At 69.1% G+C, this 57,671-nt stretch carries 49 protein-coding genes and 3 tRNA genes (1 of these 52 running past the window's edge); 25 read left to right on the forward strand and 27 right to left on the reverse strand.

The features are described 5' to 3' along the window. Nucleotides 1–693, reverse strand: a 693-nt coding sequence (locus tag ACI3KY_RS11185) for a matrixin family metalloprotease (RefSeq protein WP_404930249.1), incomplete at its 3' end; no start/stop codon positions are given. Between the two features lie 148 nt (nucleotides 694–841). Then, entirely contained in the window at nucleotides 842–2,365 is a 1,524-nt protein-coding gene (locus tag ACI3KY_RS11190; RefSeq protein ID WP_404930250.1) for a methyltransferase, read from the reverse strand. A gap of 207 nt (nucleotides 2,366–2,572) precedes the next feature. Between ACI3KY_RS11190 and ACI3KY_RS11195 the strand changes: the two genes are divergently transcribed. The 5 genes from ACI3KY_RS11195 to ACI3KY_RS11215 all read left to right on the forward strand — a co-directional run bounded on the left by ACI3KY_RS11195 (nucleotide 2,573) and on the right by ACI3KY_RS11215 (nucleotide 8,731). Next, a complete protein-coding gene (locus tag ACI3KY_RS11195) occupies nucleotides 2,573–4,921 on the forward strand; it encodes a DUF6049 family protein (protein WP_404930251.1) in 2,349 nt (782 codons plus the stop codon). Next, nucleotides 4,918–6,531, forward strand: coding sequence for a murein biosynthesis integral membrane protein MurJ (murJ, locus tag ACI3KY_RS11200; RefSeq protein ID WP_404930252.1), 1,614 nt, complete (start codon nucleotides 4,918–4,920; stop codon nucleotides 6,529–6,531). Before ACI3KY_RS11195 ends, murJ begins: the two co-directional genes overlap by 4 nt. A gap of 169 nt (nucleotides 6,532–6,700) precedes the next feature. After that, nucleotides 6,701–7,687, forward strand: a complete 987-nt coding sequence (gene trxB, locus ACI3KY_RS11205; RefSeq protein ID WP_404930253.1) for a thioredoxin-disulfide reductase — start codon at nucleotides 6,701–6,703, stop codon at nucleotides 7,685–7,687. Continuing rightward, a complete protein-coding gene (gene trxA / locus ACI3KY_RS11210; protein WP_404930254.1) occupies nucleotides 7,638–8,099 on the forward strand; it encodes a thioredoxin in 462 nt (153 codons plus the stop codon). Before trxB ends, trxA begins: the two co-directional genes overlap by 50 nt. 215 nt (nucleotides 8,100–8,314) lie before the next feature. After that, nucleotides 8,315–8,731 (forward strand): YciI family protein, encoded by a 417-nt coding sequence (locus ACI3KY_RS11215; RefSeq protein WP_404930255.1) that lies wholly within the window; start codon nucleotides 8,315–8,317, stop codon nucleotides 8,729–8,731. Nucleotides 8,732–8,740: 9 nt separating this feature from the next. Here the strand turns inward: ACI3KY_RS11215 and ACI3KY_RS11220 are convergent, their stop codons facing one another. Beyond that, a complete protein-coding gene (locus ACI3KY_RS11220) occupies nucleotides 8,741–9,088 on the reverse strand; it encodes a tryptophan synthase subunit alpha (protein ID WP_404930256.1) in 348 nt (115 codons plus the stop codon). 57 nt (nucleotides 9,089–9,145) lie between these two features. Here ACI3KY_RS11220 and ACI3KY_RS11225 point away from each other — a divergent pair, with 57 nt between their 5' ends. After that, nucleotides 9,146–10,495 carry an RNA polymerase sigma factor gene (locus ACI3KY_RS11225; protein ID WP_404930257.1) on the forward strand — a complete coding sequence of 450 codons (1,350 nt, stop codon included), beginning with the start codon at nucleotides 9,146–9,148 and terminating at the stop codon, nucleotides 10,493–10,495. A gap of 84 nt (nucleotides 10,496–10,579) precedes the next feature. Here the strand turns inward: ACI3KY_RS11225 and ACI3KY_RS11230 are convergent, their stop codons facing one another. From ACI3KY_RS11230 to rpmH, 10 genes are all read right to left on the reverse strand, one after another. After that, entirely contained in the window at nucleotides 10,580–11,557 is a 978-nt protein-coding gene (locus ACI3KY_RS11230) for a ParB/RepB/Spo0J family partition protein (protein WP_404930258.1), read from the reverse strand. Further along, nucleotides 11,557–12,480 (reverse strand): ParA family protein, encoded by a 924-nt coding sequence (locus tag ACI3KY_RS11235; protein ID WP_404930292.1) that lies wholly within the window; start codon nucleotides 12,478–12,480, stop codon nucleotides 11,557–11,559. Before ACI3KY_RS11235 ends, ACI3KY_RS11230 begins: the two co-directional genes overlap by 1 nt. Nucleotides 12,481–17,325: 4,845 nt before the next feature. Next, nucleotides 17,326–17,802: a hypothetical protein gene (locus ACI3KY_RS11240; protein WP_404930259.1), complete on the reverse strand. Its 477-nt coding sequence runs from the start codon at nucleotides 17,800–17,802 to the stop codon at nucleotides 17,326–17,328. Nucleotides 17,803–18,182: 380 nt separating this feature from the next. Next, nucleotides 18,183–18,563, reverse strand: coding sequence for a hypothetical protein (locus ACI3KY_RS11245; protein ID WP_404930260.1), 381 nt, complete (start codon nucleotides 18,561–18,563; stop codon nucleotides 18,183–18,185). Nucleotides 18,564–19,674: 1,111 nt separating this feature from the next. Beyond that, complete coding sequence (rsmG, locus tag ACI3KY_RS11250; RefSeq protein WP_404930261.1) at nucleotides 19,675–20,298, reverse strand: 16S rRNA (guanine(527)-N(7))-methyltransferase RsmG; 624 nt, start codon at nucleotides 20,296–20,298, stop codon at nucleotides 19,675–19,677. 42 nt (nucleotides 20,299–20,340) lie between these two features. Continuing rightward, a complete protein-coding gene (locus tag ACI3KY_RS11255) occupies nucleotides 20,341–20,859 on the reverse strand; it encodes a protein jag (protein WP_404930262.1) in 519 nt (172 codons plus the stop codon). A 23-nt stretch (nucleotides 20,860–20,882) separates the two neighbouring features. Beyond that, nucleotides 20,883–22,031 carry a membrane protein insertase YidC gene (gene yidC, locus ACI3KY_RS11260; protein WP_404930263.1) on the reverse strand — a complete coding sequence of 383 codons (1,149 nt, stop codon included), beginning with the start codon at nucleotides 22,029–22,031 and terminating at the stop codon, nucleotides 20,883–20,885. Nucleotides 22,032–22,039: 8 nt separating this feature from the next. Then, nucleotides 22,040–22,396, reverse strand: coding sequence for a membrane protein insertion efficiency factor YidD (yidD, locus tag ACI3KY_RS11265; protein ID WP_194412189.1), 357 nt, complete (start codon nucleotides 22,394–22,396; stop codon nucleotides 22,040–22,042). Then, entirely contained in the window at nucleotides 22,393–22,728 is a 336-nt protein-coding gene (gene rnpA, locus ACI3KY_RS11270; RefSeq protein ID WP_404930264.1) for a ribonuclease P protein component, read from the reverse strand. The genes yidD and rnpA overlap by 4 nt, the downstream gene beginning before the upstream one ends. 8 nt (nucleotides 22,729–22,736) lie before the next feature. Further along, nucleotides 22,737–22,874: a 50S ribosomal protein L34 gene (rpmH, locus tag ACI3KY_RS11275; RefSeq protein ID WP_055952712.1), complete on the reverse strand. Its 138-nt coding sequence runs from the start codon at nucleotides 22,872–22,874 to the stop codon at nucleotides 22,737–22,739. A gap of 309 nt (nucleotides 22,875–23,183) precedes the next feature. Between rpmH and dnaA the strand changes: the two genes are divergently transcribed. The 7 genes from dnaA to ACI3KY_RS11310 all read left to right on the forward strand — a co-directional run bounded on the left by dnaA (nucleotide 23,184) and on the right by ACI3KY_RS11310 (nucleotide 33,353). Continuing rightward, nucleotides 23,184–24,617: a chromosomal replication initiator protein DnaA gene (gene dnaA, locus ACI3KY_RS11280; protein ID WP_404930265.1), complete on the forward strand. Its 1,434-nt coding sequence runs from the start codon at nucleotides 23,184–23,186 to the stop codon at nucleotides 24,615–24,617. A gap of 479 nt (nucleotides 24,618–25,096) precedes the next feature. Further along, nucleotides 25,097–26,251, forward strand: a complete 1,155-nt coding sequence (gene dnaN / locus ACI3KY_RS11285; protein WP_404930266.1) for a DNA polymerase III subunit beta — start codon at nucleotides 25,097–25,099, stop codon at nucleotides 26,249–26,251. A gap of 85 nt (nucleotides 26,252–26,336) precedes the next feature. Then, nucleotides 26,337–27,560 (forward strand): DNA replication/repair protein RecF, encoded by a 1,224-nt coding sequence (gene recF / locus ACI3KY_RS11290; protein WP_404930267.1) that lies wholly within the window; start codon nucleotides 26,337–26,339, stop codon nucleotides 27,558–27,560. Further along, nucleotides 27,553–28,089 carry a DUF721 domain-containing protein gene (locus tag ACI3KY_RS11295; protein ID WP_404930268.1) on the forward strand — a complete coding sequence of 179 codons (537 nt, stop codon included), beginning with the start codon at nucleotides 27,553–27,555 and terminating at the stop codon, nucleotides 28,087–28,089. The genes recF and ACI3KY_RS11295 overlap by 8 nt, the downstream gene beginning before the upstream one ends. 121 nt (nucleotides 28,090–28,210) lie before the next feature. Continuing rightward, on the forward strand, nucleotides 28,211–30,244 hold the full coding sequence (gene gyrB / locus ACI3KY_RS11300) for a DNA topoisomerase (ATP-hydrolyzing) subunit B (RefSeq protein WP_404930269.1): 2,034 nt from the start codon (nucleotides 28,211–28,213) through the stop codon (nucleotides 30,242–30,244). Between the two features lie 71 nt (nucleotides 30,245–30,315). Continuing rightward, entirely contained in the window at nucleotides 30,316–32,952 is a 2,637-nt protein-coding gene (gene gyrA, locus ACI3KY_RS11305; protein WP_404930270.1) for a DNA gyrase subunit A, read from the forward strand. Further along, a complete protein-coding gene (locus ACI3KY_RS11310) occupies nucleotides 32,949–33,353 on the forward strand; it encodes a DUF3566 domain-containing protein (RefSeq protein ID WP_404930271.1) in 405 nt (134 codons plus the stop codon). Before gyrA ends, ACI3KY_RS11310 begins: the two co-directional genes overlap by 4 nt. Nucleotides 33,354–33,416: 63 nt before the next feature. On the opposite strand, the gene ACI3KY_RS11315 is transcribed toward ACI3KY_RS11310, so the two are convergent. Continuing rightward, a complete protein-coding gene (locus ACI3KY_RS11315) occupies nucleotides 33,417–34,142 on the reverse strand; it encodes a VIT family protein (protein ID WP_404930272.1) in 726 nt (241 codons plus the stop codon). Between the two features lie 75 nt (nucleotides 34,143–34,217). Here ACI3KY_RS11315 and ACI3KY_RS11320 point away from each other — a divergent pair. From ACI3KY_RS11320 to ACI3KY_RS11330, 3 genes are all read left to right on the forward strand, one after another. Next, nucleotides 34,218–34,291 (forward strand) — tRNA-Ile (locus ACI3KY_RS11320). Between the two features lie 12 nt (nucleotides 34,292–34,303). Then, nucleotides 34,304–34,376: transfer RNA gene (locus tag ACI3KY_RS11325), tRNA-Ala, on the forward strand. Between the two features lie 73 nt (nucleotides 34,377–34,449). Further along, complete coding sequence (locus ACI3KY_RS11330; RefSeq protein WP_404930274.1) at nucleotides 34,450–34,887, forward strand: NUDIX hydrolase; 438 nt, start codon at nucleotides 34,450–34,452, stop codon at nucleotides 34,885–34,887. Between the two features lie 15 nt (nucleotides 34,888–34,902). Here the strand turns inward: ACI3KY_RS11330 and ACI3KY_RS11335 are convergent, their stop codons facing one another. Both ACI3KY_RS11335 and ACI3KY_RS11340 read right to left on the reverse strand, forming a co-directional pair. Beyond that, nucleotides 34,903–35,400 (reverse strand): aminoacyl-tRNA deacylase, encoded by a 498-nt coding sequence (locus ACI3KY_RS11335; RefSeq protein ID WP_404930275.1) that lies wholly within the window; start codon nucleotides 35,398–35,400, stop codon nucleotides 34,903–34,905. Then, nucleotides 35,393–35,965 (reverse strand): DNA helicase, encoded by a 573-nt coding sequence (locus ACI3KY_RS11340; protein ID WP_404930276.1) that lies wholly within the window; start codon nucleotides 35,963–35,965, stop codon nucleotides 35,393–35,395. The genes ACI3KY_RS11335 and ACI3KY_RS11340 overlap by 8 nt, the downstream gene beginning before the upstream one ends. A 96-nt stretch (nucleotides 35,966–36,061) precedes the next feature. Between ACI3KY_RS11340 and ACI3KY_RS11345 the strand changes: the two genes are divergently transcribed. Both ACI3KY_RS11345 and ACI3KY_RS11350 read left to right on the forward strand, forming a co-directional pair. Further along, nucleotides 36,062–36,634 (forward strand): peptidylprolyl isomerase, encoded by a 573-nt coding sequence (locus ACI3KY_RS11345; RefSeq protein WP_404930277.1) that lies wholly within the window; start codon nucleotides 36,062–36,064, stop codon nucleotides 36,632–36,634. Nucleotides 36,635–36,743: 109 nt separating this feature from the next. Next, entirely contained in the window at nucleotides 36,744–37,667 is a 924-nt protein-coding gene (locus tag ACI3KY_RS11350) for a rhomboid family intramembrane serine protease (protein ID WP_404930278.1), read from the forward strand. A gap of 207 nt (nucleotides 37,668–37,874) precedes the next feature. Here the strand turns inward: ACI3KY_RS11350 and ACI3KY_RS11355 are convergent, their stop codons facing one another. Beyond that, nucleotides 37,875–38,114 (reverse strand): cell division protein CrgA, encoded by a 240-nt coding sequence (locus ACI3KY_RS11355; protein WP_045301992.1) that lies wholly within the window; start codon nucleotides 38,112–38,114, stop codon nucleotides 37,875–37,877. A gap of 55 nt (nucleotides 38,115–38,169) precedes the next feature. On the opposite strand from ACI3KY_RS11355, the gene ACI3KY_RS11360 reads away from it, so the two are divergent. Genes ACI3KY_RS11360 through ACI3KY_RS11370 form a run of 3 tightly spaced genes read left to right on the forward strand, consistent with a single transcriptional unit; the run spans nucleotide 38,170 to nucleotide 39,793 of the window. Then, on the forward strand, nucleotides 38,170–38,961 hold the full coding sequence (locus ACI3KY_RS11360; RefSeq protein ID WP_404930279.1) for a class E sortase: 792 nt from the start codon (nucleotides 38,170–38,172) through the stop codon (nucleotides 38,959–38,961). Continuing rightward, complete coding sequence (locus ACI3KY_RS11365; RefSeq protein WP_194412172.1) at nucleotides 38,961–39,149, forward strand: hypothetical protein; 189 nt, start codon at nucleotides 38,961–38,963, stop codon at nucleotides 39,147–39,149. Before ACI3KY_RS11360 ends, ACI3KY_RS11365 begins: the two co-directional genes overlap by 1 nt. Beyond that, entirely contained in the window at nucleotides 39,146–39,793 is a 648-nt protein-coding gene (locus ACI3KY_RS11370) for an anthranilate synthase component II (RefSeq protein WP_404930280.1), read from the forward strand. Before ACI3KY_RS11365 ends, ACI3KY_RS11370 begins: the two co-directional genes overlap by 4 nt. A gap of 52 nt (nucleotides 39,794–39,845) precedes the next feature. Here the strand turns inward: ACI3KY_RS11370 and pknB are convergent, their stop codons facing one another. The 7 genes from pknB to ACI3KY_RS11405 all read right to left on the reverse strand — a co-directional run bounded on the left by pknB (nucleotide 39,846) and on the right by ACI3KY_RS11405 (nucleotide 48,817). After that, nucleotides 39,846–41,474, reverse strand: coding sequence for a Stk1 family PASTA domain-containing Ser/Thr kinase (gene pknB / locus ACI3KY_RS11375; RefSeq protein ID WP_404930293.1), 1,629 nt, complete (start codon nucleotides 41,472–41,474; stop codon nucleotides 39,846–39,848). Nucleotides 41,475–41,634: 160 nt separating this feature from the next. Then, complete coding sequence (locus ACI3KY_RS11380) at nucleotides 41,635–43,344, reverse strand: serine/threonine-protein kinase (protein ID WP_404930281.1); 1,710 nt, start codon at nucleotides 43,342–43,344, stop codon at nucleotides 41,635–41,637. Further along, entirely contained in the window at nucleotides 43,341–44,801 is a 1,461-nt protein-coding gene (locus tag ACI3KY_RS11385) for a peptidoglycan D,D-transpeptidase FtsI family protein (RefSeq protein ID WP_404930282.1), read from the reverse strand. The genes ACI3KY_RS11380 and ACI3KY_RS11385 overlap by 4 nt, the downstream gene beginning before the upstream one ends. A 67-nt stretch (nucleotides 44,802–44,868) precedes the next feature. Then, entirely contained in the window at nucleotides 44,869–46,263 is a 1,395-nt protein-coding gene (locus tag ACI3KY_RS11390; protein ID WP_404930283.1) for an FtsW/RodA/SpoVE family cell cycle protein, read from the reverse strand. After that, nucleotides 46,260–47,498, reverse strand: a complete 1,239-nt coding sequence (locus ACI3KY_RS11395; protein WP_404930284.1) for a PP2C family protein-serine/threonine phosphatase — start codon at nucleotides 47,496–47,498, stop codon at nucleotides 46,260–46,262. The genes ACI3KY_RS11390 and ACI3KY_RS11395 overlap by 4 nt, the downstream gene beginning before the upstream one ends. An 18-nt stretch (nucleotides 47,499–47,516) precedes the next feature. Further along, on the reverse strand, nucleotides 47,517–48,059 hold the full coding sequence (locus tag ACI3KY_RS11400; RefSeq protein WP_404930285.1) for an FHA domain-containing protein: 543 nt from the start codon (nucleotides 48,057–48,059) through the stop codon (nucleotides 47,517–47,519). Beyond that, nucleotides 48,056–48,817 (reverse strand): FhaA domain-containing protein, encoded by a 762-nt coding sequence (locus ACI3KY_RS11405; protein ID WP_404930286.1) that lies wholly within the window; start codon nucleotides 48,815–48,817, stop codon nucleotides 48,056–48,058. The genes ACI3KY_RS11400 and ACI3KY_RS11405 overlap by 4 nt, the downstream gene beginning before the upstream one ends. Nucleotides 48,818–48,975: 158 nt before the next feature. On the opposite strand from ACI3KY_RS11405, the gene ACI3KY_RS11410 reads away from it, so the two are divergent. From ACI3KY_RS11410 to ACI3KY_RS11420, 3 genes are all read left to right on the forward strand, one after another. After that, nucleotides 48,976–49,059, forward strand: a tRNA-Leu gene (locus tag ACI3KY_RS11410). Between the two features lie 236 nt (nucleotides 49,060–49,295). Beyond that, nucleotides 49,296–50,321 carry a helix-turn-helix domain-containing protein gene (locus ACI3KY_RS11415; protein ID WP_404930287.1) on the forward strand — a complete coding sequence of 342 codons (1,026 nt, stop codon included), beginning with the start codon at nucleotides 49,296–49,298 and terminating at the stop codon, nucleotides 50,319–50,321. A 143-nt stretch (nucleotides 50,322–50,464) separates the two neighbouring features. After that, complete coding sequence (locus tag ACI3KY_RS11420) at nucleotides 50,465–54,910, forward strand: S8 family serine peptidase (RefSeq protein ID WP_404930288.1); 4,446 nt, start codon at nucleotides 50,465–50,467, stop codon at nucleotides 54,908–54,910. 121 nt (nucleotides 54,911–55,031) lie between these two features. Here the strand turns inward: ACI3KY_RS11420 and ACI3KY_RS11425 are convergent, their stop codons facing one another. Together ACI3KY_RS11425 and ACI3KY_RS11430 are read right to left on the reverse strand one after the other, a co-directional pair. Beyond that, nucleotides 55,032–55,523 (reverse strand): GNAT family N-acetyltransferase, encoded by a 492-nt coding sequence (locus ACI3KY_RS11425; RefSeq protein WP_404930289.1) that lies wholly within the window; start codon nucleotides 55,521–55,523, stop codon nucleotides 55,032–55,034. A gap of 65 nt (nucleotides 55,524–55,588) precedes the next feature. Beyond that, the gene (locus tag ACI3KY_RS11430; protein ID WP_404930290.1) at nucleotides 55,589–56,221 is read right to left on the reverse strand and encodes a GntR family transcriptional regulator; all 633 of its coding nucleotides are present in this window, start codon (nucleotides 56,219–56,221) and stop codon (nucleotides 55,589–55,591) included. A 359-nt stretch (nucleotides 56,222–56,580) separates the two neighbouring features. Here ACI3KY_RS11430 and ACI3KY_RS11435 point away from each other — a divergent pair, with 359 nt between their 5' ends. Continuing rightward, complete coding sequence (locus ACI3KY_RS11435) at nucleotides 56,581–56,787, forward strand: cold-shock protein (RefSeq protein WP_137845695.1); 207 nt, start codon at nucleotides 56,581–56,583, stop codon at nucleotides 56,785–56,787. Nucleotides 56,788–56,898: 111 nt separating this feature from the next. On the opposite strand, the gene ACI3KY_RS11440 is transcribed toward ACI3KY_RS11435, so the two are convergent. Continuing rightward, nucleotides 56,899–57,671: the 3' end of a bifunctional lysylphosphatidylglycerol flippase/synthetase MprF gene (locus ACI3KY_RS11440; RefSeq protein WP_404930291.1), read on the reverse strand. It continues 1,303 nt past the right edge of the window; the window shows 773 of its 2,076 coding nt (coding positions 1,304–2,076); the start codon falls outside the window, past its right edge — the gene reads right to left on this strand; its stop codon occupies nucleotides 56,899–56,901.

Consider the following 57,671-nt stretch of genomic DNA (forward strand, 5'->3'; position numbering starts at 1 on the left):
ATCACGATCGATGCGGATGCCGCCGGCCGCGGCTGGTTCGTCGACGCGACGCCGTCCGCCTCGAGCGAGTACTCGCTCGGCTCGGGAGACACCGTCCGCACGCGGCCCGGCGTCGGCTCCAGCGGTGAGGTGTCGCTCGCCCGGGCGCAGGCTCTCGTGCATGATCGCGTCGTTGCGGCTCACATCGGCGCGGCCGAGCAGATGCCCGATCTCGTGCGCGAGCACCGTGCGAAGGTCGAAGTGCCCGGCTGCCGGGCCCGAGGGCCGCGCGCGGACGGTGTCTCCCGAGCCGAGCGAGTACTCGCTCGAGGCGGACGGCGTCGCGTCGACGAACCAGCCGCGGCCGGCGGCATCCGCATCGATCGTGATCGTGCGACCCGAGGTCACCGCGATCCGGTCGCCGCTGACGTCGCCGATGCGCACCGTCGCGCCGCGGAGGTCGGACGCGCCCCAGAGGGCGAGTGCCGACGGCAGGACGGCGGCGATGTCGGCGGCCGTGAGGTCGCTCGCGCCGGGCGCAGCGACGACCGGCGCTGCCGAACGCAGGGCGAGGTCTTCGGCGGCCACCGCAGGCGGCACGGCCAGAGGGGTGACGGCCATCGAGACCGCGACGATCGCGGCGATGGCGGCGGAGCGCGCGCGGGACATCGACGCGTTGCGCACAACGCCGACGACCACCCGCGCTTTCCCCATTGAGCCCTCCCCAGGGCTTCGGGTCGCGCCGGTCGGGCAACCCGATACAGACAGGTGCTCAGACCAGCACCCGCGTCGGATGATCCTCCCTCGACGCAGACGGTGTCAAGATACTGTTTTCTACAGCATCCGCGCACCGGGGGACGACTTACCCCGCGAGCCGCAGGAATCCGGTGAAAGCCAGCTCTCGGACGCGCGGGAACAGATCGGCGCGCAGGGCCTCGGCGTCGACGTCGAGCAGCTCGGCGATCGCATCCACGAGCACGCCGACGGGCAGATCGCCGTCGCACGCGCCGACGAGCGCCGCCGACGCGGGGTCGACGGAGAGGGCGCGCCCGAATCCGCCGCCTTGCCGCAGCTCGATGATCGTCGGGTCCTCGGCTCCGGGCAGGTGATGCCGCGCCTCCGTGACGTCGGGGGCGACGACGAGGACGGATGCCGCGAGCCCGGCGTCGTCGACGCCTACGAGGCGATCGTGGGCGTCGAGCGCCGCTGCCAGGTGGGCGCCGAGGCTGTCGCCGGCGAGCGCCGTGTGGAGCGACTCGTAGCGCGACAGCGTCGGCGAACCCTCGAGCGGACGCCGCAGCAGCAGGTAGCCGAAGCCGACCTCCGTCACCCCGCGCGCCGCGAAGTCGTCGAGCCACGCGTCGGCGAGGCGGGCGAAGCCGGGCGAGCCGGGCAGGGTGCCGCCGTCGCGCACCCACAGCTCGGCGTACGACAGCGGGTCGAGGCTCTCGCGCTCCACGACCCAGGCGTCCAGCGGCACGTCCGACGATGCGACCCACTCGCGCACGCGCTCGAGGCCGGGCACGCCGTCGCGCGTCTCCCAGTTGCCGAGCAACTGCGCCACGCCGCCGGGCGCGAGATGAGCGCCCACGCCGGCGACGAAGGCGGCCACGAGGTCGTCGCCCACCATGCCGCCGTCGCGGTATTCGTAGGCAGGCACGCCCGCGACACGTGGCGTGATGACGAACGGCGGGTTCGACACGATCCGGTCGAACTGCTCGCCGTCGACCGGTTCGAACAGACTCCCGAGGCGCACCTCTATGCCGTCGACGCCGTTGAGCAGAGCGTTGAGCCGGGTGAAGCCCAGGGCCCGCGGCGAGATGTCGGTCGCCACGACGTGCTCCACCTGCGCGCGGGCGCGGAGCGCCTGGATGCCGCATCCCGCGCCGATGTCGAGCCCTCGGACGGCCGGCGTCGGCAGCTGCAGGCCCGCGAGCGTGAGCGACGCGCCGCCGACGCCGAGCACGTGATCCTCGGGCAGCGGACCGCCCAGAGCGGCCTCGTCCAGGTCGCTCGCGATCCACCACTGTCCGGTTCCGGACGCGTCCGCGTACGACTGCGGGCGCACCACCGCGAGCGGCTGCACGCTGCTCCCGGCGAGGGTCGCGAGACCGAGGTACGCGAGTCCCTCCGCGCCGGTGCGGACGAGGGCTCGATCGACGGATGCCGCGGCCTGCGGCATCCCGAGCACGAGAAGTCTGCCCAGCACGGCGAGGGGGTCGCCACGATCGCCGAGCGCGCGCGCCGCCGGTGATCTCAGCCCGCGGGCGATGGCGTCGTCGGCGGCGACGCCCCACGCGTCGCGGAGCGCCTCGGCCGTGAATCCAGCGTCACGGAGGTCGTCGGCGAGGTCACGGCACAGGGCGGGGTCCGGTTCGGGGAGCACGCGTCCATTCAACCGCGCCCCGCCCGCATGCGCCGCCCACGGACGCGCCGACCGGCGCCCAGGGACGCTCCGACCGGCGCCCAGGGACGCTCCGACCGGCGCACACGCGGCCCGGCATCGGGCGGGCTCGGAGGCGCGGACCGTAGAATCGCACTCGATCGTGCGGTCAGGCCATCGCACAGGAGCGAACCCCCCGACAGGATGATCGTGACCCCACCGCGAGCCCTGCAGCGTCCCGCGCGCCGCGCCCGGCGCTTCGCGACCGCCGCCGTCGCGACGGTCGCCGTGTTCGCAGCACTGCTGATGCCGGGTGCCGCGATGGCGGCGAGCCCCGAGCCCACGCCCACCCCGACCTCGACGATCCCCGCGGGCACCACGGTCTTCACGCTGTCGCCGCTCGCCAGCGGGATCGTGCGCCCCGGTGATGCGCTGAGCGTGACGGTCACCCTGCAGAACGGCACCGCCGCCGCCCTTCCCCCGTCCACGATGACGCTGTCGCTCGGGCGCACCGCCCTCGCCGATCGGGATGCGCTCGGCGAGTGGCTCGACGGCACCGACACGTCGCCCGGACTCGAGCCCATCGCGTCGGAGACCTTGAACGCCGTGCAGCCGGGGTCCTTCGAGCGGCGCGGCATGAGCGTCGCACCCGACGACCCGGCGCTCGCGGCACGAGCACCGGGTGTGTACCCGCTCGCCGTGTCGTATCCGGGCGACGACGGCACGGTGACGGCGACGAGCGCGATGATCGTGCCCCCGGAGGACGCGACGGATGTCGGTATCGGCGTGATCGTGCCCATCACGGCCCGGGCTCAGGGCGAGGGGCTGCTCACCGCGGACGAGCTCGCCGAGCTGACCGCGCCCGACGGCGACCTGACCAACCAACTGGATTCCGTGACGGGCACTCCGGCGATCCTCGCCGTCGCCCCCGCCGTTCCGGCGGCGATCCGAGTGCTCGGCACCTCGGCGCCGGAGTCCGCGCTCGACTGGCTCGCGCGACTCGAGGGCATCCAGAACTCCCGCTTCGCCCTGCAGTTCGGCGATGCGGACGTGACGGCGCAGCTGCAGGCCGGCCTGGCGCAGCCGCTCCAACCGACGTCCTTCCTCTATTACATGTCGCCCTCGGACTTCGCCACGCCCACGCCGACGCAGACGCCCACCCCGACCGCCACCGATCCGACGACGCCCGCCACGCCGACCCCATCGCCGACGCCGACGCCCGCCGACACGCTGCCGACCACCGAGGCGCTGCTGGCCATCGGCCCCGCCACCCGCCCCGGCATCTACTGGCCCGCCGACGGGACGGCCGACACCGAGATCGTGACGCGTCTGGGCGAGCTCTCCACCGACGACGCCACCACGGCCACCCTCATCCCGTCCGCCACGACGGATGCCGGCGCCGCCGGGCGCACGGTCTCGGCCACCGGCGTGGTGGACGACGCCGACGCGCTCGTGTACGACAGCGACGTCTCGTCGGCGCTGGACGCCGCGTCGCAGAGCGATGAGTCGTGGCTCCGCGGGGCGTCCCTCACCGCCGCGACGGCCTACCTGGCCTTCGCCACCGCCGAGGCCGACGGACCGCTCCTCGTGACCGTTGGTCGCGGCGAGGGACGTTCGCGCGTCGGGTTGGGTGCGGCGATCTCGGCCGCCTTCTCCGCCCCCGACGTCGCGGCGCGCACCCTGAGCACGGTCGCCGAGAGCGCCCCGCGCGAGCTCGAGCTGACCGGCACCGAAGCGTCGCCGGAACGTGCGGCTGCGGCATCCGCTCTCCTCGGCGAGGAAGGCGAGCTCGCCCGGTTCGCGACCATCCTCGACCAGCCGTCGCTGCTGACCGGTCCGGAGCGTGCCGAGATCCTGCAGCTGCTCGGCGTCGCGTGGATCGGCGACGCGGAGTGGTCCACCGCACTGGCCGAACACCACGCCCAGACGGCGGGCACGCTCGACTCCGTCGCGCTGCTGCCGACGAGTCCGAGCGACCTCTACGGCTCGAGCGCCGCACTGCGGTTCTGGGTGCGCAACGATCTGCCCTACCCGGTGAACCTCGTGCTCTACACGACGCGCGACAACCTCCGTCTCGATGTGCAGAGCGAGACGCCCGTCGTCGCGACGGCCTCCAGCAACACGCGCGTCGAGGTGCCGGTGCAGGCACGTGTCGGCCGCGGCGAGGTCACCCTGACCCTCCAGCTGCGCAGTCCCGCCTTCGTCGCGATCGGCCAGCCCGAGTCGGTCGACATCAATGTCTACGCCGACTGGGAGGGTGCCGGCATCGCCGCCCTCGCCGTGCTCGTCGGCGCGCTGCTGCTGATCGGCATCGTGCGGACGGTCCTGCGCATGCGCCGCCGGCGACGGGGGACGGATGCCGCGGCCGTCGGTCCGGATGAGGGCCCGGGTGCTGCGCCCGGCGGTGCGGGGGCCGATGCCGAGGCGGGCGACGCTTCGGTGCACGGCGCAGCTGAGGAAGATGCCAAACCTGCGCCGGACGAGCCTGCCGTGCAGAGCTCTCCCGGAGATGCGGGCACCACGGCCGACGCAGCACCCAGCGACGGGCCGCGCCGTTGAGCGGCATCGGGCGCGCGAGCGTCATGATCGGGGCGGGCACCATCGTCTCGCGGCTCACCGGGTTCCTGCGCGCTGTCGTGCTGGTCTCGGCCGTGGCGGCCACGAGCGCCGGCGGCAATGCGTTCACTGTCGCCAACCAGCTGCCGAACAACATCTACACGATCATCTCCACCGGTCTGCTGAGCGCCGTGGTGGTGCCACAGATCGTCAAGGCGGCGGCGCACGACGACGGCGGCCGGGCGTTCGTCTCCAAGCTGTTCACGCTCGGGGCTGTCGTGCTGCTGGGCACGACCGTCATCGCCACACTGGCTGCGCCGCTGCTCGTCGCCCTGTACGCACCCGAGTACAGCGCATCGCAGCAGGCACTGGCGACCGCTTTCGCCTACTGGTGCCTGCCCCAGATCCTCTTCTACGGGCTCTTCGCCATGGTGGGGGAATCCCTCAACGCGCGCCGCGTGTACGGGCCCTACACGTGGGCGCCGATCATCAACAACATCGTGTCGATCGCGGGTTTCCTCGTCTTCATCTGGCTGTTCGGCCCCGCCACTAAGGGGACCCTCTGGACGTCCGAGATGGTCGCGGTGCTCGGCGGCACAGCGACGCTCGGCATCATCGCGCAGACGGCGATCCTCTTCGTCTTCTGGCGCCGCACCGGCCTGCACATCCGTCCGGACTTCCGGTGGCGAGGCGTCGGACTCGGCCAGATCGGCAGGCTCGCGGGCTGGACGTTCCTCATGGTGGTGGCCGGCCAGCTGGCCGGTCTGGTCCAGTCCCAGGTCATGTCGAATGTCCCGGACGGCGCACCCGGCATGTTCGTCGCCGCGAATGCCTGGCTGCTGTTCATGCTTCCCTACTCGATCATCGTGCTGTCGATCGGAACCCCCTACTTCACGCAGCTGAGCGAGCATGCGAAGGCCGGGCGCGACGAAGAGGTCCGTGGTGACATCGGCCGAAGCATCCGCACGCTCGGCTTCTTCGTGGTCGTCGCGACGGCGGCGATGGCGGTCGCGGCGGTCCCGGCATCCCGGATCTTCACAGGCGATCCGGACGAAGCCGTCGGCGCTGCCGGAGTGCTGCTGTGCTACCTCGTCGGGCTCATTCCCCTCGCAGTGCTGTTCGTCGTACAGCGCACGTTCTACGCCTACGACGACACCCGCACGCCGTTCTTCTTCACCGTCCTGCAGTGCGCGCTCGTCGTCGCGTCGGCCTGGGGTGCACTCTGGGCCTTCAACGCCGGCATCCTCCCCATGTCGCAGCTCGTCGCGGCGGTGGCTCTCGGGCAGTCCGTATCGAGCGTCGTCCAAGTGATCGTCGCGACGTGGCTGCTGCACCGCCGGCTGGGCGGCATCCAGGTCGCCTCGTGGCTGACAGCGCTCGGTCGGTTCGCCCTGGCCGCTATCCCCGCCGGGCTCATCGGCTGGCTGACGTTCCAGCTCATGGGCGGAGTCGACGGCTGGGCCGTCTCGGACAAGATCCTCGGGGCTCTAGGTGCGGCGATCATCGGCATCGTCGTGATCGCCGTCTACGTCGGCATCCTCGCCGTCTTCCGCGCGCCAGAACTCTCCGTCGCCACCGGCCTCGTGCGGCGCTTCCTGCCCGGCCGGCGCTGACCCGTTCACGAGTCGGCCGTCTGGCGGCGCCTCGGCCGTACCCGCCGCCCGGCACGCCTGCAAGGGGGCGTGGTGCGGAATGCCGCGCGGTTACCATGTGTTGAGGCATCCGAGGCCATCGCGTCCGTCGCGGAACGCTTCGCAAGGCTTCATGAGGAAAGGTGCGCACGTGCGTCAGGTCATCATCATCGGCTCCGGTCCCGCGGGTTACACGGCGGCGATCTACGCCGCTCGCGCGAACCTGAACCCGCTCGTCGTCGCCAGTTCCGTCGAGGCCGGTGGTGAGCTGATGAACACCACCGAGGTCGAGAACTTCCCCGGTTTCCCCGAGGCGATCATGGGCCCCGACCTGATGGCGAAGATGCAGGAGCAGGCCGAGCGCTTCGGCGCCGAGGTGCTCTACGACGACGTCGTCGAGCTCGACATCGACGGCCCGGTCAAAAAGGTCACCCTCGGCAGCGGCGGCAGCCATGAGGCCGACGCGGTCATCTTCGCCACGGGTTCCGCACCCCGCAAGATCGGCATCGAGGGCGAGTCGCGCCTGTCGGGCCGGGGTGTGTCGTACTGCGCGACGTGCGACGGATTCTTCTTCCGTGAGCGCGTGATCGCGGTCGTCGGCGGCGGCGACTCGGCGATGGAGGAGGCGACATTCCTCACCAAGTTCGCGTCCAAGGTGTACGTGATCCACCGTCGGGACGAGCTCCGCGCGTCGAAGATCATGCAGCAGCGGGCGTTCAAGAACGAGAAGATCGAGTTCATCTGGAACAGCGAGGTGGTCGACATCCTCGGTGAGGACGCCGTGAACGGCATCGTCCTCAAGGACACCGTCGACGGGTCCACCCGCGAGCTGGCGCTGGACGGTGTGTTCGTCGCGATCGGCTACGACCCCCGCACCCACCTCGTGCACAAGAAGCTGGACCTGACCTCCGAGGGCACGGTGTGGGTGGACGGTCGCTCGTCGCGCACTTCGGTGCCCGGCGTTTTCGCCGCAGGTGACGTGATCGACCCGACCTACCGGCAGGCCGTCACCGCCGCCGGCAGCGGCACGGTCGCCGCGCTCGACCTCGAGCACTACCTCGCCGGCCTCGGCGAGGCCGGCGAGCCGGATGCCGCAGGCGACCAGATCGCCGGGTTGCCCGAGGTCGCCTCGGTCTGAGCGGTACGGCGTGGCGACACGCCCGGGAACAATCGCGCGACCGGCGCTGTTTGACACCACGAAAGACTTCCACCGAAGGAGAAATCAGATGACCGCCAAGGCGACGACCTCCGCCACGTTCGAGCAGGACGTGCTCCAGGCTGAGGGGCCGGTGCTCGTGGACTTCTGGGCAGAGTGGTGCGGCCCGTGTCGCATGGTCTCGCCCGTCCTCGACCAGATCCAGGCCGAGCACCCCGACAAGCTCACCATCCTCAAGCTCAACGTGGATGAGAACCCCGACCTCGCGATGAAGTACCAGATCACGTCGATCCCCGCGATGAAGGTGTTCAACAAGGGCGCCGTCGAGACGACCATCATCGGCGCCAAGCCGAAGTTCGCGCTCGAGAAGGATCTCGCCGCGTACATCGGCTGACCCCCAGTTCGACTGCACGAAGCCCTGCCGGTTCTGCCGGCGGGGTTTTCTGCTTCCCATCCGGGTTTCGTGACGTATGCCCGCTGAGGCATCCGTGATTCCTCGCGATTTCTTGTCCATCGGTGTCGATCTGGGCGAGGCTTGTTCGACGCACAGGGTGAAGGGGCCACTCGGCCCCCCGAAACCGGGCCCAGCCCCGACGGAAGGGAGACGTCATGCGTTACATGCTCATCATGCAGGTCGGTGCCGAGGCGGCAGCCGCGTTCGACCCCGAGGCCTTCGACATGGCGGAGGCGTACGCCGCCATGGGCGCCTACAACGAGGAGCTGCAGAAGGCCGGCGTCTTCCTCAGTGCCGAGGGCCTGTCGGATGCCGCGGAAGGCTTCCGCGTCGACTTCGACTCCGTTCCCCCTGCCGTGACCGACGGACCCTTCGCCGAGGCGCGCGAGGTGTTCACCGGCTTCTGGATCATCGAGGTGTCCTCACGCGAGGAGGCCGAGCACTGGGCCCGCAAGTGCCCGCTCGGTCCCGGAACGGTGCTCGAGGTACGCCGCGTCAACGATCTCAGCGACTTCGACCAGACCGACGAGTGGGTCGCCAAGGAGCAGGAGTGGCGCGCCGCCAACTCGTGACCCGGAGCCTCAGCCGGCCTCCGCGCGCACCGTCGGGTCCCACCGGCGGTGCGTGTTGGCGTCACCCAGCAGCGACCACACCGCCTTCGTCAGCGGAGGGTATTCGAGGGCGATCTGACGCAGCACGCGGTAGTGGCGGCTGGCGTTCGGACGGGATCCGCCGTCGGCAGCGATGTTCTCGGCCCGCAGCAGATACACGACGAGTTCGTCGACGGACGGCAGTTCGTCCATGAACTCCCACGGGTCTTCGCCGGCTCGCAGCCGTTCGTGCACCAGCACCGAGAGCTCGTCTGCGGCCTCCGCGCGCAGCAGCTCCAAACTCGCTCGCCGTCGCAGGGTGTGCTCGTCGTTCGCCACCAATCCAGGGTACGTTGCGATTCCGACACCGCGGGTCACCCCGCTTACGCTGAGGGCATGACCTCCGACGACGGACACGCGCGGCGTGCGGTCGAGGCCGTCTGGCGGGACGAGTCGGCTCGCATCGTCTCGGCGCTGACCCGTCACACGGGCGATTTCGCCTGGGCCGAGGATCTGGCGCAGGAAGCACTCGTCGAAGCCCTCGCGAGCTGGCCGGCCGGCGGCATCCCTGACAATCCCGGAGCATGGCTCATGTCGGTCGCCAAGCGGCGGGCCATCGATGGGTGGCGACGGCGCGAGCGGCTCACGCAGCGAGAGCCGCTCTTCGTCACCGAGGCGCTGCAGCGAGAAGCGGTCGATTCCGTGCCCGAGCAGGCGGACCCCGACCACATCGACGATGACATCCTGCGCCTGGTGTTCGTCGCCTGCCATCCGGTGCTCCCCGCGCAGGCGCGGCTCGCCCTGACCCTGCGCACGGTCGCGGGCCTCACCACGGAGCAGATCGCGCGTGCCCTGCTCATGACTGTGCCGACGGTGCAGCAGCGCATCGTCCGCGCCAAGCGCGCACTCGCCGACGAAGGGGTGGCCTTCGAGGTGCCCGATCGTTCCGAGCGGCCGGCCCGGCTCGCGAGCGTGCTGCAGGTGATCTACCTCCTGTTCACGGAGGGGTACTCCGCCACGGAGGGGGAGGGGCTCGTGCGCGTCGACGTGGCACGTGAGGCGGTGCGCCTCGGCAGGCAGCTCGCCGCCCTCATGCCCCACGAGCCCGAGATCTGGTCGCTCATCGCGCTGATGGAGTTCCAGTCGTCGAGGTTCGCCGCACGCATCGATGCCGACGGCATGCCGCTGACACTCGAAGAACAGGACCGGCGTCGCTGGGATCGCTCGGCCATCGCCCGCGGCAACGAAGCGATGACGCGAGCACTCCCCGCGCCCTCCCGTGCCGAGGCCGGCTCGGCCGCCGCCGCCTCGCCGGAAACGGCCGCACGCGCCGGCCAGACGCGCGGCCGCGGTCTCGGCTATTACGGACTGCAGGCGGCCATCGCCCAGTGCCACGCCGTGGCCCCCGCCTTCACCGCGACGGACTGGGACCGCATCCTCCGGCTCTACGACGCCCTCGACACCCTCGCACCGTCGCCCGTGGTGCGACTCAACCGCGCGGTGGCTCTATCGATGACCGCCGGTCCCGAGCATGCCCTCGCAGAAGTGGATGCACTGGCGGACGAGCTCGCGGGATTCCGCCCGCTGCCCGCTGTGCGCGGCGAGCTGCTCGAGCGCCTGGGAGAGACGGATGCCGCGGCGGCCGCATTCCGCGAGGCCGCCGATCTTCCGGGCAACGACGCCGAAACGGCTCTGCTCCGACGCCGCGCGGCGCGCGCAGCGTCGGCGGCCCCGCCCTCCACCTGACGCCGGCTCGAGGTCACCGTTCAGCGGCGGCTCTGGTGCCCGTTGGCGAACCACCCGCCCCCGCGGGTGCGACTGCCGTCGGCGCTACGCCGGCCCGTAGCCCGTCTCGCCCAGTTCCTCGAGGATCCGGTTGAGATCCTCAATACTCGCGAAATCAATCGCGATCTGGCCTTTTCTGGCGGTCAGTGAGATCTTGACGCGAGTGTTGAGACGATCGCCGAGCCTCTCGCCCACCTCGTCGAGGTGGGCCCGGCGCGAACCGGCCTGGGGCTTCGCCGCACGCGTCGGCGAGGCATCCGGAAGCTTCGCCGCGGCCTCCGCCGCACGCACCGAGAGGTCCTCGTTGACGATCTTGTCGGCGAGGCGCTGCATCGCCGTCGCATCCTCGAGCGACAGGATCGCGCGAGCGTGGCCGGCCGTCAGCACACCGGCGGCGACGCGCTGCTGCACCGGCATCGGCAGCTTGAGCAGCCGGATGGTGTTGCTGATCTGCGGGCGCGAGCGGCCGATGCGTGTCGCGAGTTCTTCCTGGGTGATGCCGAAGTCCTCGAGCAGCTGCTGGTATGCCGACGCCTCTTCGAGCGGATTGAGCTCGGATCGGTGAAGGTTCTCGAGCAGGGCATCGCGGAGGAGGTGCTCGTCGGCGGTATCGCGCACGATCGCGGGGATCGAGGTGAGTCCCGCCTCCCGGGCGGCGCGGGTACGGCGCTCACCCATGATGAGCTCGTACTCGCCCTTCTCGTTGGTCCGCACGACGACCGGCTGCAGAACACCGAACTCGCGGACGCTGTGCACCAGTTCGGCGAAGTGCTCGTGATCGAAGTTGGTACGCGGCTGACGAGGGTTGGGGACGATCTCGTGCGGGTCGATGTGGGCGAGCCGCGCACCGGGAACCTCGATGAGGTTCTCCGGGACATCGGTGCCGGCCGTTTCGGGCGACGGTGCTTCGTCGACCGCGACCGCGCGGGGGAAGAAGACGTCGGAGGGACGGTCGTCAGCCTGCTCGTTGGTGGGGATCAATGCGCCGATTCCGCGGCCGAGCCCTGTGCGTTTCGCTGCCATCAGTCGCCCCTTTCGTTCGAGGCGCTGTCGCGCCGGATCATCTCAACAGCCGCTTCACGGTACGCGATGGCGCCGGCCGACTGTCCATCGTAGGCGAGCACGGACTGGCCGAAGCTCGGTGCCTCGGAAACACGCACCGACCGCGGGATGATCGTGTCGAGCACCTCTTTGGGGAAGTGCTCACGCACCTCATCGGCGACCTGCTGCGCGAGCCGGGTCCGCCCGTCGTACATGGTCAACATGATCGTCGACAGCTCCAGCCGCGGGTTGAGGTGCTTCTGGATCATCCGCACCGTGCCGAGCAGCTGGCTCAGGCCTTCGAGTGCGTAGTACTCGCACTGGATGGGAATCAGCAGCTCGGTCGCCGCCGTGAAGGCGTTGATGGTGAGCAGCCCGAGTGAGGGCGGGCAGTCGATCAGGATGAAGTCCAGCTGTCCCTCGTGGTTTGCGAGGTATTCGTCGACGGCGACCCGCAGTCGATGCTCGCGCGCCACTTGCGAGACCAGCTCGATCTCGGCGCCGGCGAGGTGGATGGTGCTCGGCGCGCAGAGAAGGTTGGGCGACTCCGGACTGACCTGGATGATGTCCGCGAGCGGGAACTCGTCGATCAGCACGTCGTAGACGCTCGGGATGTCGGCGGTGTGCGGAACCCCGAGCGCCGTCGACGCGTTGCCCTGCGGATCCAGGTCGATCACCAGAACGCGGGCACCGCGCTCGGCGAGGGCTGCCGCCAGGTTGACGGTGGTCGTCGTCTTGCCGACGCCGCCCTTCTGGTTCGAGATCGTCAGCACCCGGGTACGCCCGGTGAGTTGGACCCGCGCCTCGTCGAGCGCCTTGCGGCGGGCGGTCAAGTCGGCGAGCTCCCGCGCGATCGGAGAGTCGTCTTCGTCTTGCGCGATCGTGACGCCGTCATGCTGCGCGATGGGGGATTCCTCTTCCTGCGTGGCGGTGGTGCCCTCGTCGGTGGTGTCGTCGGTGGCATCGACGGACTCCGGCGCAGCGTCGCCTGCGGCGGCGAGATCAGCGTCACCGGCAGTGGCGCTGTCCGTCTCGTCGCTCGGGGTAGCGTCTTCGCTTTGTGCAGCGTTCTCGCTCGCCACGGCGTCTTCGCCCTGCGCGGCGTCTTCGCCCTGCGCGGCGTCTTCACTCGGGGGGAGTGGTTCGCCTGCCGTGAGCGCGTCATCAGGGGTGGGCGCTTCGCTCGGAGCGACCGCCTCCTGCGGCGCTGCGTCGTCGCTCGGCGCCTCCGCATCGACGACCGCGGGAGGCTCGGCGTCAGCGCTCAGTTCGCCGACGGTGGGGGCTTCGGCGGGTTCCGAGGCCCGGTCGTCCGCGTCGCGAGCCGCATCGCTTGACTCCGAGGCCGTCGAATCAACCGGCGTGGTGGCGTCCACGGCAGATCCCTCCGCTGAGCCGTCAGCGAGGGCATCCGTGGAGCGTGCGGGGGACTCCGGCGACGACACCGTGAGCGAACCATCGGACGAGAGGGATGCCGCGGCCTCGGTCTCGTCGGGTTGTTTCACGTGAAACTCTCCCCTTGTCGCGAGCCGCTCAACATCGCCTTCCACCTTATCCCGCCTTCCCCCCATCCCCAGCCGTCGGAGCCAGTTGTTCATGCGTTCCTTACCGTTGCGAGCGGGAATCCTGTCGCCTCTAGTCAACCCCGCCCAGGCTCCCCGGCCGCGCTAACCCGCCGCTGCGGCACGAAGCCAGCGGCCCGTATTTCTGCGGAGACACGGGGACTCTGCTGCATCGCGCGATACCGCCGGCGCACCGCCGCATCCGCTGCCCGGGGTGTTCGTCTCGCACAACTCGCCAACGCCGTTCTTCCGTTGCGAGACGATCCTCCATGGTCACAACGGGCCATCACGGCGGTCCCCACGCGCCAGGCCAGGCTGGCACCCGGGAGTCGGATCGGTGCGGTTTCACGTGAAACACGCTGGGGATCACACGCGCTTCGCGGAACAGTCCCCCGCGTCGCCCGCGCCGGCAGAACGCAGGTCACTGACCCCATGCCCCGGCGAAGCGGGGCACGGATTCCTCGTCCCGGGAAAGCGCCCGGGTCTCAGGCGGCGAGCGTCGGCCTGACCGGAACGTGTGCACATCGATGCCCGTTTCACGTGAAACATCGTCGATCCGGTGCGTGGGTGCCAGGGTCCAGGTTGGACGGGATCGCGTCGCCGCGGCCCCGCAGCTGCTCAGGGCAATCGGTCTAGTGGCAGCACAATGCGCCGATAGATTTCCAGCGGAGAATCGGCCTGGTCGCGCCCGTGCGCGCGGGGATATCCGTCGATGCGCCTACTCGTCACGAGACCGGGAACCTGCGGCCGGCAGGAGACATGACGTCGGGCGCGTGAGATGTGTGCGCAGGGGACCGCAACTGTCATCCCGGGTCGCGGACCGAGCCACCATCGGCGGGTACGCACGCCGTCACAGGCGCCCCACCACATCACCCTCGGCGCAGTCGCCGTGTGCGCCCCGGGGTGTCTGCGTTGAGGGTGTGTGGCCCCACCAGATTGATCGCCGACGGGCATCCAGTGTCGGTCCGAAGACCGCCGAGAGCACGTGGGTGGCCGAAGGACCCCACAGCAGAGCGCGGGGCCGCGGTTGTCTAGCGGTCCCGTCCGGCGCGGTGAGCGGAATCCGCACGCCACGCCGCGTTCGCACGCGGATGGGAACGTCTCCCCGGTGGCAAGCCGCTGTTTTCCTGTCATGCAGTCGGGGTTCCGCCCCCGGCTGACCCGGGATCCACCGGCGAGATGGGATCGCCCCCTTCTGGGGTGGTCGTGCGCACCGCACCGTCTCATCACCTCACCGTGCGAACCGCATCGATTCACCCACGCCGGGGAGCGGCGCCTGGGGAAGAGATCCGTGTGGTCGACCATCGGCCCTGTACCGGCGAGGGAGCACCCGCGCTGAGCAGCGTCTCGTCAACGCGGCGGCTGCGCACCGCCCGCACTCCATGGGGAGGGCGGCCCATCTCCGAGCCTAACCATTCGAATGGCGGCTTCTGGTCATGACCGCAACCTGTGCAGGACCCTGTATCGGCGAATCCCGAGCCGAACCATGGGAATGGGCGGCTTCCGGTCATGACCGCAACCGGTGCAGAACCCTGTACCGGCGAGGCGCCGGCTCAGCAGTGCCTCATCAACGCGGCCCTCGCTCACCGCGCGCCCGAGCGTGACCCGGCACATGAGAATGGCGGCCTTCCGTCATGACGGCAACCGGTGGAGGACTCTGTATCGGCGAAGGACCATTCCCTCAGCAGCCTCTCGTCAACGCGGCGCTTGCGCACCGCCCGACTTCCGTGAGGACGCGGCACGTCTCCGAGCCGGACGGTGAGATGGCGGCCTCCCGTCATGACCGCAACCGGTGCAGAACTCTGTATCGGCGAAAAGCCACGCGCTCAGCAGCGGCTCCTCAACGCGGCGCTTGCGCACCGCCCGCACTCCAATGAGGAGGGCGGCACATCTCCGAGCCGAACCATGAGAATGGAGGCTTCCGGTCATGACCGCAACCTGTGTAGGACTCTGTATCAGCGAAGCGCCAGCCGCTTAGCAATGCCCCGTCGGCGCGGCGCTTGGGCACCCCCCGCACTCAAGTGAGGACGCGGCACATCTCCGAGCCGGACGGTGAGAATGGCGGCCTCGCGTCATGACCGCAACCGGCGCAGGACTCTGTATCGGCGATGGGCCACGCGCGCTCAGCAGCCTCTCGTCAGCGCGGCGCTCGCCCACCCCGCGCTTCAGCGGGACCCGGCACATCCTCGAGCCGGACGGTGAGAATGGCAGCGTCCCGTCATGACCGCCACCGGTGCAGGACCTTGTATCCGCGAAGGGACACGCCTCAGCAGGTCTCGCGCACGCGGCGCTCGCCCACCGCGCGTTCCAGCGGGATCCGGAGCATCCCCGAGCCGGGCGGTGAGAATGGCGCCTACCGGTCATGACAGCGATCTGTGCAGAAGGATCTGGCCGCGCACTGCGGCCGCTCCATGTTTCACGTGAAACAACCGCGGCTCCGCGATCACATCAACCTGCTGGCGCGCAGCCCCACCCTGCGCGTCCGGCAAGCCACCCCGACCCTCTCTCCCGTCATGTCGCCCAGCGCACGGCTGCTACCCGACACGACGCCCAGCGTCGACGTGCACCTCTCGTCCGCGAGCGACTTCCTCACGGCATCGCCGCGATACCGATCACACGGAGGATCGCGCGTCTGATAGCCGGCCGACCCATCAGCCGCACGCGTCGCGCCGCCCGGCATCCCTCCGATGTCGCATGCATGCGGATCGGGTCAAGCCGCACTGACCGCCGCGTCCCCGTGCCCACGCGCGATCCGTTCGTTCGGCGGCGTCCTGACCGGCCCGTACGGCGTAGCGCCGGCCACCGGACGTCACGACACCTCGTGAAGTGTCTGCCGCGGACGCGTGCCGTGGGGCGCGCGGCTCGTGCGGGGGGCCGTCGCGACCTGAGCCCGGCGCAGACCGTCTTTGTCGGCCGTGATTTGCCCGAAGCTTCGCGCGCACAGCCGCGCAGGCCAGAGAATGCCAGCGCGGGGCTCACGCACCGTGGTCGCGTCAGGCTCCTACGCACTGCAAGGCAACATCGAGCCTGCGTCCGGCCCAGCTGGGCAGAATCCGCCGTAGCCGCGTCGCCGAACGGAAGGCGGAGCCACGGGCAGCGAGGGCCGGCTCTCCGTGCGGCGCTTTCCGAGCAGGGACGAGCCTGCTGCGCGATCCCCAGACGGCCGCCGGCACCACCAGTGGCGGCGCACACGGTCCCCGCAGGCCCAACGCTGAGTAGCGAAACGATCGTCGCCACCCATCAGTGAGCACCATACCCGGGGGTTCGGTGGGTCGTTCGGTTCTCAACTCACCCTCTGCAGCTCGCCGCGCGGTCACCTCGCCTCCGGAGATTCCGCTGACGCATTGTTCGCTTGCGCTGTGTACCGCATCTCATCCCTGACGGCACACGCACGTCCGCGCCACCCTCGGACCCATCACGACCGATTTCGGCCCGAGGAGTGCACTCTTCGCTGAGCGAGGGTACGCCCCTCGGTCATGCGCACAACGTGTGAGGCCGTCGTGATGGTCGGCCCTCACGTTTCACGTGAAACGGCCTCGACTTCTGGACAACCGTGATCGCGGGTGCCTCGTGAGGCACGACCGCCGCACGTGCAGTCCCGGCTTTCGCTGTTTCCACCTGCGACATCTTGTGGGGGACACGACGTCTCCTGGCCGCCACCCCCGCCACGACCCACGGGGTGCGGTGCCAAGATGCACCCCGTACCGCCCGGAGGCGACCTACATTCATCGGGCGGCACTCATGTTTCACGTGAAACGACTGCCTGTTCGCGCGCGCTCACCGTTCCAGCGCTCAGTGCGCGAGCCTCAATGAGCACCACGCTCCGTCGGCTGACCCACCGCGCAATCAGTCGTCAGTGACACAACGGGGAGCTCGCCTGATGGGAGCCGGTAGGGAAGTCCCCGCATCAAGCGACAGAAGCGGGCGCCCGGGCGCCACATCGCCGCACAGAACCACCGTCCTGGAGGCTGGGCGATCGATGCGATCTCCGTGATCGACCTGTCCCGCGGCTCCGTCGCCGACTCTCACTGAAGCCGCCGTCGCGGTGTCGACGTCTCCGCGCCGATTCGGCGCGGTCGGCATCCATAACGATGCTGGGCGTGTTTCACGTGAAACACGGGGGGCCTCGCGCACGCGTGCCTGGAGAGTAGGGCAGCTTGCGCGTTTCACGTGAAACATGTGGGGAGTTTAGACACGCCCGGCGAACTCCCCACGCCCGTCCGGCGGCTTCGGCACATCGGCCGCTTCTATGATCCACGCCTCAACCGTTGCCCCGAGGTGCCGGAACCGGATGATGCTGCCCCGGGGGAGGTCCCCGGCGAAGTCCTCATCGCCGCCCCAGACACCGATGTCGGCGATGAGTTCGCCGGTACCCGGCGTACAGGCCGCCTGCAGGGTGCGATCGCTCGATTCCTCGATGAGGATCAGACACGGATTGTCGAGTTCGTCGACTCCGCTCCACACGGCGACGCCATGGAACGCACCGTATGGGGTGAGGGACTGCTGATCGACGGTCCGATCCATGAACACGCCATCTTCACTGCTGAGCACGATCCAGCGATCGGCAGCCGGAGCGACGTCCGTCTGCGCGCCCGCCTGCAGGATGGCGGCCGGACGCGGCGCAAGTGCCCAGTAGACACCGCACACGACGGCCGCAGTCACCACCCCCGCGACAAGAGCCAGTAGGACAGAGCGCAGTGATCTGCTCCTCGTTCGGCGCCACGCAGCGCGATGCGCGCGGCGGCCGACGCCACTGCGTGGTGACGCACCCGGGAGGGGAGATCCAGCCTCGGCGATCCGGACGTCTTCGATCTGAGGCGTGGGGAATCCTCGCGGTTCGTCAGAACTGGCGATGGTCGTCTCCGACGATCCGAAGCCTGTGTGGCGTGCCTCCGCAATGGCGTGCCGATGCCTGTCCTCGAGCTCCGCGAGCCGTGCCGCCGCCGCGGGATCGCCGTCGATATCGGGTGCGGGTCCATATGCACGTTCCCTCAGTTCAGCGAGTTCACGCTCGATGTCGAAGGACCCACCCGACGTGCCGCTCATCATCCACCTTCGTCGGGCACCAGCAGGTGCACGTCCACCGCATCAGGGCGGAGAGTGAAGCGGTAAGCCGCACCCACGGGCAGTCCGTGTCTGACCGTATCGACGAACGTCGTGGCGCCCGGGGGAACGCAGGAGGCGCCCAGTACATCCTCCGTCTCGCGATGAATCGCGATGATGCAGGACGACCCGAGGGCATTCACCGCCGACCAGATCTCGATGCCTTCCTGTGTGCCGAAGTTGCGGAGAGTGTTGAGGTCGATCTCGAGGTGTTCCGCCTCGGGAGGCTCCAAAACTCGGAGAACGAGCGCATCAGGGAGAACGCGCGTCGGCTGCAGGGTTGCGTCCGGCTGCGCGGCAGGGCCTCGTGTGACCGCTGCCACGGCTACGGTCCCACCGATGACGACGCCGACTGTGAGGGCAAGCACCGCAGACCGCACGGAGCGCGAGCGCTCTCCCGCGCTCCGCAGATCACTCCCATGTTCGGCGCCCGAAGGCGTCGAGCTCCCCATGCGGCGCAGGCTACACCCGCACCCAAGCTGATGCCATGGCCCCGTTGTCGCGCAGCCAGCGGGGGAGGTCTGCGGCGATTGGTGTTTCACGTGAAACGTGTGGCCCGCGACCGTGAGCGGTAGCGATGAAGCGACACCACGTGCCTGCAATAGCGCCCCTTTACCCTCGAGTGCCGCCGGATGACATTCTGTGAGCTGCCGCGTGAACGTCGCTACCGGTTTATGCTCGCCCGCTTCCGGCCCGCAACTGCAGGCGCGCGGTTCGACCGACCCCACACCCCATGCCAGCGCTCTGGCGACCACGACCGCGCTGGTCGGGTCAGCGGTCCATGATCGATGCAATGTGGCGCCACCCCGAATCCGAGCAAGCTACACGCGGTCAGCGGCAACGGTGTGCCCTCCGGACGCCCCACCGGGAATCTGCCGTGGGCCGCCGATCGGACCCCATGACCACCGTTGCGGGAATGCAGCCCCGCTGCGCTCTCACCGTTTGAGGCCGACGTGTCGTCACACCGGCATCCGAGGCGCGATCTACCCCGTTTCACGTGAAACATGAAGACCAGTCCGACATGCGAACGACGTCAGAGGCGTCGACAAGATCGTCCGGAGCGACGGAGATCCTGAGGACGGACGCCTTCAGCCGGAACCGACCCTGTTCCCGTGAAACGCTCGGAGCACCTGTCGGACCCCGCGAGCGTGCGAGTGGGGGAGGGCAGCAGCCGTCGCCGCCGGCCACCACCACTGCCGCCAGCAGCATCGCCCTGGTCCACGGAGGACGACAACAACCCACCTGCACGACAGACACTTGGTCGACACGGAAGCCGCAACGGTGAGAACGTCCGGGCTCGCGCCAACACGCCGTACAGAACAGGGATACCGCCACGATGCGACGAGAGCGGGAGTGGTCAAGGCCGCCCGCATTCTGGGCGCAACGTCCTGCGGCACAGCCCGACGAGGTCGCCGCACAGCGGCTGACCCGGTTTCAGCGTACGGTGGCGCGAATCACGCGGGACGGTTCGGTGAGCAGACCCTCGCCGATCACTTCGACGCGTGCGTTCGTCACCTTGAACTTCCGCAGCTGCTTCTCGGCGGCCTCGATCTCGTTCGTGGCGCTGGTGCCCTTGAGGAGAATGAGTTCACCACCCGGGCGGACCAGGGGAGCGGTGATGGGCACGAGGGTGCGGAGTGCGCTGACGGCGCGTGCCGTCACGGCATCGAGCACAGGTCCCTGCTTCCAGTCCTCGGCGCGCGCGCGCACCACCTCGACGTTCTCGAGTCCGAGAGCGTCGACCTGCTCCGACAGCCACGCGATGCGGCGCTCCATCGGCTCGATGAGCACCCACTCCACGTCCGGGCGGGCGATCGCGAGCACGAGCCCGGGGAGGCCGGCACCTGAGCCCACGTCGCCGACTCGTCCTGAGAACAGGGGTGCGATGACCGCGCTGTTGAGGATGTGACGCGACCACAGACGTGGGGGCTCGAGCGGACCGATCAGGCCGCGCTCCTCACCGTGCTCAGCAAGCGCGTCCGCGAACGCGCGTGCCACCTCGATCCGGTCGCCGAAGATCTCGGCGGCGGCAGCGGGCTCTTGCTCGATGTCAGTCATCGACGGTTCCACGAAGTCGAATGTTCCACGTGAAACCGCGGCTCAGCCGCGACGGATCACCGTGTGGCGGTCGGCGCCTTCGCCGTACGATTCCGACACGAATCCGCGGTCAGCGACGATGTCGTGGACGACCTTGCGCTCGTAGCTCGACATGGCGGGCAGCGAGGCCTGCGAGGCTCCGTCGTCCAACCGCGCGATCGCACGATCGACGAGGGCCTCGAGTTCGTGCTGGCGCGCATCCCGCGAGCCGCCGACGTCGAGGATCAGTCGCGAGAACCGGCCGGTGCGGCTCTGCACCGCGATGCGGGTCAGCTCCTGCAGCGCCTGCACGGTGTCGGGCGCCGCGATGAGCGCCACCGATCCGCCCGACGGCGCGGCGACGGAGACATAGGCGCGGCCGGCGCGCACGTCGAGGTCGAGATCGCCGTCGATGTCGGCGATGTCGAGCAGTCCCTCGATGAAGTCGGCGGCGATGTCGCCTTCCTCTTCGAGTTGGGCGACGGTGGCGGGCGCCCGCTCGTCGCGCGTGTCGACGGGTGCGTACTCAGGGGACGTGGTCATGGCGTGATCCTCGTGTGCGTCGGTCAGGAAGCGGCGCCGGAACCGGCGGAGCTGCTGGGGTCGGGGTCACCGGCGGCCGGGCTGCCCGGCTTCTGGCCCGGCTGCTTCTGGGCCTGCTTCTTGGCGCGCTGCTTGCTGACGGGCTGCTGGCGCTTGGGTGTCGTGGCCTTCGCCTTCTCGGCCTCTTCGTACAGGCGCTGCTGCTCGGCGACGTACTTCTCCATCGGAACGACCTTGCCGGAACCGTCGATCGCCTTGCCCTTGCGCGCCAGACGCTCCTCCCGCGCCTTGGCCGCGTCGGAGCCGGGCGTCGGCATCTCACGGATGACGAGGAACTGCTGACCCATCGTCCACAGGTTCGACACGAACCAGTAGATGACGACGCCGAGCGGGAAGAAGACACCCGAGAAGATGAAGCCCAGCGGAAGGATGTAGAGCATGATGCGCTGCATCTGGTAGGCCTGGCCGGTCTTGGCCTCGGGGGAGAGGTTCTTCGAGATGATCTGCAGCTGCGTGAAGAACTGCGATGCGATCATCAGCACGACGAGGGTGATCAGGATGATGATCGCCGGGGTGTTGCCGGTCTGGAACGCCTGGATGAGGGTCTCGTGCAGCGATGCGACGCCGAAGAGCTTGGCGTTGTAGAACTCGGCGGTGAGTTCGGCGCTGAGAAGTCCGACACCGCCGGTGCCGGCGTTGTAGTGCTTGGTGACGTCGCTCAGCACGCTGTACAGCGCGAAGAACACGGGCATCTGCACCAGGAGCGGAAGACAGCTCGACACCGGCGTCGTACCGTGCTTCTTATACAGCGCCATCGTCTCGCGGCTCATGGCCTCACGAGACAGCTGATCCTTCTTGCCCTTGTACTTCTCCTGAACTTTCCGCAGTTCAGGGGCGATTTCCATCATCTTGCGCTGACTCTTGATCTGGCGCACGAAGAGCGGGATGAGAGCGGAGCGGACAACGACGACGAGGCCCACGATCGACAGCACCCAGGTGATGCCGTCGGCGGCCGGAAGGCCGATCGCCGTGAAGAACCAGTGCCAGAAGACCAGCACGGCTTCGACGGCCCACTTCAGCGGCCAGAGGATGATGCCGAAGAGGTCGAAGCCTCCGCTGGGCGCTGCGGGCGACGGCGAAGGCGTCGAGGCGAGGGCTGACAAGAGATCCATGTGGAGGATCAGTCCTTTCCGGTGGGGGCGGGCACGACGAACCCATGACGGGTCAGTTCGTGCCGGAAGTTCTTGTGGGGCGGCACGTCATCGACGCCGCCGACGGCCCAGGGGTGGCAGCGGGCGAGGCGCGCTGCCGTGAGCGCCGCGCCCTTCACCGCGCCGTGCTGCTGCACCGCGCCGACCGCGTACGCCGAGCACGACGGGTAGTACTTGCAGACATCGCCGTAGGTGTGCGAGATCGTGGCGCGGTATCCATGCAGCAGTGCGAGGACCGCGTTGCGGGGGAGCAGGGGGACGCTGCGGAGCGAATCGGATGCCGAGAACTCGGCGTCGCCCAGGGCATAGGCGGGAAGGACGCTCATCGGGTCCTCCGTGCCAGGCACTTCTCGACGTCGCTGCGCAGATCGGCGAATGACGCGGATGCCGCGCTCGGCAGTGCGCGGATCACGATGTCATCGCCGGCGCCGACGGACTCGAGCGACTCGAGGCACAGGGCCTTCAGGCGACGACGGACGGTGTTGCGCACGACCGCGCCACCCACCTGCCGGCTCACGATGAAACCGAACCGCGCCGGACCATCGGTCACGGCGCGGTTCACGTAGGTCACGGTGTGCGCTCCGGCACACCGACGGCCCCGACGGACGACGGCCTTGTACTCCGCGCCGCGGGTGAGTCGGTTCCGCCTCGCGAGCACCGCTCGGCTCAGGCCGAGAGCTCGGTGCGCCCCTTGGCGCGACGAGCCGAAAGGATGCCGCGGCCGGCGCGCGTGCGCATGCGGGCGCGGAAGCCGTGCTTCTTGGCGCGGCGGCGGTTGTTGGGCTGGAAGGTGCGCTTGCTCATGGGAACTACTTCCGATCAGGTGTCACCGGGACGCTCGAGACCGGGGACGTGTGTACAGGGGCGACTGCCGCGAAGGCATAAGTCAACCGATTAAGGCTACGTCGTGTTGCCCGAGAACTCAAACCGAGCGCAGAACGTGTCATTATGCACCGGCGGCTCACTCCACCCTGGCACCGACACGCAGGGCGGCTCTACAGTGGAGTTTGCTCACGCGACGCCTCCTGACTAGCGTGGCTCCGGCAGTTATCCACAGGCCTGGACCGACGTTTCCGCGGCTTCCGGTGGAATCATCGACAACCCGGGGGGGCCATGACACCGCACGAAGTTCCAGATGTTCCGGTCTGGACGGCCGTTCTGGACGAACTCGTGCGAGACGATCGCATCACCCCGCAGCTGCACGGCTTCATCAGCCTGGCCGTGCCGCAGGGCGTGATGGGCGGAACGCTGTACCTCGACGTTCCCAACGATCTGACCGCCGCCCAGTTCACCAAGCGCATGCGCGCGCCGATCCTCGAGGCACTCACCCGGGTCGTGCAGGACGGCCAGAATCCGGCCTCGACGTTCCGCGTCGTCGTCAATCCCGACCTGGCGGACGCGCACCTGACGGCGCCGATCCCGATCCAGTCCAGCGTGCCGGTCATGTCGAATGCCGCACCGCTGGGGCGCCCGCGTGTCGAGGAGCCTGCGGAGCCGGCATCCGTCTCGCGCAGCGATACCCGCCTCAATCCCAAGTACACGTTCGACAACTTCGTCATCGGCCAGTCCAACCGGTTCGCGCATGCCGCGGCGGTCGCCGTGGCGGAAGCGCCGGCGAAGGCGTACAACCCGCTGTTCATCTACGGCGACTCCGGACTGGGCAAGACCCACCTGCTCCACGCCATCGGCGATTACGCGCTCAGTCTGTACGCCGGCATCCGCGTGCGCTACGTGTCGAGCGAGGAGTTCACGAACGACTTCATCAACTCGATCGCCAACAACCGCGGCTCGGCATTCCAGGCGCGGTATCGGGATGTCGACATCCTCCTGATCGACGACATCCAGTTCCTGCAGGGGCGCGCCGAGACGCAGGAGGCGTTCTTCCACACCTTCAACCAGCTGCACGACCACGACAAGCAGGTCGTGATCACGAGCGACGTGCCCCCGAAGCACCTGACCGGCTTCGAAGACCGTATGCGCAGCCGCTTCGAGTGGGGCCTCATCACCGACGTGCAGGCGCCCGACCTCGAGACCCGCATCGCGATCCTGCGCAAGAAGGCGCAGTCCGAGCGCCTCCACATCCCCGACGAGGTGATGGAGTACATCGCGACGGTGGTGTCGTCGAACATCCGCGAGCTCGAGGGCGCCCTCATCCGGGTCTCGGCGTTCGCGAGTCTCAACCGCTCGACACTCGACATGTCGCTCGCGCAGACGGTGCTGCGCGACATCGTCGATCAGGACGACGCCAACGTCATCTCGCCGACCGACATCATCACGGCGACGGCGGCCTACTTCAAGCTCACCGTCGACGACCTGTACGGCTCGAGCCGCTCGCAGCAGGTGGCGCAGGCGCGCCAGATCGCCATGTACCTGTGTCGCGAGCGGACGAGTCTGTCGCTGCCGAAGATCGGCCAGCTGTTCGGCAACCGCGATCACACCACCGTGATGTACGCCTACAAGAAGATCAGCGAGCTCATGAAGGAGCGCCGTTCGATCTACAACCAGGTCACGGAGATCACCGCGCAGCTCGGCCGCAACGGCCGCTGACGAGCCCTCTACAGCCCTCGATGGGTCCGTGCGTTACGACGCGCGGACCCATCGCTGCATATGCCCGAAGAAGTTCTTGACAGGTGCCGCGAGCAGGGCCATTATTCCGGTTCTGCACAGTGTGGAAAACCTGTGGATAACTCTCCAACCCTGCGGAAACTCCTGTGAGCGAGCGGGGGAGGCCTGTGGATGGATTGCGGATGCCGGGGGCCGCGGCATCCCACTTCCCGACCTTCCTCCGCAGCCGTTCCACAACTCACACTCTTGTGGTTCCGGTGTCTCGACTGGCGCCGCGCGAGTTGTCCACAGTTTCCACAGTCGTTAACACCATGACAAGAAATCTCTGTGATGAACCCGTCCGATCACCTTTGCGGTGGAGAGCCGCCCGGCGAACAGAGCGGACTGGCAATCTCCGGGGCTGGCACTAGCATGAGAACCCCGAGCCCGCAGTCGAAGGGCCCGCTGCAGAGGGAGCGTTCGTGAAGTTCCACGTCAATCGCGATGTGTTCAGCGAAGCCGTATCGTTCGTCGTCAAACTCCTGCCGCAGCGCAACCCGCAGCCGATCCTGGCGGGCGTGCTGATCGAGGCATCCGCGGAAGGCCTCTCGCTGGCAGCCTTCGACTACGAGGCGTCGGCCCGCACGACGATCGATGCGACAGTCGACGACCCAGGCACGATCCTGGTCCACGGCCGGCTGCTCTCCGACATCGCCAGCCGTCTGCCGAACGCCCCGATCCAGATCGAGGTCGATGACGACGGCGGCATCCTGCTGACGTGCGGCTCGGCACGGTTCACTCTGGCGTCCATGCCGGTGCAGGAGTACCCCGCGATCCCCGAGGTCACCGGAGATTCGGGTCTCGTCCCGTCGGAGGACTTCGCCACCGCCATCGCCCAGGTCGCCTTCGCGGCGTCGCGCGACGACGTCACCCCCGTTCTCACCGGCGTGCAGCTCGAGGTGTCGGGCACGAGCCTCAGCCTGGTCGCCACCGACCGCTACCGCGTCGCGCTCCGCGAGATCCCCTGGGACGGCGGCGGCACGGCGACCGACGAGTCGACGACCGCGCTCGTGCCGGCGCGCACGCTCACCGAGGTCGGAAAGACGTTCGCCCACGGCGGCGACATCTCCATCGCGTTCTCGGGTTCGGGCGATCGCGAGATCATCGCGTTCACCGCGGGCAACAAGACGGTGACGTCGCTGCTCATCAAGGGCAACTTCCCGCCGGTGCGGCGTCTGTTCCCCGAGGCCACCGAGCACCACGCGGTGGTCAACACCGCCGAGCTCGCCGAAGCGGTGCGTCGTGTGTCGCTGGTGCTCGACCGGTCGGCCCCGCTGCGGTTCACCTTCACGACCGACAGCGTGTCGATGGATGCCTCGGGCACCGAGCAGGCGCGGGCCACCGAGTCCGTCGACGCCACGCTCCTGGGCGGCGACGACGTGACGCTGGGTCTCAATCCGCAGTACCTGCTCGAGTCGCTCGGCGCGGTCAAGAGCGAGTTCGTGCGGATCACGTTCACCTCGAGCGAGAACGCCAACAAGCTGAGCCCGGTGCTCATCACCCCGCAGACCTCGGTCGACCGCGCGGGTTCCGACTCGTTCCGGTACCTGCTGCAGCCCAACCTGCTCCTCCGCTGACAGTCTCGGCGGCCGGAAGCCCGGGCGTTGAGCGAGCCAGGAACGAGCCAGACGAAACGTCGCACACTCGAACTAGGCTGACCCAGTGATCGTGGAGCACCTGAGTCTCGTCGACTTCCGCAACTATGCGGCCGCTGACGTCGAGCTCGGGCCCGGCCCCAATGTGTTCGTGGGCCGCAACGGTCAGGGCAAGACGAATCTCGCCGAGGCCATCGCCTTCTTCGCGACGCTGGGCTCGCATCGTGTGTCGAACGACGCCCCGATGGTGCGCGACGGTGCGGATGCCGCGATCATCCGCGCGCGGCTGGCGCACGGTGAGCGGCGGGTGCAGCTCGAGGTGCAGGTCAACCGGCAGGGCTCGAACAAGGCGCGGGTCAACGGCGCGGCGGTGAAGCCGGCCGAGCTGCCGCGCTACGCGCAGGTGGTGCTGTTCGCGCCGGAGGACCTGCAGATCGTGCGCGGCGACCCGTCCGCGCGTCGCCGATTCGCGGATCAGCTCCTCGTGCAGCGCGCGCCGCGCATGGCCGGCGTGATCGCGGACTACGACCGGGTGCTCAAACAGCGCACCGCGCTGCTGAAATCCGCGAGGGCACGGGGCATCCGCGGGGACGCCCTGTCGACCCTCGACGTCTGGGACGACAAGCTCGTCTCGCTCGGCACGCAGCTCATCGCGGCGCGGCTGGCGCTCGCGACCGACCTCGCGACACCCCTCGCCGCCGCATACACGGCCATCGCCGGGGCCGACCACCGACCCGAGATCGAGTGGGCGCTCTCCGTCGAGGGCGCCGTCACGGACGAGGACGGCGATGGCGGATCCGCTCCTGGGTCCGTCGATGCGGCGGCCGCCTCGACCGGGACCTCGGCCGAGCGCATCGCCGAGCTGTTCCGGCAGGCGCTGGCCGCGAAGCGCTCGGCCGAGCTCGACCGCGGGCTCACTCTGGTGGGTCCGCACCGCGACGACCTGCTGCTGCGCATCCGCGGTCTTCCGGTGAAGGGATACGCCTCGCACGGCGAGTCGTGGTCGGTGGCGCTCTCACTGCGCCTCGCCTCGGCCGAGCTGCTGCGGGCCGATTCGCGCCTCGGCGATCCGGTGCTCATCCTCGATGACGTGTTCGCCGAGCTCGACACCGATCGCCGTGCCCGGCTCGCGCAGCTCGCTGCCGACTACGAGCAGGTGGTGGTCACGGCCGCCGTCGAGGGTGACGTCCCCGACGAGCTGCGCGCCCGCATGGTCCGGGTGGAGGCCGGGCGCATCCTCGCCACTGTGGACGATGACGCGGACAATGACGCGGAGGCGGCGGATGACTGACCCGTCGAGAGGCGCAGGGACCGGGGCGGGTGCCGACGGTGTGCCCGACCGCTCGGATGTGCCCGAGACCATCGCCACCTACCTGCGGCTGCGGGGACTCGAGCCGTCGGCCCGATCGTTCCGCAAGCGCCGCCGCCGCACGGTCGACGACGAGAACATCCCCTTCGCGCCGGGGCGAGACCCGCGTGGAGTGGGCGATGTGATCGCCGACCTCACCCGGGAGGCCGGCTGGAACGGTCAACTCGCCCGCGAGGACGTCGTGCGGGCCTGGGCCGAGGTCGCCGGCGAGGACACCGCCCGGCACACCCGGCCCGTCGCCTTCTCGGAGGGGTCGCTGACGGTCCAGGCCGACTCCACGGCGTGGGCGAAACAGCTGCAGCTGATGCGCGCGCACATCCTCTCTGAGATCGTCCGGCGCTTCCCCGAGGCGAAGGTCGACGCGGTCCGCTTCATCGGGCCGGACGTCCCCTCCTGGAAATGGGGTCCCAGAACGATTCCAGGGCGGGGTCCGCGCGATACCTACGGATGAGGCACGTCCGGAGTCCTCCGCACAAGTTTCATCCCGTTAGACAGGCGTAGAGCGCTGTGATCGGGCTGTGACCGGATAGACTGTCAGGGCCCGCATAGAACCGTCTGGAGCCCTCGCGAAGATGACGTCTGACAACCCCGATAACGTTTCCGAGGAACCCGAAACGCCCGAGCAGGCTCCCAACGGCTACGGGGCAGACGACATCCAGGTGCTGGAAGGCCTGGAGGCGGTGCGCAAGCGCCCCGGCATGTACATCGGCTCGACCGGTGAGCGGGGTCTGCACCACCTCGTCTACGAGATCGTCGACAACTCGGTCGACGAGGCCCTCGCCGGCTACTGCGACACGATCAACGTCACGATCCTGCCCGACGGCGGCATCCGCTGCGTCGACAACGGCCGCGGCATCCCGGTCGGCATCCACCGCACCGAGGGCAAGTCGACCGTCGAGGTCGTGCTCACCGTGCTGCACGCCGGTGGCAAGTTCGGCGGCGGCGGCTATGCGGTGTCCGGAGGCCTGCACGGCGTGGGTTCGTCGGTCGTCAACGCCCTGTCGACCCGCCTCGAGGTCGAAGTGAAGCGCGAGGGTTACGTCTGGCGGCAGTCGTACCGCGACGGCGGTCAGCCGCAGGCGCCGCTCGCCAAGGTCGAGCCCACCGAAGAGACCGGCACGATCATCGAGTTCTGGCCCGACGACACGATCTTCGAGTCGGTGCACTACGACTACGACACCCTGCGCACGCGCTTCCAGCAGACGGCGTTCCTCAACAAGGGTCTGCGCATCACCCTGGCCGACGAGCGCCCGGAGTCCGCGTACGTCGCCGACGCCGAGGGCGGCGGGTCGGAAGAGCGCCAGCCTTTCGACGACTTCTACTACGAGCGCGGTCTCGTGGACTACGTGGAGTACCTGAACAAGGTGCGTCACGCGGATGTCGTCAACGACGAGATCATCGAGATCGAGTCCGAGGACACCACACGCCACATCTCGCTCGAACTCGCCATGCAGTGGACCACGAGCTACACCGAGAACGTCTTCACCTTCGCGAACACCATCAACACGCACGAGGGCGGCACGCACGAGGAAGGTTTCCGTGCGGCGCTGACGACGCTCGTCAACAAGTACGCACGCGACAAGAATCTCCTCAAGGAGAAGGACGACAACCTCACCGGCGACGACATCCGCGAGGGCCTCACCGCGGTCATCTCGGTGAAGCTCTCGGAGCCGCAGTTCGAGGGTCAGACCAAGACGAAGCTCGGCAACACCGAGGCGAAGTCCTTCGTGCAGAAGGTCGTCGGCGATCAGCTGGGCGACTGGCTCGAGCGCAACCCGGTGCAGGCCAAGCGCGTGATCACGAAGGCGATCGACGCGGCATCCGCTCGCATGGCCGCTCGCAAGGCCCGCGAGACGGCGCGTCGCAAGAGCGTCTTCGAGTCCGCCGCGATGCCCGACAAGCTCAAGGACTGCACCAGCAAGGACCCGTCGATCAGCGAGATCTTCCTCGTCGAGGGAGACTCCGCCGGCGGCTCGGCCGTGTCGGGACGCGATCCGCACACCCAGGCGATCCTGGCCCTGCGCGGCAAGATCCTCAACGTCGAGCGCGCACGCCTCGACAAAGCGCTGGCCAACAAAGAGGTCCAGGCGATGATCCAGGCCTTCGGCACGGGCATCGGCGAGGACTTCGACATCGACAAGGCCCGCTATCACAAGATCGTGCTGATGGCGGATGCCGACGTCGACGGCCAGCACATCACCACGCTGCTGCTCACCATGCTGTTCCGGTACATGCGCGGGCTCATCGAGGCCGGTTTCGTCTATCTCGCGATGCCGCCGCTGTACCGGCTCAAGTGGACGAACGCGGCCCACGAGTACGTGTACTCCGACAAGGAACGCGACGCCCTCCTCGAGCACGGTCTGGCGAACGGCAAGCGGATCCCCAAGGACTCCGGCATCCAGCGGTACAAGGGTCTCGGCGAGATGAACGCCAAGGAGCTGTGGGAGACCACGATGGACCACACCACCCGGACGCTGCGCCAGGTGACCATCGACGACGCCGCCGCGGCCGACGAGATCTTCTCCGTCCTGATGGGCGAGGACGTCGAGTCCCGCCGCACGTTCATCCAGCGCAACGCCAAGGACGTCCGCTTCCTGGACATCTAGCGCTCGGCACGACGACCTCAGGTCGTTGACCGAGCGAAGCGAGACGAAACGCCGAAGACGAAAGACGAGACATGGCTGACGAAGAACGCCCCGAGCCCGAGCACGAGCACGGCCGCATCGATCAGGTCGACCTGCAGCTCGAGATGCAGCGCAGCTATCTCGACTACGCGATGGCCGTCATCATCGGCCGTGCGCTCCCGGACGTGCGCGACGGCCTGAAGCCCGTGCACCGCCGCGTGATCTACGGCATGTACGACGGCGGATTCCGCCCCGACAAGTCGTTCTCGAAGTGCGCGCGCGTCGTCGGCGAGGTCATGGGCCAGTACCACCCGCACGGTGACACGGCGATCTACGACGCCCTCGTCCGCCTCGTGCAGCCGTGGTCGCTGCGGTATCCGCTGGCGCAGGGCCAGGGCAACTTCGGCTCGCCCGGCAACATGGGCGCCGCCGCCCCGCGGTACACCGAGACGAAGATGGCTCAGCTCGCGCTCGAGATGGTGCGCGACATCGAAGAAGAGACCGTCGACTTCCAGGACAACTACGACGGGCAGACGCAGGAGCCGTCGGTGCTCCCGGCGCGCTTCCCGAACCTGCTGGTCAACGGCTCCGTCGGCATCGCGGTCGGCATGGCGACCAACATCCCGCCGCACAACCTGCGCGAGGTCGCCGCGGGTGCGCTGTGGGCGCTCGAGCACCCGGACGCCTCGCGCGAAGAGCTGCTGGACGCGCTCATGGAGCGGATCCCCGGCCCCGACTTCCCGACCGGTGCACAGATCCTCGGCACCAAGGGCATCCGTGAGGCCTACCGCACCGGCCGCGGGTCGATCACGATGCGCGCGGTCGTTTCGATCGAAGAGCTGCAGGGTCGTACCTGCCTCGTGATCACCGAGCTGCCGTACCAGGTCAACCCCGACAACCTCGCGGTCAAGATCGGCGACCTCGCGCGTGACGGCAAGATCACCGGCATCGCCGACATCCGCGACGAGACGTCGGACCGTACCGGTCAGCGTCTGGTGGTGGTGCTGAAACGGGATGCCGTCGCCAAGGTCGTGCTGAACAACCTGTACAAGCACACGCAGCTGCAGGAGAACTTCGGCGCGAACATGCTCGCGATCGTCGACAACGTGCCGCGCACGCTCGCGCTCGACGGCTTCATCGCCCTGTGGGTCGAGCACCAGATCGACGTCATCGTGCGGCGCACCACCTATCGGCTGCGCAAAGCCGAGGAGCGCATGCACATCCTGCGCGGCTACCTCAAGGCGCTCGACGCGCTCGACGAGGTCATCGCGCTCATCCGCCGGTCGCCCACGGTGCAGGAGGCGAACGAGGGCCTGCAGACGCTCCTCGACATCGACGACGTGCAGGCCGAAGCGATCCTGCAGATGCAGCTGCGTCGCCTGGCCGCACTCGAACGCCAGAAGATCATCGACGAGGCCACCGAGCTCGAGCGCCAGATCGCCGACTACCAGGACATCCTCGCCAAGCCCGGGCGCCAGCGCACCATCATCCGCGACGAGCTGACCGCGATCGTCGACAAGTTCGGCGACGATCGTCGCACCCACATCCTCCACGGCTTCGACGGCGACATGTCGATGGAAGACCTCATCCCCGAAGAGGAGATGGTGATCTCCGTCACGCGTGACGGCTACATCAAGCGCACGCGCAGCGACAACTACCGTCAGCAGCACCGCGGCGGCAAGGGTGTCAAGGGCGCGCAGCTGCGCGCCGACGACGTGGTGGAGCACTTCTTCGTCACCACGACCCACCACTGGCTGCTGTTCTTCACGAACAAGGGCCGCGTGTACCGGTCGAAGGCGTACGAGGTGCCGGAGGCCGGCCGTGACGCCAAGGGCCAGCACGTCGCGAACCTCCTGGCCCTCCAGCCCGACGAGGAGATCGCGCAGATCCTCGACATCCGCGACTACTCCGTCGCCACCTACCTGGTGCTCGCGACGCGCAACGGTCTGGTGAAGAAGACGCGGCTGACCGAATACGACACCAACCGCCAGGGCGGCATCATCGCGATCAAGCTGCGCGGCCAGATTCCCGAGGAGGACGCCGACGACGAGCCCGGCTCTGACGACGAGGTCGTCAGCGCGCTGCTGGTCGACCAGGGCGACGACATCCTCCTCATCAGCCGCCACGGCATGTCGCTGCGCTTCTCGGCGACCGACTCCGCGCTGCGTCCGATGGGTCGTTCGACGTCGGGCGTGAAGGGCATGGACTTCCGCGCCGGCGACAGCCTGCTCTCGGCATCCGTCGCCGCCGACGACGGATACGTGTTCGTGGTGACCGAGGGCGGCTACGCGAAGCGCACCGCGGTCGATCAGTACCGGGTGCAGAATCGCGGCGGACTGGGCATCAAGGTGGCCAAACTGAGCGAGGATCGCGGCGATCTCGCGGGCGGTCTGATCGTCTCCGAGGACGACGAGGTCTTGGTGGTTCTTGCCAGTGGCAAGGTGGTACGCTCTGCCGTGGCCGAGGTCCCCGCCAAGGGTCGAGACACGATGGGTGTCGTGTTCGCCCGCTCCGGCGATGACGACCGCATCCTTGCGATCGCCCGCAACGGTGAACGCGGCCTTGCCGAAGAACCCGAGGACGCCGCCGACGGAGCCGAGCAGGCACCGACGGCCGAGACCCCGTCATCAGAAGAGACCGACGGGTCGGATGCCTCCCCCGAGACCCCCGAAGAGAGCACTGACGCATGAGCACGGTAGCCGACAAGCTCGCCAAGAAATCCAGTCACAAGACCAGCGCCAAGCAGGTGCGCCTGCGGCTGGTGTACGTGGACTTCTGGTCCGCGGTGAAGCTGTCCTTCCTGGCCGCGATCGCCATCGCGGTCGTGACGGTCGTCTCGTTCGTCATGGTCTTCCTGGTGGTCTCCACCACCGGCCTCATCGGCAAGGCCGACGACTTCTTCTCGAGCTTCTCGGACGGCAGCATCCTGCTGTCGGACTTCGTGAGCTTCCCGCAGGTGCTGGCCTTCTCGGCCGTCGTCGCGATCCTGAACCTGGTGGTCGTCACGGTGCTCGGTGCCGTGATCGCCGGCATCTACAACCTGGCCGTCAAGGTGACCGGCGGCCTGCTCGTCGGCTTCACCTCCAACTGACGCACGGCGTCGAGCGCCGGCATCCGTGGATCACGGATGCCGGCGCTCCCGTGTGTGCGGACGTCAGACGACCGTCGTGCCGAGCAGGGTGCCGATGAGCCAGGTGATGACGAGCGCCAGTGCGCCACCGATCACGAGCCGCGTCGCCGCTCGCAGACGGGGTGCGCCACCGAGGCTGGCCGACACCGTGCCGGTCGCCGCCAGGGCGAGCAGCACGGCCACGAACGTGACGGGCACGCGCCACTCCGGCGGCGGCAGCAGGATCGCGAGCAGCGGCAGCAGCGCGCCGAGAGTGAATGCCACGGCCGACGAGAGGGCCGCGTGCCACGGGTTCACCAGGTCGTCCTGGTCGATGTGCAGCTCCACTTCGAGGTGGGCCGACAGTGCGTCGTGTGCCGTCAGCTCTGTCGCGACCTGACGCGCCGTCTCGTCGGTCAGCCCGCGGTCCCGATACAGCTGGGTCAGCTCTTCGAGCTCCTCGTCGGGCATGTCGTTCAGCTCGCCGCGTTCCTTGGCGATGAGCGCTCGCTCCGAGTCCCGCTGACTGCTCACCGACACGTACTCGCCGAGCGCCATCGAGATGGCGCCGCCGACGAGCCCGGCGATGCCGGCTGTGAACAACGCGCCGGTGTCGGTGGTGGCGCCGGCCACGCCGACGACGAGCGCGGCGACCGACACGATGCCGTCATTGGCGCCGAGCACGCCGGCGCGCAGCCAGTTCAGTCGCTGCCCGAGCCCGCCGCCGTGGGGCTCGCCTGGATGAGAGGTCGCGTTCACCTCCCCAGTCAACCAGCACGATTCGTGAAATCGCGCTCCGTCGGGTAAAGTCTTGGAGGTTGCGGGGCGCAGGTCCCGCAGACATTCGGGGCTATAGCTCAGGCGGTTAGAGCGCTTCACTGATAATGAAGAGGTCCCAGGTTCAAGTCCTGGTAGCCCCACTCCACAGCCCCGGGGCCTTAGCTCAGTTGGTAGAGCGCCTGCTTTGCAAGCAGGATGTCAGGAGTTCGAATCTCCTAGGCTCCACGACAGGAAGAAGCCGGCCCGAGGGTCGGCTTTTCTTCGTTCTCCCCAGAGTCGTCCGCGGGTATGGTGAATCATGGACCTGCGCGTCGCGGCCTACGCGGTGATCGTCGATGAAGACGACCGCATGCTTCTCGCTCACTGGAATGAAGGCAGACGCTCCGCGTGGACGTTGCCCGGCGGCGGCCTCGAGGACGGCGAAGACCCCGAGCGCGCGGCACGGCGCGAAGTCAAGGAGGAGACCGGCTACCGCGTCACGATCGATGCGCTGCTCGGCATCCACTCCCGCGTCATTCCGGCCGGCCGGCGGCTGGTGCCGGGTGCGGAGCTTCCCCTGCACACGCTGCGGATCGTCTACCGCGCCCGCATCACGGGCGGGCGCCTGCGCAACGAGACCAACGGCACGACCGATCGTGCCGAATGGTTCCCCCTCCGCGAGGTGCGCGCGCTGCAACGCGTGAAGCTCGTGGACATCGCCCTCGAGATGGCCGGCGTCGAACTGCCGGTGGCTTGACCGGCGACGCCCTCGTCAGTCGATCGGCTGGGAGATGTCGGCCACCGTCGCCCCGTAGGCGGCGATGAGGTCGTCGGCGTCGACGAACGCGCTGTAGCCGTGTGCCCCGGCGCCCATGGCGATGCGCCGGCCGGCGATCTGGCTGTCGGCATAGATCGGCCAGTCGTGCGTGCTTCCGAGAGGCACGATCGTGCCGCGCTCGTAGCCGGTGGCGGCGAGGGCACGCTCCGCATCCGGAAGCTGGAGTTTGTTGACGCCGACGACCGCCCGCAGCTTCGGCCACGAGATCGCCCGGTCGCCGGGGATCAGCGCGAACAGGTAGGTGTCGTCACTGCGCTTGACCACGAGGGTCTTCACGATGCCCGACGGCGGGATGCCGAGGATCTCGGCCGCCTCCGTCAGGCTGTTCGCTGCCGGACGCTCGCGGATCTCGATCGCCAGATCGCGCTCGGAGGCCGCCGCGCGCACGCGGTCGACCCCCGTCAGAGCCTTGCCCGTAGTGGGCTCAGGCATCCGGGGCGCGCAGCGGGTCGTCCGCGACCCAGAGCTCGTCGTCGGCGCGCAGAGTCTGCCATGCCGCGTAGAGGACGCCGACCGCGGCCGCGACACCGAGGATGATGGCGATCACGCCACCGGCGCCGATGCCCTTCTTCTGCGGTGCGGCACGATCCAGGCGGGCCGAGAGATAGCGAGACGCCTCGCGGGCGTACTTGTCGGCCTTCTTGCCGTACTTCTTCGGGTCGGGTCGTTCGAGCCCGTGACCGCCGGCGAGGTGGGCGCGCGTATCGTTCGCGGCGTCCCACACCGACAGTGCCGAGCCGACGACGGCACCCGCAGCGGGGATCACCGTGCTGCTGACGACCTTCTTGCCCTTTTCGACGTAGGGCGCGGCGTACTTCTCGTAGCCGGCCTGCACCTGGGGCTTGACCTGCTCGCGGCCGAAGTGGCCGAGCTGGCGACTGGCCTCTCGAGCGACGGACGCGGCCTCACCGACCAGCACCTGCTGTGTCTCCCACAGCTGATTCGCCTGCTTCTGAAGCTTCTCGAGTTCCTTCTTGCGCTTGCGGCTGACGCTCACGGTTGCCCTCCCTGTCGTGGGGATGTCGGTCTCCCCATCTTGCCAGACCCCCGCCGAGACGGGAGGGGTTGCACCGAACTCTGAGACAATGTAGAAATGCCGCTTCACACAGCAGTCGCAACGATCCACACCAACTACGGCGACATCGTCGTCAACCTGTTCGGCGACCACGCGCCCCGCACCGTGCAGAACTTCGTCGGGCTCTCCGACGGCTCACAGGCATGGACGCACCCGGCGACCGGCAAGCCGGGCGAGGGCCCACTGTACAAGGACGTCATCTTCCACCGCGTCATCTCGGGCTTCATGATCCAGGGCGGCGACCCGCTGGGCCAGGGTGTCGGCGGACCGGGCTACAACTTCAACGACGAGATCAACAACGAGCTCACCTTCACCGCCCCGTACAAGCTCGCCATGGCCAACGCCGGTCTCCGCCGCAACGCGATCACCGGCCAGCCCGAGGGCACCAACGGCTCGCAGTTCTTCATCACGGTTCCCGGCCAGGGCGGGCGCGGCCCCGAGTGGCTGCAGGGCAAGCACACGATCTTCGGCGAGGTCGCCGACGACGCTTCGAAGGCCGTCGTCGACACCATCGCCGAGGTCCCGACCGCTGCCGGCGACCGCCCGGTCGAGCCGGTCGTCATCGAGTCGATCGACATCGCCTCGGCCTGATCGTCCCGCGCCGGGCGTGCGGCAGCACGACGCCGCACGCCCGGACCCGCCGCGGCCCTGAGCCGGCATTCCACAGCCCTGGGCCGCAAAACGAACAGACGGGCACCGCGTGAGCACCGACGACTTCCAGCGCAACCGCGACAACTTCTGCTACCGGCACCCCGACCGGCAGAGCTTCGTCCTGTGCCAGCGGTGCCTGCGTACGATCTGCCCCGAGTGCCAGACGCCTGGGGCCGTCGGCGTGATCTGTCCCGAGTGCCTCCGGGACCAGCAGAAGGCCCAGTCTCCGGCACAGCGCACGGCGGAGCGCCGGTGGGCACGACCGCGAACCGCGTCCATGTCGGCTGCGACCTCGTCGGGCCGCCCGGTCGTCACGTACGCGCTCATCGGCATCACCGTCTTCGTATACCTCCTTCAACTCATCCCGGGGTTCGGCGACACCGTCACCGGTGCCCTCATGTTCACCCCGGCGTATCTCTACCCGGCCTGGTTCGGTGTCTTCGAGCCCTGGCGCCTGATCACGGTGCTGTTCGTGCACGACTCCGGCGGAATCTGGCACGTCGCGCTCAACATGCTGGCGCTGTGGATGCTCGGTCGCAGCCTCGAGCCGCTCCTCGGACGCGGCAGATTCCTCACGCTGTACCTGCTGAGCGGTCTCGGCGGTTCCGTCGCGGTCACACTGCTGGGCTTCGACACCTTCGTGGTGGGCGCGTCCGGTGCGATCTACGGACTGTTCGGTGCGCTGCTGATCATCGGCCGCCACATCGGCGCGAACATCACCGGGATCATCGTGGTGCTCGGCATCAACCTCGTAATCACCTTCCTGCCCCTCTTGTACGGCGGCGGGGTGCGCGTGTCGTGGCAGGCGCACGTCGGCGGGCTGCTCGTCGGCCTCCTCGTCGCTTTCATCTTCACGCGCACGCGCGCCGTGCGGCAGCGGCGACTGCAGATCGGCCTGCTCGTCGCCGTGGGCGTCGGGCTGGTGGCGCTGCTGTTCGTGCCGGCGATCTTCCCCGCCCTCGTCCTGTCATAGGCGCTCCGCCACCTGCCCGAGCGGGAGTTATCCACAGGCTCATCCACAGCCTGGGGAGAATGACAGCGGTGTAATTCACAGGTGTTAACAGAGTTGTTAACAACTCGGGATGCCGCGTCCCGGTGCTCCCGTCGGCGTGAGTTGCGGCATCCGGGCACGGAAAAGCCCCGGTCGCCGTAGACCGGGGCCTTCGTTCGCAGGATGTCGCTATCGCCAGCGCGTCGTCATGAGGAAGCCGATGAAGGCGATGCCGAAGCCGATCACCAGGTTCCATGCTCCGATGTCGGGAATCGGGAACGCCATGCCGCTCAGGTAGAAGACGAGGATCCAGACGAGACCGATGAGCATCAGTCCGATCATGATCGGCTTGAACCACACCGGGTTGGGTGCGGCCTCGCCTTCTGCGCGCTCGACGAGCGAGTCGTCGTCTTTGCCGGGTCGTGCCATGGTGAAGAGTCTAACTGCCAGCAGACCCCAACCCTTGCTGTGCGAGAATCCCCCTGTGGATGAAGCGGTGTCCGGTCTGGGGCGCGCCGCGCGGCGGGAGCAGCCCCCGCGCCGGCGCACGTCCGTCGTCGGCGTCATCGGCGAGGTGCTCATCACCGCCGGCGTCATCGTGCTTCTCTATGTCGTCTGGCAGCTGTGGGTCGGAGATCTGATCTACGGTGCCGAGCGGAATGCCGAAGGGACCCAGCTCTCCGAGGAATGGGCGGAGCAGTACGACGGTGAGGATCCCGTCGTCGCCGCGCCCGAGCCGGATCCGTCCGCACCGGCGACGCCCGTCACCGCACCGCCGCCCGTGCTGCCCGAGGCTGCGGACGGCCAGAAGTTCGCGGTCATGCACATCCCCCGCTTCGGGTCGGGCTATGCGGTGCCGATGGCCGGCGGCGTGACGCGGTCGCGCACGCTCGATCCGATCGGCATCGGTCACTACCCCGGCACGAAGATGCCGGGCGAGCCGGGCAACTTCGCCCTCGCCGCCCATCGCACCACCTGGGGCAAGCCCTTCAACCGGATCGCCGACCTCCACGTCGGCGACGCCATCGTCGTGGAGACGCCAGAGGGCTGGTACACCTATCGCTTCCGGACGCTCCAGTACGTCCGCCCGAACGAGGTCGAAGTGCTCCTTCCCGTGCCGCAGGCGATGGACGTCCCCGCCGGGACGGCCTACATCACCATGACGAGCTGCAGCCCCATGTACGCCATGACGGAGCGGATCGTCGCCTACGGCGTGTTCGAGTCGTTCACGCCGCGCTCCGCGGGCGAGCCGGCGTCCCTCCAGGCGGTGGCCTGATGTACGCGGCGCTGTGGCGCGTGCTTCCCGGACCCTGGTGGGTGCGGGTCCTCATCCTGCTGGTCCTCGTCGCGGCGGTGCTCTACGGTCTGCTGTTCTACGTGTTCCCCTGGGTGAGCCAGTTCGTGAACCCGCAGGATGTCACGGTCGGCCTCCCCGTCGCGCCGACCGGTGCGCCGGTGTCGTGACCGCGGGGCCGTCGTCGGCGCGCATCCTCGTCGTCGACAATCACGACAGCTTCGTCCACACCCTGATCGGGTACCTGCACGAGCTCGGCGCGGAGACCGACATGGTCGAGGCCGATGCGATCGACGACCCGGTGGGCGCCGTCGCGCAGCGACGCGCGGTGCTGGTCTCCCCCGGCCCCGGCACCCCTGGTGACGCCGGCGCGTCCATCGCCGTCGTCCGCGCGGCGGCGGCGCGCGGCATCCCGCTCCTGGGTGTGTGCCTCGGGCACCAGGCGATCGGCGAGGCGTTCGGCGCCACCGTCGACCACGCGCCCGAGCTCATGCACGGCATGACCTCGCTCGTGCACCACGACGCCTCTCCGCTCTATGCCGGGCTGCCCGACCCCTTCACGGCGACGCGGTACCACTCGCTGGCGATCGTGCCCGAGACGCTGCCGGCCGAGCTGGTGGTGACGAGCCGCACCGCGAGCGGCGTCATCATGGGCATCGCGCACCGCACCGCACCGATCGTCGGGGTGCAGTTCCATCCCGAGAGCGTGCTCACCGAGGGCGGACACCGCCTGCTGGGCAACTGGCTCGCCACCATCGGGTTCCCGGATGCCGCGGCCCGAGGTGCGGCGCTGAGCCCGCGCCGAGACGCCTGAGAGCCGGGCCCGCCGGGCCGGCCGGCGCGGCTCCGCCTGTCGGCGTGACGGGCTACGGGCCGGTGCAGTACGTCAGCGTGATCTGCGAGTGCACCGGAACATCGCCCGGTGTCAGCGACTGCGACTGCACGGTCCGCGGGTCGGCACCGGGGCAGTTCGGATCCTCCTGTGCCGTCACGGTGAGTCCGACATCCTCGAGCTCACGGGTGGCCGCGTCGACGGTGTAGCCGCGCACGTCGTCGATCGCCACGCGGCCGGACGCCACCACGAGGTTCACCGTGGTGCCGGCGGCCACGCTCGCACCGTCGACCGGATCGCTGGAGATCACGGTTCCCGCGGCGAGATCCTTGTCGTTCTGGGGCGTCACGGTGCCCAGCTGCAGGCCGGCGTCGGTGAGGGCCGCGGTCGCGGCATCCTGTCCGAGACCGACCAGCGGTGGGACGGTGGACATCTGCTGGCCGGTCGAGACGTAGACGCTGACCTGCTGGTCGACCTCCACCGAGGTGCCCTTCTCGGGCTCCGTGCGGATGACGTTCCCCTCCGCGACCTCGCTGTTCTCCTCGTCGACGCGGATCGCGCGGAGGTCGGCCTCGGCCAGCGTCTCGTTGGCGCGCTCGTACGTCATGCCCGAGACGTCGGGCACCTCTCGCACGTTCGTCGGCAGATCGTCGCGCGGCTGGATCGAGAGCACCCAGAACAGCAGGGAGATGAGGAGCACGGCAAGGAGTGCGACACCAGCCCAGATCCACGCCACCGGCGGGCCGGCCTGCGTGCGCTTCATGGTGGTGTCGGTGCTGAGCTGCCGCAGCGACCGCGCCGTCTCGGCGGCCTGGCGGGGGTTCGGCCCGTACAGCTCGCTGGTGAGCGCCCCCACCTGCCGCTTCGACGGCTGCCGGCCGTCGACCGTGGCGTCGAGCGCCTCGCGGAAGCCCGCCGCATCCTGGTAGCGCTGGAACGGGTCCTTCGCCAGGGCGCGCAGTGCCACCGTGTCGAGGGTGCGCGGAACGGTGTCGTTGACCTCCGACGGCGGTACCGGCGCCTCGCTGACGTGCTGGTAGGCCACGGCGACCGGCGAGTCGCCGCGGAACGGCTGGCGTCCGGTGAGGAGCTCGTACAGCACCACGCCCGTCGAGTAGACGTCGGCGCGTGCGTCGACGGGCTCGCCCTTCGCCTGCTCCGGGGAGAAGTACGCGGCGGTGCCGAGGATCTGCGTGGTCTCGGCGACGGTCGACGAGCTGTCCGACACCGCGCGCGCGATGCCGAAGTCCATCACCTTCACCTGGCCGGCGTCGGTCACCATCACGTTGCCGGGCTTGATGTCGCGGTGCACGACGCCCGCGCGGTGGGAGTACTCGAGGGCCTCGAGGATGCCGTCGACGTAGCGCACGGCATCCGTCACCGGAACCGGGCCTGCGGCGATGATCTCCTTGAGGAGGCGTCCCTTGACGAGCTCCATCACGATGTACGGCACGGGGCGCACGGTGCCGTCCGGCGTGGTCAGCGAGTCCTCGCCGGCGTCGTAGACCCGCACGATCGTCGGGTGCGCCATCCGGGACGCGGCCTGCGCCTCGAGGCGGAACCGCGTGCGGAAGGAGTTGTCGTCGGCCAGCTCGCGGTCCAGGATCTTGATCGCGACCTCGCGGCCGAGCGTCAGGTCGTACCCGCGATAGACGCTGGCCATGCCGCCTCGGCCGATCGGCTCATCGATGCGATAGCGCCCCGAAAGCACACGCGGCTCAGCTGTCACGGTCACTCCCTGCCTGGAACATCAGCCACACTAGCCGAGCACGAGCGGGTCGCGCGTTGCGCGCGACCCGCTCTGCGGATTCACTCAGCCAGGCTCACTGCGTCGGCGAGGGCGACGGCGCGGGCACGGGGGCCTCGATGAGCACCGTGGCCTCGCCGGACTCCGACGACGTGCGGTTGCCGGCCGTTCCGCCGCTGCACGTCACGTTGTAGGTGACGATCACGGTCTGGCCCGGGGCATCGGCCGCCGTGACCTGTGCGGAGCGGGCGTTCTGCGGGAAGCTCGGGCCGTTCGTGATCGTGCCGTTCTGCACGGTGAAGGTGTAGGCGCTGACCGACCCCGTGCCCGAGGGGCAGGTGTAGCCGTCCCACATGACCGTGAGCGCTCCACCCGGCTCGACCGAGGCGGGCGAACCCTGGAAGGTCGGGCTGCCGGGCGGGGGCATCGGCACCTGGCCGGCGTACGTCGTCAGCTCGATGACGGTGCCCTTCTGGACGTTGCCCGTGGGGCTCACGCTGTAGACCTTGCCCTGGCTGGCCTCGTCGGGTGCCGCGTTGCCCTCGACGCAGCTCGCCCCGAGGCCGAGCGCATCGAGCGCCGCCGATGCCGTCGCGCAATCCTGGCCCTCGTAGTCCGCCGCGACCACGTTCGCCGTGGTGGGCGTGGGCGTGGGCGTGTCGGACGGCGTGGCCGAGGGCGAGGCGGACGTCTTCGTCGGGTCGGGCTCCGGCTGGTCCTGGTTCGCCGCGACGACCGCCCAGATCGTGCCGATCAGCACGAGCAGCAGCAGGGCGATGAGGGCGATCAGGGGCCACGTCCAGGGGCTGCGCTTCTTCTTCTCGCCCTCGGCCGCGGCATCCTCTTCACCGGGTGCCGGCATGATCCGCGTGGCGGACGAGGTGTCGGCGCCGGTGAGCAGCTGCGTCGCCGCATCGCCTGCGACGACCCCGGCGATCGCCGGAACGGCCGCGGCGGCGGCCGCGACGTCGCCGCGGCGCAGAGCCGTGGCGGCCCGCGCGACGGCGGCGGCCGATGCCGGGCGCTCCTCCGGCTTCTTCGCGATCATGGCCATCACGAGGTTCTGCACCGGCACGGCGACCGTGGCCGGCAGCGGAGCGGGCTGCTCGTTGATCTGCGCCATCGCGATCGCGACCTGCGACTCGCCCGTGAACGGGCGCTTGCCCGCGAGGCACTCGTAGGCCACGATCCCGAGCGAGTAGATGTCGGTGGCGGGCGACGCCGGGTGCCCCGACGCCTGCTCGGGCGACAGGTACTGGACCGTGCCCATCACCTGACCCGTGGCGGTGAGCGGCACCTGGTCGGCGATGCGCGCGATGCCGAAATCCGTGATCTTCACACGGCCGTCGGGAGTGATGAGCAGGTTGCCCGGCTTGATGTCGCGGTGCACGAGGCCGGCCGCGTGGGCGGCCTGCAGTGCTGCCGACGTCTGCGCGACGATGTCGAGGGTCTTGTCGGTCGACAGTGATCCGTCTCGTTCGAGGATCGTCGACAGCGCCTCACCGGGCACGAGCTCCATCACGAGGAAGGCGCTGCCGGCCTCCTCGCCGTAGTCGAACACGCTCGCGATGCCCTCATGGTTCACAAGGGCCGCGTGGCGGGCCTCGGCACGGAAGCGCTCGAGGAACCCCGGGTCTCCCATGTATTCGTCTTTGAGGATCTTGATGGCGACGGTTCGTCCGATGACGTGGTCGGTCGCTTCCCAGACCTCGCCCATGCCGCCGATCGCTATGCGCGAATCGAGTTCGTATCGGCCGCCGAAGGTCACGCCTTGCGTCGGTCTCATTTGCCCAGCACCGCCTCCATGACCTTCTTCGCGATAGGAGCGGCGATGGTGTTGCCGCTTCCCGATTGTCCTTGCCTGCCGCCGTCCTCCACGACCACTGCGACCGCGACTTCGGGATTCTGGGCCGGGGCGAACCCTGTGAACCAGAGGGTATACGGTTCGTCCCCGGTGTTCTCCGCGGTACCGGTCTTCCCGGCCACGTCGACCCCGTCCATTCTTGCACCCGACGCCGCGCCGTCACTGACATTGGCCACCATCATCGTGACCAGCTCGTCCGCGAGGCCGGTGTCCAGCGCTCGCCCGAACTCGCTGTCGTCGAAGGTCTTCTGAACCGACAGGTCCGGGCCGATCACGCGATCCACCATGCGGGGATTCATCACCATCCCGCCGTTCGCGATGCCGGCCGACACCATCGCCATCTGCAGCGGCGTCGCCGTCACCTGGCCCTGGCCGAACCCGCTCAGCGCCGTCTGGGCGTCGTCCTGGATCGACCGCGGATAGCCCGAGGGCGTCGAGACGACGGGCAGCTCGAACGACTGATTGAAGCCGTACTTCTCCGCCTCTTCGCGGATCGCGGTGTCGCCGAGCTCCACGGCAAGTTCCGCGAACGGGATGTTGCAGCTCAGCCGCAGCGCGTCGGCGATGGTGACGGTGTCGCCGCCGCCGCAGGTTCCGCCGCTGGCGTTGTGCACGACGCTGCTCGACTGCGGCAGCTGGTAGGTCGCGGGGTTCGGCAGCGTCGACTGCGGCGTGTAGTCGCCGGACGCGAGGGCGGCCGAGGCGACCACGAGCTTGAACGTGGAGCCGGGCGGATTGAGATCCCCGGCGACCGCGCGGTTCGACAGCGGCTTGCTGGGATCGGCGACGAGGGCGTCGTACGCCGTGTTCACGGCCGCGGTGTCGTGGGACGCCAGGATGTTGGTGTCGTAGCTGGGGCTCGTCACCAGGGCGAGGATGCGCCCGGTCGACGGCTCGATCGCCACGATGCCGCCCTGCAGATCGCCGAGGGCCTCGAACGCCGCGCGCTGCACGTCGGCGTCGAGCGAGAGCACCACGTTCGACCCGCGCGGCGGCTGACCGGTGAAGATCCGCTCGACGCGCGAGAAGAACTGCGAGCCCGCGGTGCCGCTGAGCTCCTGGTTCATCGCCTGCTCGATCCACGTCGCCGAGTTCAGCACGGGATTGATGTAGCCGGTGACGGGCGCCCACATGGCGGCATCCGTGTACACCCGCTGCCAGCTGTAGAGGTCGTCGGACGGCACCGACGAGGCGATCGCGGCGCCGCTCGCGATGATCGACCCGCGCTGCACCTCGTACGAGTCGTAGAGCGCCCGACGGTTGGCGGGATTGGCGGCCAGGTCGTCGGCCTGGATCACCTGGATCCAGCTCGTCGAGGCGAACAGCGCCACGAACATGACCAGCATCAGGATGCTGAGCCGCCGCAGTTCCTTGGTCACGAGACACCTCCCCCGCCGGGGAGGCGGCGAGCAGGGATCGATTCCTGAGCCCGTCGAAGGGTCCTCATCAGCCGATCACCACCCGGGGCCTGCTGCGGACGGCGTCCGAGATGCGCAGCAGCAGCGCCACGATGATCCAGTTCGCCACGAGCGACGAGCCGCCCGCCGCGAGGAACGGCGTCGTCAGACCGGTGAGCGGGATGAGTCGCGTGACGCCGCCGACCATGATGAACACCTGCAGCGCGATGGTGAACGACAGGCCGGTGGCGAGCAGCTTGCCGAAATCGTCCTGACCCGCCAGACCGATGCGGATGCCGCGGCTGGTGAACACCATGTACAGGCACAGGATGGCGAAGACGCCGATCAGGCCGATCTCCTCACCGAGGGCCGGCAGGATGTAGTCGCTCTCGGCGACGGGCGTGAGATACGGGCGGCCCTGTCCGAGGCCGGTACCCAGAAGACCGCCGTTCGCCATGCCGAAGATGCCGTTGACCAGCTGGAAGCTGCTGTCGTCCATCAACTTGGGGTTGAAGGCATCCAGCCAGTTCGTGAACCGCGCGCCCACGTACGGAAGGACCCGCGACGCGAGGAACGCGCCCGACACCGCGAGGACGACGCCGATGAGCACCCAGCTCGTCTTGCCGGTCGCGACGTAGAGCATCGCGACGAACATGCCGAAGATGAGCACGCCGGTGCCGAGGTCGCGCTGCAGCACGATGATGCCGAGCGAGACGAGCCAGATCACCAGCAGGGGGCCGAGCTCCCGCGCCCGCGGCCACGTGAGACCGAGGAACCGGCTGCCGGTGGAGGTGAGACTCTCACGCGTGCGGACCAGATAGCCCGCGAAGAAGATGCCGAGGGCGATCTTGGCCAGCTCGCCCGGCTGGAACGTGAAGAAGCCCAGGTCGACCCAGACGTCCGCGTTGCCGCCGCCGCTGAGGCCCGGGATGACCGGAAGGACGAGCAGCAGGATGCCGACGAGCCCGAAGATGTAGGTGTAGCGGAACAGCACGCGGTAGTTGCGCAGGAACATCACCACGAGGATCGCCGCGATCAGCGCGATCCCGGCCCAGGCGAGCTGACGTGTCGAGTACGCCTCCCAGCCGTGGCGCTCCCAGTACAGGTCGAGTCGGTAGATCATCGCGAGCCCGAGGCCCGTGAGGAGGGTCGCGATCGGAACGACGAAGGGGTCGGCGGCGCGGGCGCGCAGCCGCAGCAGGATGTGGAGCGCGATCACGAGGGCGGTCAGGCCGCCGCAGTAGACCAGGAAGGTCCAGTCGATCGCACCGAGCGCGCCGAGCTGGACGAGAGCGATGGCCGAGCCGTTGATCGCGAACGCGAAGATCAGCAGGGCGAGCTCGCGATTGCGCTGCGTCTGCGGCACGCGGATGCGGCGCAGCGCCCGCACCACCGCGGTGTCGGTCGAGACCGTGTCGGTCGGCGTGCTCGTGGAGGCGCTCATCCGCCTCCTCCTGACAGGTCGCTGATTCCGGAGACGATCTGCCGCGCGTGCGTGAGCGAGTTGGCCGAGATCGTCCCCTCCACCGTCGCACGCGCGAACTCCGACAGCGAATCCAGCGGGATCTCGGTGTCTTCGTACGGCGTCGACAGCGAGATCGGCCCGATGTTCTGCTGCACACCCTGGTAGATCACCACGGTGTCCTTGTCGGCCCCGACGAAATAGCGGGTCTGCGTCCACTGGTAGCCGAGCCACGCGGCGCCGGCGATGAGCACGAGCACCAGGGCGAGGCCGACGATCCAGCCGACCCGCCGGCGGCGGGCGCGGCGGCGGTCCTCCTCGATGAGCTCCTCGAGGAACTCCGCGGCGGGCTCGAAGTGGGTCGGCTCGTTCGCCGCCTGCCGGTTGGGATGCAGCCAGCTCGTGCGGCCGGGTCGAGCGGCGGGCACCTCGACGCCGGTCGGGTTGGACGCGGAGCCCACGATCGTGGGCGTGCCCGAAAAGAGCGGATGCTGCCCGCCGACGTCGACGATGACGATCGTGACGTTGTCGGGCGCGCCGCCGTCGAGGGCCTGCTTCAGGAGGCTGTCGGCGGTGCGGCCCGGGGCGAGCCCGAGACCCATCGCCTTGGCGGTGTGGGGGTCGTCGACGACCCCCGAGAGGCCGTCGGAGCAGAGGAGCCACCGGTCGCCCGGCTGCGTCGGCATGATGAAGGTGTCGAGCTCGGGATCGGTGTCCATGTCGCCGAGCACGCGCATCAGCACGGAGCGGCGCGGGTGGTAGCGCGCCTCCTCCGGCGTGATGCGGCCGGAGTCGACGAGTCGCTGCACGAACGTGTGGTCGGTGGTGATCTGGGTGAGCGCGTCGTCGCGGTACAGGTAGATCCGCGAATCGCCGATGTGGGCGATGACGGCGTACTCGTCGACCATGATCAGCGCGCTGACGGTCGTGCCCATGCCGGCGAGTTCCGGCCGTACCTCGACCGTCTCGGCGAGGTCGACCGCGGCATCCGATATCGCGTCGCGGAGCGCCCTCTCGGCATCGGCGGTCGAGTCGTACGGACGGTCGAGCACCTGCAGGCGGGTGATGGCGATGCTCGACGCGACGTCTCCGCCGGCGTGGCCGCCCATGCCGTCTGCGACGACGAACAGGTTCGAGCCGGCATAGCCGGAGTCCTGGTTGTTGGAGCGCACCTTGCCGGTGTGCGAGATCGCGGCGCTCGAGCCCTGGAAGACCATGTGGGAGGGTTCCGCCCGCTACTTCCGCAGCTCGAACGTGGTCGCGCCCACCTTGATGGGCGCGCCGATGTTCACGGGGACGGGAGCGGTCACGCGGGCGCCGTCGTGCCAGGTGCCGTTCGTCGAGTCGAGGTCCTGGATCATCCACTGGTCGCCCCACAGCACCAGACGGGCGTGATGACTGGAGGTGTAGTCGTCGCGGATGACGAGACCCGACTCGCTGGAGCGCCCGATCGTGAGGGGCTCGTTGCCGAGGGGCAGTTCGAGCCCGGTCTTCGGCCCGCTCGTGATGACGATGCGCGACACGGCCGCCGTGGTCGCGGGCCCACCGGGCTGGGAGGGCGCCGACGGCGCCGACGCGACGGGTGCGGTCACCGAGGACGCGGCTGCGCCTCCCCCGCTCGCTGAGCCCGTCGAAGCGGCGGCGGCCACGGCGTCCGGCATGCGGCGGACCTTCACGCCGAACAGGTCGGCGCGCAGCGAGTACACCACCGCGAAGACGAAAGCCCACAGCAGCACCAGGAACCCGATGCGCAGCAGGAGCAGGGTCAGCTCACTCATGCCAGCGGCCCTCGCTCCTGCGGATCGTAGGCGCCGGGCGCGTCGAAGACGCGCGTGGCGTCGTCCACGCGGGCGGGGGGACGGGGTGCGGCCGCCTGCGCGACCACACGGAACACGATGTCGGTGCGTCCGATGCGGACCGTCGAGTCGGGCGGCAGCGCTGCTTCAGTGACCTTGCGGCCGTCGAGCAGCGTGCCGTTCGTGGAGTTGAGGTCGCGCACCATGGCGCGCTCGCCGTCCCACAGGATCTCGACGTGCTTGCGGCTCGTGCCGGAGTCGGCGACGGTGATGTCGGCGTCGCTGCCGCGGCCGATGACCGTCCGCGACTTCGTGAGCGGGATGCGGCGGCCCTCGACGTCGACGACGCCGCGCCACGCGACCCGCCCGCCCTGCGCCGTGGACGACTCCACGCGCAGCGTGCCGGTGGAGAGATCGTCGTCCCGTCGCAGCACGATGCTCACAGGCCCGGCGAACGAGTAGCCCTGTGCCTTCGCATGCGCGTGCACGAGTGTGTCGAGTTCGTGCGTCAGGGCGTCGCCGAGCGCCGAGATGCGCTCGTCGTCGGCCGGCGAGAGCCGCACCGCGAACGTGTTGGGGGCGAGGATGCGGTCGCGGCTCACCACGGCCGCCTTCTTGTCGAGCTCGCTGCGCAGGGCGGACGCGATCTCGACGGGCTGGATGCCGCTGCGGAAGGTCTTCGCGAACGCGCTGTTCACGGCGCGCTCGAGACCTTTCTCGAAGCTGTCAAGTAGTCCCACGGAGCTCCTCTGGAGGGGGGTGCCGGTTGCTACATGCTAATTGCACACGCTGTGCCGGTGATGGACCTCGCTCGCGGACCAGGCGAGTTCGAACCAGGCCGCGACGCATGATATCCTCGGCAAGTTGAGTTTCGCGGGATCTTCGGATGCCGTGGCTCGCGCGAGTGGCGGAATAGGCAGACGCGCTGGCTTCAGGTGCCAGTGCCCGAAAGGGCGTGGGGGTTCAACTCCCCCCTCGCGCACGACAAGACCCGCAGGTCCCTCTAGGGATCTGCGGGTCTTTTCGTGCGCGAGGGGCGGCAGCGGACACCCTTGGGGGTGGGCCCACGCCGCAGAGGCTCCGCGCGACGCACCAGCGGCGCGTGGAGGGGCGGTGGGGACAACTCCCCCCTCGCGCACAGCGCATCGAAAGCCCCCGGGTATCCCGGGGGCTTTCGGCGTCTCAGCTCGGCGAAGACGGGCGCATTAGGCTCGCACCATGAATGGCCGGGACTCCGCCCAGGATGACAAGCCGCTCGACCTGCCCGGGGTCGACGATCTGGGTGAGAGCGTGTATCTCGCCGTTCTCATGGCAGGACGCATCCGTGCCCGAGAGGTTGCGGCGAAGCTCGGCCTGGAGGAGCCGACGACGATCGCGCGCTTGGAGGAGCTGCGCTCCGCCGGCCTCGTCACGCGGCTGGAATCGGCGGACCCCGAGTACTCGGCCGTCGACCCGCGCTTCGCGGTCCGTGCGCTGGCGGAGCAGCTGAGCGAGCAGACGCAGCGGCTGCGCGAGGCCATTCCCGCGCTGGCGGACCACTTCGATGCGGCCGCCACCTCTTCCGCGGATGTGCCGCAGAGCATATTCGTCACCGATCCGGATGCCGTCGCCGGCTGGTACGCCCGCCTCCAGCACCAGGCCGAGCGCGAGTTCCTCGCCTTCGACCGCCCACCGTACGTCGCCGCCTCCTTCGACCCGTTCGAATCGGCGGTCCTGGCCCGGGGCGTCCAGTGGCGTGCCATCTACACGGTGTCGAGCTTCGACCAGGGCGCGACCTGGGACGAGGTGGGAGCGCTCGCCGAACAGGGCGAGCAGTCGCGCATCACGGACGACCTGCCCATCAAGCTGGTCGTCGTCGACCGAGCGGTCGCCCTCGTCTCGTTGAGCCTCGAGCCGGGCGAGGTGGTCGCGCTCGTGACCCATGCGCTGCCCCTGGTCGCCGCGCTGTGCACCCTCTTCGAGTACGAGTGGGCGAGAGCCGTTCCGCTCACTGCGGCCGCGCCTCTGCGCGGTCTGCCCGAGACGACCCGGCGGTATCCCTCGCCGCAGACCGACGGCCCCTCGTCCGAGGATCTCTCCATCCTGACGCTCATGGCCGTGGGGATGAAGGACGACGCCATCGCGCGCCGACTGGGTATCTCGGCGCGCACGCTGCGGCGGCGCAGCCAGGAGCTCATGGCCGGCCTCGGCGCGAGCAATCGTTTCCAGGCCGGTGTGGAGGCGTCCCGGCGCGGCTGGATCTGACCGCGGATGTAACGTCGGCGTTTCAACAGCTGGCCGGTTGAGGTCGGTGACCGTATCCGGCCAGAACTGACGGCAGGTGACCTCGCAGAATGAGGACCAGCTCGATCCACCCCGGGGTCGCGCCGCACCTGTTGAGGACCACCGTGACCTACTCCACTCGCGCGCCTCTGCGTACGACCGCCCTGTGCGCGGTCGTCGCGCTGCTGTCCACGCTCGCGCTCGCCATGACCCCGACGATGAGTGCTGCGGCTGCGACACCGCTGACGACGGCGGCGCAGCCCGATCCCTCCGCCTACGACGACGGTCGCTACATCGTCACGCTCCGCGGTGCGTCGGTCGCGACGTACCGAGGCGGTATCGCCTCGTACCGCGGGACCCAGTCCGGCGAAGGTGACGAGCTGGATGTGCGCTCGAAGGCGGTCGTGGCCTACTCCGATCGTCTGACGACGGAGCAGGAGGCTGTCGCTGCGGATTCGGGCGCGGACATCGTCAGTTCCTACACGCTCGCCACGAACGGATTCACCAGCGCGCTGACCGCTCAGCAGGCCGCCGACCTCTCTGTCGATCCGCGCGTCGCCGCGGTGGTCAAGGACGAGCTCCTCCATCTGCAGACGGCAGCTCCCTCCACCGACTTCATCGGACTCAGCGGCGAGGACGGCGTGTGGGCGACTCTCGGCGGGATCGACGCGGCAGGCGAGGGTGTGGTGGTCGGCATCATCGACTCCGGTGTCGCGCCGGAGAATCCCTCCTTCGCCGGCGACGCGCTCGCCGGCGACCCCGGCGCAGGCCCATACAGGGACGGCGATTCCATCGTGTTCGAGAAGGGCGATGGCAACCAGTTCCGCGGCACGTGTCAGACGGGCGACGCGTTCGACAGCGATGACTGCACGACCAAGCTGGTCGGAGCACGTTACTTCGTGGACAACTACGGTGCCGACTACATCGGGTCGGACCGTGGCGAGGTCGTGTCGCCCCGCGATGGCAACGGACACGGGTCGCACACCGCCAGCACCGCCGCAGGCAACGCCGGGGTCGACGCGCATGTCGCCGGCAGGGACCTCGGCTCGATCTCGGGCGTCGCGCCGGCGGCGAAGGTCGCTGTGTACAAGGCATGCTGGACCGGCCCGACCGCCTTCGACGACGGCTGCATGACGGGCGACCTCCTCGCCGCCATCGATGCCGCGGTCGCCGACGGGGTGGACGTCATCAACTACTCCATCGGCGGCGGCGGCGCCGTCAGCACCGTCGCGCTGACCGATCAGGCGTTCCTGGGTGCCGCCGCGGCAGGCATCTTCGTCGTCGCCTCGGCCGGCAACGACGGCCCGACCGAGTCGACCGTCGACAATGCCGCACCGTGGATCACGACGGTGGCCGCGAGCACAATTCCGAGCTACGAGGCGACTGTCCGCACCGGCGACGGCAACGCCTACGCGGGTGGCACCATCGCCGACACCGCCGGGGTGAGCGGCCCCTTCGTGACAGCCGAAAGTGTCGCTGCCACGGGAGCGGCGGATCCGCAGCTCTGCGGCCCCGAGACGCTCGATCCGGCCAAGGCCGCGGGGGCGATCGTCCTGTGCGAGCGCGGCATCGTGGACCGCACTGCCAAGTCGGCGGAGGTCGCCCGCGCCGGCGGAATGGCGATGGTGCTGGTCAACCCGACCGCGAACTCGATCGACCTCGACGTCCATGCCGTCCCGACCATTCACGTCGACGTCGACGCGTTCGAAGCGCTGAAGGCCTATGCGGCGACACCCGGCGGCACGGCCGCGTTCGAGGACGGCAACACGAGCGGCAGTCCCTCGCCCGTGGCCCCCCAGCTCGCCGGCTTCTCGTCCCGCGGCCCCGTGCTGGCCGACGGCGGCGACATCCTGAAGCCGGACATCACGGCGCCGGGTGTGGCGATCCTCGCGGACGGCCGCAATGCCGAGGGCGAGGAACCGACCTTCGAGCTCCTGTCGGGCACCTCGATGGCGTCGCCCCACGTCGCCGGACTCGCCGCGCTGTACCTGGGCGCCCATCCCCATGCCGCGCCTTCCGAGATCAAGTCCGCGCTCATGACGACGGCATCCCACACGCTCGAACGCGACGGATCCGAGTTCACCGATCCCTTCGGCGACGGCTCGGGCCAGGTCGAGCCCTCGCGCTTCCTCGACCCCGGATTGCTGTTCCTCAACGGGATCGATGACTGGAACGGCTACATCCAGGGAATCGGCGCGGCGGACCTCGGGGTGCCGTCGATCGACCCCTCCGACCTCAACCTCGCATCGGTGGCAGTCGGAAGCCTCGCCGGCGTGCAGACGATCACACGTACCGTGACCGCGACGCGCCCCGGCTCGTACACCGCGGAGGACGTCCCCGTGCCGGGAGTCGACGTGACAGTCAGTCCGACCGTCCTCGAGTTCGCATCGGCCGGCGAGGAGAAGTCGTTCACGATCACCTTCCGTCGTGTGAGCGCGCCGCTCGACGTGTTCACCACGGGCACGCTCCGGTGGGCGGGACAGGGGGGCGACACCGTGGTGATGCCTCTGGCCGTGCGACCCAGCATCATCGCCGTCCCCAGGACGGCCACCGGAGAGGGCCTCGACGGGTCCCTCGAACTTCCGGTCGCGGCAGGCGAGACGATGGATGTGCCACTCGCCGTCTCCGGCCTCGTCGCCGGCCGGACCGCGCGAGGCTCGGGCGCGATCGGGGCCGCTCCGGCTCGTCACGTCATCGAGGTCCCGGAGGGAACCACTTCCGCGCGGTTCGAGCTTGTCGGCGCGGATCCGCAGAGCGATCTCGACCTCGCGCTGTACCAGGTCGACGACTTCGGGGGTCTGCTGTACCTCGATCAGGCGACATCGCCTGGAGCGGACGAGACCATCGTGCGGTCCGACCTGGCGGCGGGTGAATACGTGCTCGATGTGTCCTTCTTCTCGGGTGAGGGCGACCTGGACTACGAGCTGACCACCTATCTGCTGGGCGGCGACCCTGACGCCGGGGCGCTGCACGCCGACCCCGCCGTGCTGACCATGCACATGGGTGAGACATCCCCGGCCACGATCTCCTGGTCGGGTCTGGCACCTGGTTCTCGTTACTTCGGACGCGTCGCCTTCGGTGCGACCGGCGCCACGACCGACCTGTACGTGACGACGCCGGGCGAACCACCGGCGTCATCGGATGAGCCCGCGATCGAGGTCTCTCCGGATTACGTCCGGCCGGGACGCACGTTCACCGTGGCAGCCGTCGGCCTCCCCGCCCGCACGGACTACGAGATCGCGCTCGACGGCACCGTCGCCACCACCGGAATCACCGGGGACGACGGCACGGCGGCGCGACGGCTGACCCTTCCGGATGACGCGGCCGAGGGCGCCCACGAAGTGACGATCACCGCGGGCGATCTCCGGCTCACGGGCGGGCTCATCGCCACACGGCTGCTGGTGCACGACGTGTTCGAGAACGTGGAATACCTCGCTGACGGTGGCGCATCGGTGTCGGCGGAGGTGATGTTCGGAGGTGAGGGCGTCGTGCACACGACGGTGACGAGCGCCGGCGGCACCGAGATGCTGCGCGAGGATCTCGACGTGTACAGCGATCCGATGTTCGAGGTGGACTCGGCGCGCACCACCGCGGTGCGACTGTCGCCCGGCGACTATGTGGTTCGGGCGTGGGCCGAGGGCGAGGAAGGCCCGATGCAGGAGAGGGAGCGGCTGTTCGTCGTGGAGGAGACCGCGCCGAGCGCTCTCACGCTCACCCGCAACCCGGACGATGAGAACGCCGTCGACCTCTTCTACGACAACTCCGTGGGGGCTGTCACGCAGGCGACCATCAGGTCGAAGACGTGCGCCGGCCCGCTCGTATTCGGCTCCCTGTGGATCGACAAGCCGGTCGTGACCGCGACCTTCGACCTGACCGGCATCACCGGTGTCGACGTGATCGTCGACGGCCAGGTCGCGGGCTCGTACGCGAACACCGGCTCCGAGCGGTGCGCGGCGCAGACCGAGGTGTCGCACGACTTCTGGGTCGTGGCCTCGGACCCCTCCCTCGACCGATCGAGCCGAGCCGCCGAGGGGGTCACGCTCACAGTGAACAACCGGTATCCGGCCTACAGCGGTGGCTTCGACCTCTCGGCGGGCTACGGGTCCGATATCTACGGCGACCGCTTCTACACGGAGCAGGTCCCTCACGACCGGGTGACGGAACCGGGGCCGGTCGCGACCAGGACGATCGCCGCGGCGGAGGGCGAGGCGTTCTGGGTGCGCGCCAAGTACGAGGTGCTCACGCCCGACATCCACATCTCGGCGCACCGGGTGGTCTACGCGACCGCGGTCCGGCTCGCCGATCTGCAGCCGGTCGTCGATCCGGGGACCCCTGGCCCCGGCGGTCCCGGCTCCGGTGACCCCGGCTCCGGTGACCCCGGCTCAGGCGATCCAGGCTCCGGTGGCTCCGGCGGCTCCGGCGGCTCCGACGGACAGCCGGCCGGCGGCAGCGGCGCGGACGATTTGGCTGCGACCGGCGGCGGTGTCCCCACCGTGCTCGGCATCGTGGCAGCGCTCGCGCTGGCCGTCGGCGCCGTGCTCGTGCGGTCGCGCCGGCGAGGTCGCGCCTAGGAGCGGGAACGAGCGTCGTGGTGGGGTGGTGTGGCGCGCGCCGCATCACCCCATAGGCGCACCACGGCCGACGAGCGCCTCGACGCCCGGCGAGGATCCGTGTGGCCGGCCGGCCCTCGTCTCAGGCGCCGTCGAGAGTCGGCGGGAGCGTGAAGACGATCTCTTCGATCTCACGGCCGAGCCCGGGGGCGAAGTCGACGTTCCGCGACACCTCGGTGAATCCCACCCTGGTCAGCACAGCGATCGAGCCGGTGTTGTGCGCGGCGGCGCGGGCGAAGAGCGGCCGGATCGGCTCCCGCGAGATCAGCAGCCGCAGCGCCGCTGTCGCCACGCCCCGACCCCATGCGTGGCGGGCGATCCAGTAGGTGACCTCGCGGTCGCCGTCGACGGTGAACGCGGCGATCGTGCCGGCGAACCCGCCGTTCTCGGTGACCACGAACGACTGCACGTCGGGGTCGGCGCGGTGACGGGCCATCCACGCATCGAACGCCGTGCGGTCGTCCGGGTCCTGCGCGGTGAACGCAGCCATCTCGATGGCCTCGCGATCGCGCATCATCTCGAAGATCGCGTCGAGGTCGTCGTCGTCCAGAGCCCGCAGCTCGATGTGGTTCACGAGTCCACGCTAGCGACGGCATCCGTCATCCAGATAGCGCCGACGTGCGCGGCCGGGACCGAGAGTCAGGCGAGGCCGTGGATGCGGCGCAGCAGCGTCTCGGCGCGCTCGCCGTCGCGCGCACGGAATGCCTCGCGGAACTCCTCGTAGGCGGCCGTGCGGCCGAGGGGGCATTCGATGATCGGCTGCCAGCCCACCATGTCGCGCCGGATCGCGATCTCGTACTCGCGGATGAACTGCAGCAGCGCGGCGTTGCCGCTGGCGCGTGTCACGACGCCGAAGAACGCATGACTGGCCGCTGCCAGTGCCGTGGCGTCGTCCGAGCGCGACGCGGCGATGACGTCCTCCAGCTGCGCCAGAGCGAGCTCGATCGCCTCGGCATCGGCCCGGGCCGCGACCATCCGCACCGCGATGCCCATGTTGTAGCCGACGAGCTCGATGGTGTCGCTCTGCCGGCGCGGCTGCGAGACGCGCGTGTAGCGGTGCGGTGAGACCTCCACCAGCCCCACGCGCTCGAGTCGCTGCAGTGCTTCGCGCACGGGCGTGCGCGAGACCCCGAGCCGTTCGGCCAGCTCGTGGTCGCGCAGCCGCTCCCCCGGCGCGAGGCGGCCGTCGAGGATCGCCTCGCCCAGGCGCACGTACACCTCGTCTCCGAGGGCGGCGCGGCTCGGCTCGAGCGGGACGAAGGGGGCAGTCATGGGTGGCACCAGTGTACGCCGGAGGATTCACGCGCATAGACCCCCGGTGAAACCGTGAATTCGGGGCGTCCGAAGGCCTCCGTGGGCGCGCCGGGTCGCGACATCCGGCTCTCGCCCTTGCGCTGATATATCGGTACGATGAATGCGTTCACGCTTCGGCGTGGCCTATCCGGGGGGATCCGTCGACGCCCGGGCTTCGAGCTCTGCTCAGCCCGGGCGGACGATGGGCTCGGATCGCTCATCGGCTGCATGCAACATTTGTGTCACCATCCGAATTGGGTCTCGCCGCGCGCGTGCGTCTTCACTACGTTGGACTCAACCGCCGCAATCGCGGGGGGATCAACGAAGAACGGCAAGTAATGAGCACGCAGGGCACCGTCAAGTGGTTCAACTCGGAGAAGGGCTTCGGCTTCATCGCTCCCGATGAAGGCGGCGCAGACGTCTTCGCGCACTACAGCGCGATCGAGTCGAGCGGCTACCGCTCACTCGAAGAGAATCAGCGCGTCGAGTTCGAGATCGCGCAGGGACCCAAGGGTCTCCAGGCCGAGAACATCCGCCCGATCTGATCGGCGGATCGATCGCTCCACGCGATCGAAGCCGCGGTGTCCTGCTCTCCGGAGCGGATGCCGCGGCTTCGTCATGCCCGGTCGCGCGACGCACGCGCACCCGGGCTCGGCCTAGTCGCGGTCGCCGCGGACCAGTTCCATGCCCGCCCCGGCGAACTGGCGCAGCGTCGCGTCCGGCAGGAACGCCCGTGTCAGCGCTCCGCCGATCCGCGTGAGGTCGCTCTCGTCGCGGAAGAGCAGGTACATCGTCTCGTAGCGGGGGTGGAACTTCTGCTTGAACCGGTGCAGCGACTGGAACCCGTAGACCGGCTCCAGCGCATCGGCGAGCCGTTCGCTCAGCGCGGCGATCATCCCCGCATCGGCGGGATAGTCGTGGGCGAGCGGCGCGCCCGACAGCGACATGACCTCGGCGCCCTCCTCGGAGAACTGCCTCGCCGAAGAGCCGATCAGGTACTCCATCACCGGGCCGAATCCGCCCTCGCGCCGGCGCATGAGGTCGAGCGTCCAACCGCGCACCCGCTCCTCTGCGCCGTACACCGGCAACCACGACAGGAACCCGTCGACGTCGCCGTTGGGCGCGATGGCCAGGGCGAGGCGCACCTCCGGATCCTCGGCCTCGACGAGGGTCCCGAGCGTGAAGCCCATCTCGGGCAGCCCCTTGTCGCCGACCCACATCTCCGAGATCGCACGCAGCTGCTGCTGCACACCCCAGGACTCGTCCTTGAGGCGGGTCAGGCGGAACGTCATGTCTTCACGCCCGGCGCGGTTGAGCGACGAGCGCACCGAGTTCCAGCGCTTGCCGGTGAACTCGAGCCCTGGAAGATCGACGATCGTGTCGTCGGCGACGACGAGACTGCGCCATGACGACGGCACCGCCGCCCGGG

This window comes from Microbacterium sp. ZW T2_14 (assembly GCF_044987405.1).
GTDB lineage: Bacteria > Actinomycetota > Actinomycetes > Actinomycetales > Microbacteriaceae > Microbacterium.

Coding starts and splice junctions, on each gene's coding strand:
- ACI3KY_RS11400 (WP_404930285.1), bottom strand. CDS start 48,059: ATGAGTGAGCTGACCCTGCTCCTGCTGCGCATCGGGTTCCTGGTGCTG.
- ACI3KY_RS11390 (WP_404930283.1), bottom strand. CDS start 46,263: ATGAGCGCCTCCACGAGCACGCCGACCGACACGGTCTCGACCGACACC.
- ACI3KY_RS11230 (WP_404930258.1), bottom strand. CDS start 11,557: ATGGCAGCGAAACGCACAGGGCTCGGCCGCGGAATCGGCGCATTGATC.
- dnaA (WP_404930265.1), top strand. CDS start 23,184: ATGACACCGCACGAAGTTCCAGATGTTCCGGTCTGGACGGCCGTTCTG.
- ACI3KY_RS11335 (WP_404930275.1), bottom strand. CDS start 35,400: ATGCCTGAGCCCACTACGGGCAAGGCTCTGACGGGGGTCGACCGCGTG.
- ACI3KY_RS11345 (WP_404930277.1), top strand. CDS start 36,062: ATGCCGCTTCACACAGCAGTCGCAACGATCCACACCAACTACGGCGAC.
- ACI3KY_RS11330 (WP_404930274.1), top strand. CDS start 34,450: ATGGACCTGCGCGTCGCGGCCTACGCGGTGATCGTCGATGAAGACGAC.
- rpmH (WP_055952712.1), bottom strand. CDS start 22,874: ATGAGCAAGCGCACCTTCCAGCCCAACAACCGCCGCCGCGCCAAGAAG.
- ACI3KY_RS11415 (WP_404930287.1), top strand. CDS start 49,296: ATGAATGGCCGGGACTCCGCCCAGGATGACAAGCCGCTCGACCTGCCC.
- gyrA (WP_404930270.1), top strand. CDS start 30,316: ATGGCTGACGAAGAACGCCCCGAGCCCGAGCACGAGCACGGCCGCATC.
- ACI3KY_RS11255 (WP_404930262.1), bottom strand. CDS start 20,859: ATGACCACGTCCCCTGAGTACGCACCCGTCGACACGCGCGACGAGCGG.
- ACI3KY_RS11310 (WP_404930271.1), top strand. CDS start 32,949: ATGAGCACGGTAGCCGACAAGCTCGCCAAGAAATCCAGTCACAAGACC.
- ACI3KY_RS11225 (WP_404930257.1), top strand. CDS start 9,146: ATGACCTCCGACGACGGACACGCGCGGCGTGCGGTCGAGGCCGTCTGG.
- ACI3KY_RS11365 (WP_194412172.1), top strand. CDS start 38,961: ATGTACGCGGCGCTGTGGCGCGTGCTTCCCGGACCCTGGTGGGTGCGG.
- yidC (WP_404930263.1), bottom strand. CDS start 22,031: ATGGATCTCTTGTCAGCCCTCGCCTCGACGCCTTCGCCGTCGCCCGCA.
- ACI3KY_RS11215 (WP_404930255.1), top strand. CDS start 8,315: ATGCGTTACATGCTCATCATGCAGGTCGGTGCCGAGGCGGCAGCCGCG.
- ACI3KY_RS11395 (WP_404930284.1), bottom strand. CDS start 47,498: ATGGTCTTCCAGGGCTCGAGCGCCGCGATCTCGCACACCGGCAAGGTG.
- ACI3KY_RS11430 (WP_404930290.1), bottom strand. CDS start 56,221: ATGACTGCCCCCTTCGTCCCGCTCGAGCCGAGCCGCGCCGCCCTCGGA.
- yidD (WP_194412189.1), bottom strand. CDS start 22,396: ATGAGCGTCCTTCCCGCCTATGCCCTGGGCGACGCCGAGTTCTCGGCA.
- ACI3KY_RS11355 (WP_045301992.1), bottom strand. CDS start 38,114: ATGGCACGACCCGGCAAAGACGACGACTCGCTCGTCGAGCGCGCAGAA.
- rsmG (WP_404930261.1), bottom strand. CDS start 20,298: ATGACTGACATCGAGCAAGAGCCCGCTGCCGCCGCCGAGATCTTCGGC.
- gyrB (WP_404930269.1), top strand. CDS start 28,211: ATGACGTCTGACAACCCCGATAACGTTTCCGAGGAACCCGAAACGCCC.
- ACI3KY_RS11380 (WP_404930281.1), bottom strand. CDS start 43,344: ATGAGACCGACGCAAGGCGTGACCTTCGGCGGCCGATACGAACTCGAT.
- pknB (WP_404930293.1), bottom strand. CDS start 41,474: ATGGCCAGCGTCTATCGCGGGTACGACCTGACGCTCGGCCGCGAGGTC.
- ACI3KY_RS11295 (WP_404930268.1), top strand. CDS start 27,553: ATGACTGACCCGTCGAGAGGCGCAGGGACCGGGGCGGGTGCCGACGGT.
- trxA (WP_404930254.1), top strand. CDS start 7,638: ATGCCGCAGGCGACCAGATCGCCGGGTTGCCCGAGGTCGCCTCGGTCT.
- ACI3KY_RS11435 (WP_137845695.1), top strand. CDS start 56,581: ATGAGCACGCAGGGCACCGTCAAGTGGTTCAACTCGGAGAAGGGCTTC.